The organism is Streptomyces sp. NPDC001219 (assembly GCF_053597915.1).
Map to the genome: position 1 here is coordinate 57,077 of NZ_JBSFJF010000004.1, position 55,142 is coordinate 112,218.

Annotated in this window: 52 protein-coding genes, 1 pseudogene and 1 riboswitch; of the genes and pseudogenes, 29 read left to right on the forward strand and 24 right to left on the reverse strand. The window is 72.8% G+C overall.

Translation table 11 applies throughout. The features are described from left to right. Positions 1–10 precede the first annotated feature (10 nt). Complete coding sequence (gene aspS, locus ACWC9R_RS03730; protein WP_450728708.1) at positions 11–1,774, forward strand: aspartate--tRNA ligase; 1,764 nt, start codon at positions 11–13, stop codon at positions 1,772–1,774. 213 nt (positions 1,775–1,987) lie between these two features. Then, the gene (locus ACWC9R_RS03735) at positions 1,988–3,697 is read left to right on the forward strand and encodes a hypothetical protein (RefSeq protein WP_450728710.1); all 1,710 of its coding nucleotides are present in this window, start codon (positions 1,988–1,990) and stop codon (positions 3,695–3,697) included. Between the two features lie 101 nt (positions 3,698–3,798). Here ACWC9R_RS03735 and metG read toward each other — a convergent pair whose 3' ends face one another. The 3 genes from metG to ACWC9R_RS03750 all read right to left on the reverse strand — a co-directional run bounded on the left by metG (position 3,799) and on the right by ACWC9R_RS03750 (position 9,178). Beyond that, positions 3,799–5,514: a methionine--tRNA ligase gene (gene metG / locus ACWC9R_RS03740; protein ID WP_450728712.1), complete on the reverse strand. Its 1,716-nt coding sequence runs from the start codon at positions 5,512–5,514 to the stop codon at positions 3,799–3,801. A gap of 185 nt (positions 5,515–5,699) precedes the next feature. Further along, positions 5,700–7,175: an MFS transporter gene (locus tag ACWC9R_RS03745; RefSeq protein WP_450728714.1), complete on the reverse strand. Its 1,476-nt coding sequence runs from the start codon at positions 7,173–7,175 to the stop codon at positions 5,700–5,702. A 344-nt stretch (positions 7,176–7,519) separates the two neighbouring features. Next, complete coding sequence (locus tag ACWC9R_RS03750; protein ID WP_450728716.1) at positions 7,520–9,178, reverse strand: VWA domain-containing protein; 1,659 nt, start codon at positions 9,176–9,178, stop codon at positions 7,520–7,522. A gap of 541 nt (positions 9,179–9,719) precedes the next feature. Between ACWC9R_RS03750 and ACWC9R_RS03755 the strand changes: the two genes are divergently transcribed. The 3 genes from ACWC9R_RS03755 to ACWC9R_RS03765 all read left to right on the forward strand — a co-directional run bounded on the left by ACWC9R_RS03755 (position 9,720) and on the right by ACWC9R_RS03765 (position 14,100). Then, on the forward strand, positions 9,720–11,786 hold the full coding sequence (locus ACWC9R_RS03755) for a PhoX family protein (protein WP_450728718.1): 2,067 nt from the start codon (positions 9,720–9,722) through the stop codon (positions 11,784–11,786). A 274-nt stretch (positions 11,787–12,060) separates the two neighbouring features. After that, positions 12,061–13,362 (forward strand): alpha/beta hydrolase, encoded by a 1,302-nt coding sequence (locus ACWC9R_RS03760; RefSeq protein WP_450728720.1) that lies wholly within the window; start codon positions 12,061–12,063, stop codon positions 13,360–13,362. Positions 13,363–13,530: 168 nt separating this feature from the next. Further along, positions 13,531–14,100 (forward strand): VanZ family protein, encoded by a 570-nt coding sequence (locus ACWC9R_RS03765; RefSeq protein ID WP_450728722.1) that lies wholly within the window; start codon positions 13,531–13,533, stop codon positions 14,098–14,100. 64 nt (positions 14,101–14,164) lie between these two features. On the opposite strand, the gene ACWC9R_RS03770 is transcribed toward ACWC9R_RS03765, so the two are convergent. Continuing rightward, positions 14,165–14,992: a polysaccharide deacetylase family protein gene (locus tag ACWC9R_RS03770; RefSeq protein ID WP_450728724.1), complete on the reverse strand. Its 828-nt coding sequence runs from the start codon at positions 14,990–14,992 to the stop codon at positions 14,165–14,167. A gap of 323 nt (positions 14,993–15,315) precedes the next feature. Between ACWC9R_RS03770 and ACWC9R_RS03775 the strand changes: the two genes are divergently transcribed. From ACWC9R_RS03775 to ACWC9R_RS03785, 3 genes are read left to right on the forward strand one after another with little or no spacing between them, the layout of a single operon-like run. Beyond that, positions 15,316–16,065, forward strand: coding sequence for an ABC transporter permease (locus ACWC9R_RS03775; RefSeq protein WP_450728726.1), 750 nt, complete (start codon positions 15,316–15,318; stop codon positions 16,063–16,065). Then, entirely contained in the window at positions 16,062–16,736 is a 675-nt protein-coding gene (locus ACWC9R_RS03780) for an ABC transporter permease (protein WP_450728728.1), read from the forward strand. The genes ACWC9R_RS03775 and ACWC9R_RS03780 overlap by 4 nt, the downstream gene beginning before the upstream one ends. Next, on the forward strand, positions 16,733–17,680 hold the full coding sequence (locus ACWC9R_RS03785; protein WP_450728730.1) for an ABC transporter substrate-binding protein: 948 nt from the start codon (positions 16,733–16,735) through the stop codon (positions 17,678–17,680). The genes ACWC9R_RS03780 and ACWC9R_RS03785 overlap by 4 nt, the downstream gene beginning before the upstream one ends. A 101-nt stretch (positions 17,681–17,781) precedes the next feature. On the opposite strand, the gene ACWC9R_RS03790 is transcribed toward ACWC9R_RS03785, so the two are convergent. Both ACWC9R_RS03790 and ACWC9R_RS03795 read right to left on the reverse strand, forming a co-directional pair. Further along, positions 17,782–18,939: an ATP-binding cassette domain-containing protein gene (locus ACWC9R_RS03790; RefSeq protein WP_450728732.1), complete on the reverse strand. Its 1,158-nt coding sequence runs from the start codon at positions 18,937–18,939 to the stop codon at positions 17,782–17,784. Between the two features lie 74 nt (positions 18,940–19,013). After that, positions 19,014–19,733 (reverse strand): response regulator transcription factor, encoded by a 720-nt coding sequence (locus tag ACWC9R_RS03795; RefSeq protein ID WP_450728734.1) that lies wholly within the window; start codon positions 19,731–19,733, stop codon positions 19,014–19,016. A gap of 322 nt (positions 19,734–20,055) precedes the next feature. On the opposite strand from ACWC9R_RS03795, the gene ACWC9R_RS03800 reads away from it, so the two are divergent. Continuing rightward, positions 20,056–20,997 carry an NADP-dependent oxidoreductase gene (locus ACWC9R_RS03800; protein WP_450728736.1) on the forward strand — a complete coding sequence of 314 codons (942 nt, stop codon included), beginning with the start codon at positions 20,056–20,058 and terminating at the stop codon, positions 20,995–20,997. A 7-nt stretch (positions 20,998–21,004) separates the two neighbouring features. Here ACWC9R_RS03800 and ACWC9R_RS03805 read toward each other — a convergent pair whose 3' ends face one another. The 3 genes from ACWC9R_RS03805 to ACWC9R_RS03815 form a co-directional block, all read right to left on the reverse strand. Next, positions 21,005–22,003, reverse strand: a complete 999-nt coding sequence (locus tag ACWC9R_RS03805; protein WP_450728738.1) for a hypothetical protein — start codon at positions 22,001–22,003, stop codon at positions 21,005–21,007. Positions 22,004–22,195: 192 nt separating this feature from the next. Next, the gene (locus ACWC9R_RS03810) at positions 22,196–22,804 is read right to left on the reverse strand and encodes a hypothetical protein (protein ID WP_450728740.1); all 609 of its coding nucleotides are present in this window, start codon (positions 22,802–22,804) and stop codon (positions 22,196–22,198) included. A 114-nt stretch (positions 22,805–22,918) separates the two neighbouring features. Next, the gene (locus tag ACWC9R_RS03815) at positions 22,919–23,944 is read right to left on the reverse strand and encodes a cation diffusion facilitator family transporter (RefSeq protein WP_450728742.1); all 1,026 of its coding nucleotides are present in this window, start codon (positions 23,942–23,944) and stop codon (positions 22,919–22,921) included. 226 nt (positions 23,945–24,170) lie between these two features. On the opposite strand from ACWC9R_RS03815, the gene ACWC9R_RS03820 reads away from it, so the two are divergent. From ACWC9R_RS03820 to cobM, 3 genes are all read left to right on the forward strand, one after another. Then, on the forward strand, positions 24,171–24,443 hold the full coding sequence (locus ACWC9R_RS03820) for a hypothetical protein (RefSeq protein WP_450728744.1): 273 nt from the start codon (positions 24,171–24,173) through the stop codon (positions 24,441–24,443). A 109-nt stretch (positions 24,444–24,552) separates the two neighbouring features. Beyond that, on the forward strand, positions 24,553–25,866 hold the full coding sequence (cbiE, locus tag ACWC9R_RS03825) for a precorrin-6y C5,15-methyltransferase (decarboxylating) subunit CbiE (protein WP_450728746.1): 1,314 nt from the start codon (positions 24,553–24,555) through the stop codon (positions 25,864–25,866). After that, positions 25,863–26,645: a precorrin-4 C(11)-methyltransferase gene (cobM, locus tag ACWC9R_RS03830; protein WP_362600680.1), complete on the forward strand. Its 783-nt coding sequence runs from the start codon at positions 25,863–25,865 to the stop codon at positions 26,643–26,645. The genes cbiE and cobM overlap by 4 nt, the downstream gene beginning before the upstream one ends. A gap of 136 nt (positions 26,646–26,781) precedes the next feature. Here the strand turns inward: cobM and ACWC9R_RS03835 are convergent, their stop codons facing one another. Further along, complete coding sequence (locus tag ACWC9R_RS03835; protein ID WP_450728748.1) at positions 26,782–27,000, reverse strand: hypothetical protein; 219 nt, start codon at positions 26,998–27,000, stop codon at positions 26,782–26,784. 648 nt (positions 27,001–27,648) lie between these two features. Between ACWC9R_RS03835 and ACWC9R_RS03840 the strand changes: the two genes are divergently transcribed. Continuing rightward, on the forward strand, positions 27,649–28,014 hold the full coding sequence (locus ACWC9R_RS03840; protein WP_450728750.1) for a hypothetical protein: 366 nt from the start codon (positions 27,649–27,651) through the stop codon (positions 28,012–28,014). A 37-nt stretch (positions 28,015–28,051) separates the two neighbouring features. Here the strand turns inward: ACWC9R_RS03840 and ACWC9R_RS03845 are convergent, their stop codons facing one another. Beyond that, positions 28,052–29,260 (reverse strand): cobalt-precorrin-5B (C(1))-methyltransferase, encoded by a 1,209-nt coding sequence (locus tag ACWC9R_RS03845; RefSeq protein ID WP_450728752.1) that lies wholly within the window; start codon positions 29,258–29,260, stop codon positions 28,052–28,054. Positions 29,261–29,277: 17 nt separating this feature from the next. On the opposite strand from ACWC9R_RS03845, the gene ACWC9R_RS03850 reads away from it, so the two are divergent. Then, on the forward strand, positions 29,278–30,093 hold the full coding sequence (locus ACWC9R_RS03850) for a cobalt-precorrin-6A reductase (protein WP_450728754.1): 816 nt from the start codon (positions 29,278–29,280) through the stop codon (positions 30,091–30,093). Between the two features lie 126 nt (positions 30,094–30,219). On the opposite strand, the gene ACWC9R_RS03855 is transcribed toward ACWC9R_RS03850, so the two are convergent. Next, positions 30,220–30,447 (reverse strand): hypothetical protein, encoded by a 228-nt coding sequence (locus ACWC9R_RS03855; RefSeq protein WP_450728756.1) that lies wholly within the window; start codon positions 30,445–30,447, stop codon positions 30,220–30,222. Between the two features lie 127 nt (positions 30,448–30,574). On the opposite strand from ACWC9R_RS03855, the gene ACWC9R_RS03860 reads away from it, so the two are divergent. The 5 genes from ACWC9R_RS03860 to ACWC9R_RS03880 are packed head-to-tail and all read left to right on the forward strand — an operon-like array spanning position 30,575 to position 32,532. Then, positions 30,575–31,399 (forward strand): helix-turn-helix domain-containing protein, encoded by an 825-nt coding sequence (locus tag ACWC9R_RS03860; protein ID WP_450728758.1) that lies wholly within the window; start codon positions 30,575–30,577, stop codon positions 31,397–31,399. Next, on the forward strand, positions 31,396–31,605 hold the full coding sequence (locus ACWC9R_RS03865; protein WP_450728760.1) for a DUF397 domain-containing protein: 210 nt from the start codon (positions 31,396–31,398) through the stop codon (positions 31,603–31,605). Before ACWC9R_RS03860 ends, ACWC9R_RS03865 begins: the two co-directional genes overlap by 4 nt. 22 nt (positions 31,606–31,627) lie before the next feature. After that, positions 31,628–31,849, forward strand: coding sequence for a DUF397 domain-containing protein (locus tag ACWC9R_RS03870; protein ID WP_450728762.1), 222 nt, complete (start codon positions 31,628–31,630; stop codon positions 31,847–31,849). A 48-nt stretch (positions 31,850–31,897) separates the two neighbouring features. Beyond that, positions 31,898–32,155 (forward strand): hypothetical protein, encoded by a 258-nt coding sequence (locus ACWC9R_RS03875; protein WP_450728764.1) that lies wholly within the window; start codon positions 31,898–31,900, stop codon positions 32,153–32,155. Beyond that, a complete protein-coding gene (locus tag ACWC9R_RS03880) occupies positions 32,152–32,532 on the forward strand; it encodes a hypothetical protein (protein ID WP_450728766.1) in 381 nt (126 codons plus the stop codon). Before ACWC9R_RS03875 ends, ACWC9R_RS03880 begins: the two co-directional genes overlap by 4 nt. 31 nt (positions 32,533–32,563) lie before the next feature. Here ACWC9R_RS03880 and ACWC9R_RS03885 read toward each other — a convergent pair. The 4 genes and pseudogenes from ACWC9R_RS03885 to ACWC9R_RS03900 form a co-directional block, all read right to left on the reverse strand. Then, positions 32,564–33,141, reverse strand: a pseudogene (locus ACWC9R_RS03885) (DUF817 family protein). Between the two features lie 122 nt (positions 33,142–33,263). Continuing rightward, on the reverse strand, positions 33,264–34,865 hold the full coding sequence (locus ACWC9R_RS03890; RefSeq protein ID WP_450728768.1) for a precorrin-2 C(20)-methyltransferase: 1,602 nt from the start codon (positions 34,863–34,865) through the stop codon (positions 33,264–33,266). 2 nt (positions 34,866–34,867) lie between these two features. Next, positions 34,868–35,548, reverse strand: coding sequence for a precorrin-8X methylmutase (locus ACWC9R_RS03895; protein WP_450728874.1), 681 nt, complete (start codon positions 35,546–35,548; stop codon positions 34,868–34,870). A gap of 40 nt (positions 35,549–35,588) precedes the next feature. After that, the gene (locus tag ACWC9R_RS03900) at positions 35,589–37,031 is read right to left on the reverse strand and encodes a cobalamin biosynthesis protein CobG (RefSeq protein WP_450728770.1); all 1,443 of its coding nucleotides are present in this window, start codon (positions 37,029–37,031) and stop codon (positions 35,589–35,591) included. Positions 37,032–37,217: 186 nt separating this feature from the next. Further along, positions 37,218–37,325: riboswitch (cobalamin riboswitch) on the forward strand. A 48-nt stretch (positions 37,326–37,373) separates the two neighbouring features. On the opposite strand from ACWC9R_RS03900, the gene cobN reads away from it, so the two are divergent. Further along, a complete protein-coding gene (cobN, locus tag ACWC9R_RS03905) occupies positions 37,374–40,985 on the forward strand; it encodes a cobaltochelatase subunit CobN (protein ID WP_450728772.1) in 3,612 nt (1,203 codons plus the stop codon). Between the two features lie 44 nt (positions 40,986–41,029). Here cobN and ACWC9R_RS03910 read toward each other — a convergent pair whose 3' ends face one another. Further along, positions 41,030–41,770, reverse strand: coding sequence for a DUF4097 family beta strand repeat-containing protein (locus ACWC9R_RS03910; RefSeq protein ID WP_450728774.1), 741 nt, complete (start codon positions 41,768–41,770; stop codon positions 41,030–41,032). A gap of 229 nt (positions 41,771–41,999) precedes the next feature. Here ACWC9R_RS03910 and ACWC9R_RS03915 point away from each other — a divergent pair, with 229 nt between their 5' ends. Then, positions 42,000–42,272: a DUF1876 domain-containing protein gene (locus ACWC9R_RS03915; protein WP_362600719.1), complete on the forward strand. Its 273-nt coding sequence runs from the start codon at positions 42,000–42,002 to the stop codon at positions 42,270–42,272. Between the two features lie 395 nt (positions 42,273–42,667). Next, positions 42,668–43,195 (forward strand): CGNR zinc finger domain-containing protein, encoded by a 528-nt coding sequence (locus tag ACWC9R_RS03920; RefSeq protein ID WP_450728776.1) that lies wholly within the window; start codon positions 42,668–42,670, stop codon positions 43,193–43,195. Between the two features lie 39 nt (positions 43,196–43,234). On the opposite strand, the gene ACWC9R_RS03925 is transcribed toward ACWC9R_RS03920, so the two are convergent. From ACWC9R_RS03925 to ACWC9R_RS03935, 3 genes are all read right to left on the reverse strand, one after another. Further along, on the reverse strand, positions 43,235–44,563 hold the full coding sequence (locus ACWC9R_RS03925) for an LCP family protein (protein ID WP_450728875.1): 1,329 nt from the start codon (positions 44,561–44,563) through the stop codon (positions 43,235–43,237). Positions 44,564–45,253: 690 nt separating this feature from the next. Beyond that, complete coding sequence (locus tag ACWC9R_RS03930; protein WP_450728778.1) at positions 45,254–46,219, reverse strand: M56 family metallopeptidase; 966 nt, start codon at positions 46,217–46,219, stop codon at positions 45,254–45,256. A gap of 3 nt (positions 46,220–46,222) precedes the next feature. Continuing rightward, complete coding sequence (locus ACWC9R_RS03935) at positions 46,223–46,732, reverse strand: BlaI/MecI/CopY family transcriptional regulator (RefSeq protein ID WP_450728780.1); 510 nt, start codon at positions 46,730–46,732, stop codon at positions 46,223–46,225. Positions 46,733–46,917: 185 nt separating this feature from the next. Between ACWC9R_RS03935 and ACWC9R_RS03940 the strand changes: the two genes are divergently transcribed. The 5 genes from ACWC9R_RS03940 (at position 46,918) to ACWC9R_RS03960 (ending at position 50,275) form a co-directional block, all read left to right on the forward strand. Further along, complete coding sequence (locus tag ACWC9R_RS03940; protein ID WP_450728782.1) at positions 46,918–47,493, forward strand: TerD family protein; 576 nt, start codon at positions 46,918–46,920, stop codon at positions 47,491–47,493. Positions 47,494–47,744: 251 nt separating this feature from the next. After that, entirely contained in the window at positions 47,745–47,975 is a 231-nt protein-coding gene (locus ACWC9R_RS03945) for a hypothetical protein (RefSeq protein WP_450728784.1), read from the forward strand. After that, on the forward strand, positions 47,972–48,958 hold the full coding sequence (locus ACWC9R_RS03950) for an acyl-CoA desaturase (protein WP_450728786.1): 987 nt from the start codon (positions 47,972–47,974) through the stop codon (positions 48,956–48,958). The genes ACWC9R_RS03945 and ACWC9R_RS03950 overlap by 4 nt, the downstream gene beginning before the upstream one ends. Then, positions 48,955–49,380 (forward strand): DUF5994 family protein, encoded by a 426-nt coding sequence (locus ACWC9R_RS03955; RefSeq protein WP_450728788.1) that lies wholly within the window; start codon positions 48,955–48,957, stop codon positions 49,378–49,380. Before ACWC9R_RS03950 ends, ACWC9R_RS03955 begins: the two co-directional genes overlap by 4 nt. A gap of 376 nt (positions 49,381–49,756) precedes the next feature. Further along, positions 49,757–50,275, forward strand: a complete 519-nt coding sequence (locus ACWC9R_RS03960; RefSeq protein WP_450728790.1) for a DUF6344 domain-containing protein — start codon at positions 49,757–49,759, stop codon at positions 50,273–50,275. Between the two features lie 449 nt (positions 50,276–50,724). Here the strand turns inward: ACWC9R_RS03960 and ACWC9R_RS03965 are convergent, their stop codons facing one another. Both ACWC9R_RS03965 and ACWC9R_RS03970 read right to left on the reverse strand, forming a co-directional pair. Beyond that, the gene (locus ACWC9R_RS03965; protein ID WP_450728792.1) at positions 50,725–50,913 is read right to left on the reverse strand and encodes a DUF5708 family protein; all 189 of its coding nucleotides are present in this window, start codon (positions 50,911–50,913) and stop codon (positions 50,725–50,727) included. 180 nt (positions 50,914–51,093) lie between these two features. After that, a complete protein-coding gene (locus ACWC9R_RS03970) occupies positions 51,094–52,359 on the reverse strand; it encodes a sensor histidine kinase (RefSeq protein ID WP_450728794.1) in 1,266 nt (421 codons plus the stop codon). Positions 52,360–52,688: 329 nt separating this feature from the next. Between ACWC9R_RS03970 and ACWC9R_RS03975 the strand changes: the two genes are divergently transcribed. Both ACWC9R_RS03975 and ACWC9R_RS03980 read left to right on the forward strand, forming a co-directional pair. Then, positions 52,689–53,312, forward strand: a complete 624-nt coding sequence (locus ACWC9R_RS03975) for a transglycosylase family protein (RefSeq protein ID WP_450728796.1) — start codon at positions 52,689–52,691, stop codon at positions 53,310–53,312. 167 nt (positions 53,313–53,479) lie between these two features. Continuing rightward, on the forward strand, positions 53,480–53,857 hold the full coding sequence (locus ACWC9R_RS03980) for a hypothetical protein (protein ID WP_362600883.1): 378 nt from the start codon (positions 53,480–53,482) through the stop codon (positions 53,855–53,857). A gap of 194 nt (positions 53,858–54,051) precedes the next feature. Here the strand turns inward: ACWC9R_RS03980 and ACWC9R_RS03985 are convergent, their stop codons facing one another. After that, positions 54,052–54,462: a hypothetical protein gene (locus ACWC9R_RS03985; protein WP_362600748.1), complete on the reverse strand. Its 411-nt coding sequence runs from the start codon at positions 54,460–54,462 to the stop codon at positions 54,052–54,054. 257 nt (positions 54,463–54,719) lie between these two features. Continuing rightward, complete coding sequence (locus tag ACWC9R_RS03990) at positions 54,720–55,007, reverse strand: hypothetical protein (RefSeq protein WP_362600751.1); 288 nt, start codon at positions 55,005–55,007, stop codon at positions 54,720–54,722. Positions 55,008–55,142 lie beyond the last annotated feature (135 nt).

Genomic DNA, 55,142 nt, shown 5'->3' on the forward strand with positions numbered 1-55,142 from the left:
TGGATGAGCGATGCACCGGTACCGGTCCCATAACTGCGGCGAGCTCCGAGCCACGGACGTCGACACCGACGTCCGCCTCAGCGGCTGGCTGCACAATCGACGTGACCTGGGCGGCATCCTCTTCATCGATCTGCGCGACCACTACGGTCTCGTCCAGCTCGTCGCCCGCCCCGGCACCCCGGCCAACGAGGCCCTCGGCTCGCTGACCAAGGAGACCGTCGTCCGCATCGACGGCAAGGTCAGCGCGCGCGGCGCCGACAACGTCAACCCCGATCTGCCGACCGGTGAGGTCGAGATCGAGGTCTCCGAGGTCGAGGTGCTCGGCGCCGCCGACCAGATCCCCTTCACCATCAACGCGGACGACGGCGTCAACGAGGAGAAGCGCCTCGAGTACCGCTTCCTCGACCTGCGCCGCGAGCGGATGCACCGCAACATCATGCTGCGCACCGCGGTCATCTCCGCCATCCGCCACAAGATGGTGACCCTCGGCTTCAACGAGATGGCGACCCCGATCCTGTCCGCGACCTCGCCCGAGGGCGCCCGCGACTTCCTGGTCCCCTCGCGGCTGCACGCCGGCAAGTTCTACGCGCTGCCGCAGGCCCCGCAGCAGTTCAAGCAGCTGCTGATGATCGCCGGGTTCGACCGCTACTTCCAGATCGCGCCCTGCTTCCGTGACGAGGACGCCCGCGCGGACCGCTCGCCGGGCGAGTTCTACCAGCTCGACATCGAGATGAGCTTCGTCGAGCAGGAGGACGTCTTCCAGCCCGTCGAGAAGCTGATGACCGAGCTGTTCACCGAGTTCGGCAACGGCCGCAAGGTCACCTCCCCCTTCCCGCGCATCCCGTTCCGCGAGGCGATGGTCAAGTACGGCTCCGACAAGCCGGACCTGCGCGCCGAGCTGGAGCTGGTGGATGTCTCCGACGTCTTCGCGGGCTCCGGCTTCAAGGCCTTCGCCGACAAGCACGTCCGCGCCCTGGCCGTGCCGGACACCGCCGACCAGCCGCGCAAGTTCTTCGACCAGCTGGGCGACTTCGCCGTCCAGCAGGGCGCCAAGGGCCTGGCCTGGGTCCGCGTCGGCGAGGAGAACACACTCACCGGCCCGATCGCCAAGTTCCTCACCGAGGACGACATCAAGTCGCTCGTCGCCGCCCTGGACCTGAAGCCCGGTCACGCCGTGTTCTTCGGCGCCGGTGAGTTCGACGAGGTCTCCAAGATCATGGGTGCGGTCCGGGTCGAGACCGCCAAGCGCGCCGGGCACTTCGCCGAGGACGAGTTCCGCTTCTGCTGGATCGTCGACTTCCCGATGTTCGAGAAGGACGAGGACACCGGCAAGATCGAGTTCTCGCACAACCCGTTCTCCATGCCGCAGGGCGGCCTGGAGGCGCTGGAGACCAAGGACCCGCTGGACATCCTGGCCTGGCAGTACGACATCGTCTGCAACGGCACCGAGCTGTCCTCCGGCGCGATCCGTAACCACGAGCCCGAGGTCATGTACAAGGCCTTCGCGATCGCCGGCTACGACAAGGACACCGTCGAGGCGGAGTTCGGCGGCATGCTCCGCGCCTTCAAGTTCGGCGCCCCGCCGCACGGCGGCATCGCCCCGGGCGTCGACCGCATCGTCATGCTGCTGGCCGACGAGCCCAACATCCGCGAGACCATCGCCTTCCCGCTCAACGGCAACGCCCAGGACCTGCTGATGGGCGCCCCGAGCGAGGTCGAGGAGGCACGCCTCAAGGAGCTGCACCTCTCCCTGCGCAAGCCGCAGGCGAAGTAGGCGGCTCACCGACGGCCATGAGGCCTCGGACAGGCTGAGGGGCGGCGTTTCACGTGAAACGCCGCCCCGGCCCGTTCGAGGTCTCTGTGCTGTCGGACGGGCGGCAGCGGTCAGCCCGTCCCGGGGCGGGAACGGACGCCGCGTGACGGGCCGGGTGCCCCGACCGCTCCACTCATGTGGCCGTGCCCCGGCAGCGCCCGCACTGTGGTGCCCATGCAGCAAGCCAGCCTCCTCACCGCTCCGCCCGGCCCGCGGCCGCGGGCCCGCGCGACGCGCTCCGCCGTGGCCCACGACCTGTGGTGGCTCGGCGCCGTCGCCGCCGCGTTCACCGCCCTCCTCGTCTACTCCGCCCTGACCACCCCCGGTCTGGGATGGGACGAGACGGTGTACGTCAGCCAGGTCGACCGCCATACGCCGGCCGCGTTCTTCAGCGCCCCGCGCGCCCGCGGTGTCAGCTTCCTCCTCGCGCCGGCCGCCGCGCTGACGACCTCGGCCACCGTGCTGCACTGCTACCTGGCGGTGCTCTCCGGCGCCGGGCTGCTGCTCAGTCTGTGCGTCTGGCGGCGTCTGCTGCCCGCCCCCGTACCGGCGCTGGGCGGCGCGCTGTTCGCCGGTCTGTGGATCACGCTGTTCTACGGCCCGCAGGCGATGCCCAACCTGTGGGTCGCCTACGCCGCGCTCACCGCCACCGGCTGCTTTCTGCGCGCCGTACGGCAGCCGTCCCGGCAACTGGCGCCCCGCGCGGGCCGGGGCGCGGCGGCCGGGCTCGCCGTCGCGGTGGCCGTGGCCGCGCTGATGCGCCCCACCGACGCGGTCTGGCTGGCCGTGCCGCTCTTCGCCGCGGCGCTGTGCGTACCGTCATGGCGGCGCCCCGCCGTGCTGCTGGCGCTGCCCGCCGGACTGGCCCTGGGGTGTGCCGAGTGGGTCGCCGAGGCGTATCTGTCGTACGGCGGGCTGGTGGCGCGGCTGCGGGAGGCGGCGCGCATCCAGGGCGGCCTCGGCTGGCATCTGTCCTTCGACGACCATGCCCGGTCCCTCCAGGGCAAGACGCTGTGCCGCCCCTGCCAGCTCGCCTGGGACCACCCGGTGACGGCGGTCTGGTGGTTCCTGCTGCCGCTGGCGGTCATCGGGGCGGTGTGGATGGCGCTGCGGTCCCGTGAGTCCGGTGGCGCGCTGCACCGGTACGGCCCGGCATGGGCGGCGGCGGAGCGCGGCGGCGGTCCGCAGCCGCTCGGGCTGGCGCCCGTCCGGCCGGGCAGCCGCGAACCGTCCGGTGAGCCGGCCGGCCACGGTCCGGTCTGGCCCGCGGTGCGGCTGCACGACCCGGTCGGCCCGCTGCACCGCAACGGCCCGGCCCCGCTCGTCGTCCCGGCCCTGGTCGGCCTCTGCCTCGCCGCCCCCTACCTGCTGACGGTGAATTACGCGGCGCCGCGCTTCCTGCTGCCCGCCTACGCCCTGCTGCTGATGCCCGCCGCGTGGTTCCTGTGCCGGCTGACCCGGCTGCCGCGCCGCCGGCACGTCTGGGCGGTGGTCGCCCTCGTCCTCGTGCTGATGAGCCACGAGGCCATCCAGCTGGTGATCCTGCACAAGATGGTGCAAAGCACCGTACGCGCCCAGACCGGCATCGAGCGGATCACCGGGACGCTGCGCCGGGCCGGGCTGCGGGCGCCCTGTGTGGTGAGCGGCGAGGAGGCGGTACGGGTGGCGTTCCGGGCGGGCTGTGCGTCCCGCCAGCCGCAGGGCCACGACGCCGGGATCACCCCCGCGGCCCTGGCCCGGCTGGCCGCTTCCCGGCCCGCCGCCGTCCTGATCACCGGGCGTAAGCCGCCGCCTTACGCCCGGGGCTGGCGCCCGGTCCCGCTGCCGCCGACGCCGGGCCTGAAGTCGCTGCGCGCCTTCGTGTCCCCGCCGACCCGGCCCTGAGCCACGGCACCGGCCCCGCACAGGCCTGCGCCCGCCCGGCCCGAAGGCCGGACGGGCGCACCTGCCGTGTCGCCGCGGAGACCTCCGCGGTCAGGAGGGGCTCACTCCTCCGCGCCGCCGAAGCGCTCGCGGTAGGACTCCAGGTCATCCTCGGTGATCTTCGCGAAGAGCACCGGCGGCACCGTGAACGGCGTTCCGGCCGGCACCGCTGCCAGCGCCTTCGCCTCCTCCTGGGAGACCCACACCGCCGTGTCGTTCTCCAGCGCGAAGGCACCGCGCATCGCCTTGGCCGACGAGGGGATGAACGGCTCGGAGATGACCGCGTACAGATGGATCAGGTTCATCGCCGTACGCAGCGTCAGGGCCGCCGCGTCCTTGTCGGTCTTGATCTCCAGCCACGGGGCCTTCTCCTCCAGGTAGGAGTTGCCCGCGCTCCACAGGGCGCGCAGCGACGCCGCGGCCTTGCGGAACTGCAGGGCGTCCATGTGGCCCTCGTACTCGGTCAGCAGTCCGGCGATCTCCTCGCCCAGCTTCTGCTCCGCGGCCCCGGCCTCGGCGCCCGCGGGCACCTCGTCACCGAACCGCTTCCGGGAGAACGACAGCACCCGGTTGACGAAGTTGCCGAGGGTGTCCGCCAGGTCCTTGTTGACCGACGCCGAGAACAGTTCCCAGGTGAAGGAGGTGTCGTCGGACTCCGGGGCGTTGGCGATCAGGAAGTAGCGCCAGTAGTCGGCCGGCAGCAGCTCCAGGGCGGCGTCCGTGAAGATGCCGCGCCGCTGGGAGGTGGAGAACTTCCCGCCGTAGTAGTTGAGCCAGTTGAAGGCCTTGAGGAAGTCGACCTTCTTCCACGGCTCGCGGGTGCCCAGCTGCGTCGCCGGGAACATCACGGAGTGGAACGGCACATTGTCCTTGGCCATGAACTCCGTGTACCGGACGTCCTCGGCCTCGTACCACCACGACTTCCAGTCGCGGTGCTCCGGGTCGACGTCCGCCCACTCCTTCGTCGAGCCGATGTACTCGATCGGCGCGTCGAACCACACGTAGAAGACCTTGCCCTCGGCCGCCAGCTCCGGCCACACATCGGCCGGCACCGGGACGCCCCAGTCCAGGTCACGGGTGATCGCCCGGTCCTGGAGCCCCTCCGTCAGCCACTTGTGCGCGATGGACGAGGCCAGCGTCGGCCAGTCCTTGCTGCCGTTGCCTTCCAGCCAGCCCTCGACCTCGTGCTGCAGCTTCGACTGGAGCAGGAAGAGGTGCTTGGTCTCCCGCACCTCCAGCTCGCCGCTGCCGCTGATCGCCGAGCGGGCGTCGATCAGGTCGGTCGGGTCGAGCACCCGGGTGCAGTTCTCGCACTGGTCGCCGCGGGCCTTGTCGTAGCCGCAGTGCGGGCACGTACCGACGATGTAGCGGTCCGGCAGGAAGCGGTCGTCGGCGACCGAGAAGACCTGGCGGATCGCCCGCTCCTCGATGAAGCCGTTCTCGTGCAGCTTGCGCGCGAAGTGCTGCGTCAGCTCCACGTTCTCCCGCGACGAGCTGCGCCCGAAGTGGTCGAACTCGAGGCCGAAGCCCTGGTAGATCGCCTTCTGCTTGTCGTGCTGCTCCGCGCAGAACGCGTCGACCGACTGGCCCGCGTCCTTCGCCGCCAGCTCGGCGGGGGTGCCGTGCTCGTCCGTCGCGCAGATGTAGAGCACGTCGTGGCCGCGCTGCCGCATGTACCGCGCATAGACATCGGCCGGGAGCATGGACCCCACCATGTTGCCCAGGTGCTTGATCCCGTTGATATACGGAAGGGCGCTGGTGATGAGGTGTCGAGCCATTGCCGGCTGCTCCCAAGTCGCTACGGTGAGTGAGGATTTGCTTTACGGAACGTCAATATCGTACTGGACGGGGCAGGGGTGACCGCGCGGGTATTTCGGCGGTGGACCGAGCCCCTGCTCACTCCGCCTGCCGCCCGCTCTCCCCCTGTCCGCGGCGGGCTCGCACCGTGCCCGCCGCCCGTTCCTCACACCGGCGCGTCCGCGGACTCGGCGCCGTCCGCCGCGGGGCTCCGGCCGTGCTGCGGCGCCCGGCCGTTGACCAGGACTCCGGCCACGAGCGCGGCGAGCAGCATGATCGCCGACGCGACCCCGATGGCGACGTTGAACCCGTGCACCACCCCCTGCTTCACGATCTGGTCCCGCACCGCCGGGGTCAGCCCGAGCCCGCCGCCCCTGCGCGCCGCGTCCGCCAGGTGCTCCGTGATGAACACCGCGCTCGCCGACGTGGCGAGGGTGTTCAGCAGTGCCGTACCGATCGAACCGCCCACCTGCTGCGCGGTGTTGACCGTCGCGGAGGTGACCCCGGAGTCGTGCGCGGCCACCCCGGACGTGGCCGTCGCCATCACCGGCATGAAGATCAGGCCCATGCCGAGCCCGACCAGCAGCATGGCCGGCAGCACGTGCGACACATACGCGGGCTCGGCCGTCAGGTACCGCAGGGTGAACAGTCCCGCGGCGGCCAGCAGCGCGCCCGGCACCATCAGGAACCGCGGCGGGACGCGGTGCAGCAGCCGTGCCGAGATCTGGGTCGAGCCGACCACGATCGCCGCGACCATCGGCAGGAAGGCCATCCCGGTCCGCACCGGCGAATAGCCGAGCACGGTCTGCAGGTAGTAGGTCATGAACAGGAACATCCCGAACATCGCGATGACCGCCAGACCCATGGTCAGGAAGGCGCCGCCACGGTTCCGGTCCCGCACGATGTGCAACGGCAAAAGGGGATGCGGCGCCCGCGACTGCCACCACGCGAAGACGCCCAGCAGCGCCACCCCGCCCACGAGCAGCCCGATGACCAGCCCGTCGACCCACCCCCGCGGCTCCGCCTCACTGCACCCGTACACGATCGCGACCAGGCCGCCGCATCCCAGCACCGCACCCGGAATGTCCAGCCGCACCTGGCCCCGGTCCGGCCTGTCGTGCAGAAACACCGCCGCCCCCAGGAAGGCGATCGCCGCGATCGGCACGTTCACATACAGGCACCAGCGCCAGTCCAGGTACTCGGTCAGCAGCCCGCCGGCGATCAGTCCGATGGCCGCGCCGCCGCCCGCGATGGCCCCGTAGATCCCGAAGGCCTTGCTTCGCTCCTTCCCGATGGTGAACGTCGTGGTGAGCAGCGAGAGGGCGGATGGCGCCAGCAGCGCCCCGAAGGCGCCCTGCAGTGCCCGCGCCCCGAACAGCAGCCCGGACCCGGTGGCCGCGCCGCCCAGCCCCGAGGCGACCGCGAAGCCGACCAGCCCGATCATGAACGTCCGCTTCCGCCCCACCAGGTCGGCGATCCGCCCGCCGAGCAGCAGGAGCCCGCCGAACGCCAGCGTGTACGCGGTGATCACCCACTGCCGGTTGGCGTCCGACATCCCCAGGTCCCGCTGCGCCGACGGCAGGGCGATGTTCACGATGGTGGCGTCCAGCACCACCATCAGCTGCGCGAGCGCGATCACCACCAGGCCCCACCAGCGCCGCGGATCGGGCTTCGCCGGTGCGGCCCAGCTGGGGGGACCGGTTCTGGGAGGGGTAGCGGGACCTCCCTCTTGGCTCGCGTCACTCATCACGGCCCGCCTCGCTCGGCTGTACGGCCACCCCGGTCACCCCGCCGCCCAAACCCAGAGCAACCGGATCAAACGGAGCGCTTCACCCATTCAGCGTAGGTAGCGGCGCGGGGCCCCGCCTCTTGTGGTGCGGGTCGCCGGCGTGCTCACGGGCGCGCACACGACAGCGGCCGCGGCCGGGCCCCTGGGGAGCCCGGCCGCGGCCGGTGAGGTGTCGGGTGTGGTGGAACCGGGGCCGGTCAGCTGTCCTTGAGGACGCCGGCCGCGCGGGCCTCCTTCAGCCACTCCGGGAACTCGACCATCAGCTGCTGGTAGAGCTCGTCGTGGGAGAGGCCGCGCGGGTCGCGGCCCGCGTGGAAGAAGCCCGCGTTGTCGACGGCGCGCTTCTCCGGGACGGCCAGGTCGTCGAGCTTGCGCAGGAAGTCGAAGCCCTTGGCGTCCGGGTCGCCGAAGCCGATGAACTGCCAGAAGAGGGGCAGTCCGGCCGCCTCGCAGAGCGCCTTCTCGGCGGCCGGCTTGGAGGTGGGGGCGCCGTCGGTCTGGAAGATGACGAAGGCCGGGGCGGTGGCGCCGGACTTCTTGTAGTGGTCGACGACCGCGTTGATGGCCCAGTGGTAGTTGGTCCGGCCCATGTGGCCCAGACCGGCGTGCAGCTCCTCGATGCGGCCCTCGTAGTTGGTGAGGTCGATGTCGGCGGTGCCGTCGATGTCCGTGGAGAAGAAGATGACCGGGACGGTGGCGTCGTCGTCGAGGTGCGCGGAGAGGCCGAGGGCCTGCTCGGCGAGGTTCTGGACGGTGCCGTCCTTGTAGTAGTGACGCATCGAGCCGGAACGGTCCAGGACCAGGTAGACGGCGGCGCGCTGGCTGCCGAGTCCCTGCTTGTCCAGGGTGCTGCCCGCGGACTTGTAGAGGCTGAGGAGCGCGGGGGCGGCAGAGGCGAGCGAGGCCTCGGCGGCGGCCGCAGCGGTGGGCTCGGCCTCGGGCAGGTCGGCCTTCGGCTCGTCGGCCTGCGGCTCGGCCGTCTTGGGCGCTGCGGCCTGCGGCTCGTCCTTGGGCTGGTCGGCCGCGGGCTGCGGCTCGTCCTTGGCCGGGCTCTCGGCCTCGGCCTTGGGCTCGGCCTCGGCCTCGGGCTGGTCCGCGGTCTTCTCGTCGGGCCCCGCCGCCTCGGGCGCGGGCTCGGCGACCGGCTCGGCCGCCTTCGCCTCGGGCTCGCCGGCGGCCTTCGCCCCGGCTTCGGCCGGCTCGGCCGCGGCCGTCGGCGCCGGGCTCGGGTTGTCGAAGGCCTGGCTCACCAGGTCGGCGACGGTGTCGCCGGTGGCCGGGCCGGCGGCCGGCGAGGCGTCCTCGGCGGGCTCGCCCTCGGTGCTCGCCTCGGCCGCGACGGCCTTGTCGGCGCCGTCCTCGACCGCGTCCGTCGCCTCGGCCGCAGCCGTCTCCACGACCGGCTCCGCCGAAGGCTTCTCGACCGCTTCGACGGTCTCCACGGCCTCAGCCACTTCAGCCGCCTCAACGGCCCCGGTCGGGGCAGCCGGGGCAGCGGGCTCCTCGTGCGTGACGGACTCCGCCTTCGCGGCGGGCTCCTCCTTCGCCGGGGCTTCCTCCCGCGCCGGGGAGGTCTCCGCCGTCCGGTCCGCCTGTTCCGCCCGCTCCGCGCGGCCGGTCTGCGCGGGCAGGGTCGCGGACTTCGGCGCCGGGTCCGTGGCGGGGGCCTCGGTGGGGGCGGTCCGGGCCGCCGGAACCTCGGCTTCCGGAGTGGCGGGTGCCGGGGTGGACTCCTCGCGGGCCTCCGGGATGGTCGCGGACTCCGGCTTGTCGGCGCCGCTCGGGGCCGCGCCGGTTTCTTCACGGGCCGCCTTGGAGCGACCGAAAGCGTTGCGCAGCAGACTCCGAATGCCCATCGGCGAACCTCTCTTGCGTGTGCTGGGTGCGGCGTATGTCCGTGACGCACGGACATGTCCCTGACCAGGACGGATACGTAAGGGTAGCCGCCGGGACCGCCCTCATCGTGGGACCCCGCGCCTTGTGTGGTGGGCCATCCGGGGGCTGTGACGGGGGAGAAGGTTTCGGCCGGGGCGCCGGAGTCCGGCCGGGGAGGCATCGCTCCTGCGTACGAGGGTGTTCGCCGGTGTGCCCCCTCCCGCGGCGTTCGGTTTCGCGCGGGGTTTTCGATACCGGACTGAATCCTTCCCGCGATCTGAGCCCCCGTCGTACCCGCCGTTCTGACCCTTTCCCGAGCCCCGATTGGCCCCCCGTACGGTGCCGGGCGGGCCTGCCGTACCCCCGGATTCACCGTCCGTTCATGGTGGTGTCGTCGTGCGGCGGACCGGCCCCCTTAGCGTCACCGCGAACCATGACCGCGAACCGAACGTCCGCGCTCGAACCCGTTCGACTGCGCTCAAAACCGTTCGACATCGTTGACACCGCCAAAGAGGGGGAAATGTGCGCAAGTTCCTGCCGTTGATCGGCTCGCATCCCGGTGGGCGTTCGGCCCTGACGTGCCGCTACCGCTGTGGTGACGCCTGCTTCCACGAGACGCCGAACACCAGCGACAACGCCTACGTCGGCGACGTCATCGCCGGTGCGCTGTCCCGGCGTTCGGTGGTGCGGGCCGCCGCGGTCGTGACGGTGGCGGCGGCGGCCGGCGGCGCGGCGGGCGGTGCGGGGGCGCCGGCGGCCGTCGCGGCACCGGTGTCCGGCCGGGGCGGGAAGGGCCACAAACCGGCGCGCGGGCTGCGGTTCGCCACCGTGGCGCCGAACACCGCCGACGCGGTGGTCGTCCCCGAGGGGCACGCCCAGAACCTCGTCATCCGCTGGGGCGACCCGATCCTGCGGGGTGCGCCGGCCTTCGACCCGGACCGGCAGTCGGCGAAGGCACAGGCCGGGCAGTTCGGTTACAACAACGACTACATGGCCGTACTGGACATGCCGGACGAGCGGCACCGGCAGCTGATGGTGATCAATCACGAGTACACCGACGAGCAGCTGATGTTCGCCGGGTACGACGCGGAGGCGCCGACCCGGGAGCAGGCCGAGATCGGCTGGGCGGCGCACGGGCTGTCCGTGCTGGTCGTCCAGGAGGAGCGGCACAGCGGGCGGCTGACGGCGGTGTCCCGGCACCGGCTCAACCGGCGGATCACCGGCACCACGCCGTTCGAGGTCACCGGCCCCGCGGCGGGCAGCGATCTGCTGAAGACCTCCGCCGACCCCGAGGGGACGCGGATTCTGGGGACGCTCAACAACTGCGGCGGGGGCATCACACCGTGGGGGACGGTGCTGTCCGGCGAGGAGAACTTCAACCAGTACTTCGCCAACGGGGGCGGCGTCACCGACCCGACGGCGGCGGCCCGGCTCAAGCGGTACGGCATCACCGGCGGGGCGAGCCAGCGCAAGTGGGAGCGGTTCGACAGGCGTTTCGACGTGGTGCGGGAGCCGCATGAGCCGCACCGGTTCGGCTGGGTCGTGGAAATCGACCCCTTCGACCCCGAGTCGACGCCGCGGAAACTGACGGCGCTGGGGCGGTTCAAGCACGAGGCGGCCGAGCCGCGGCTGACGGCGGACGGCCGTCCCGTTCTCTACATGGGCGATGACGAGAAGTTCGACTACTTCTACAAGTTCGTCTCCGCCCGGCGGATGAAGCGGGGGAATTCACGGGCCGCGCGGGAGCACAACCGGACGCTGCTGGACGAGGGGACGCTCTATGCCGCCAAGTTCACCGGGGACAGCGCGGCGGGGGAGATCGACGGCTCGGGCACGCTGCCCGAGGACGGCGAGTTCGACGGTTCGGGGGAGTGGATTCCGCTGGCCAGTGGCACGACTTCGTATGTGCCGGGAATGACGGCGGAGGAGGTGTACGTCTTCACGCGGATCGCCGCCGACAAGGTGGGCGCCACCAAGATGGACCGGCCGGAGGACGTCGAGCCCAGCCCGCGCACCGGACGGGTCTATGTCGCGCTGACCAACAACAGCGACCGGGGGAAGACGGGCAAGGCTCCGGTGGACGAGGTCAATCCGCGCAAGGAGAACAAGCACGGGCAGATTCTGGAATTGCGCGAGCGGAGGGACGATCCGGCGGCGGACCGTTTCGACTGGCGGCTTTCCCTGGTATGTGGTGACCCGGAGGACCCGGCCACGTATTTCGGCGGATTTCCCAAGGAGCAGGTCAGCCCGATTTCCTGCCCGGACAATCTCACCTTTGATGTGCACGGAAATCTCTGGATCTCGACCGACGGGAATGCGCTGGGCAGCCATGACGGGCTGTTCGGGGTGGCGACCGCGGGGGAACGGCGGGGTGAGGTCCGGCAGTTCCTGACGGTGCCCACGGGGGCCGAGACCTGCGGGCCGGTCGTACAGGAGCGGCGGGTGCTGGTCGCCGTGCAGCATCCGGGTGAGGTGGACGGGGCGAGCGTGGAGCGGCCCGCGTCGCAATGGCCGGACGGGGCGGGGGAGTTGGTCCGGCCGTCCGTGGTGAACGTGTGGCGTGAGGACGGGCGGGACATCGGGGTGTGAGAGAAGGCCGTGGCCCGGTGGGGCGGGGCCGGCTCCCCGTCCCACCGGGCCACGGCCCCGTGTCCCGGCCCGCCCGGTGGCTCTCCCCCGGCTCCCGACATCACGCCGCGGAAACGATGTGGCAAGAGCAGGGTAAGAACTGGGTCGTTCAGGTATCCGATGCGCAGGTGTGCCCGTCTTCTCCGGTGACCATTGTCCGGAGCCGTCCGTTGTGCCTAAGGCGGCCGGTTAAGAAGGCAAGAACCCTTCCAAGGGTGACGGGAGATGTGGGCGCATGGGGCTGACCAGTCAGTCGCTCGAATACACGGTGATCGTGCTGGCGGTGCTCTGTGTGGCCGCCACGGTCTGGCTCTGGCCCCGGCTGGCGCGGCGCGGCGTGGGAGCCGTCCTGGGCAGGCTGGGTGCGATCGTGGTCACCCAGGTGTCGATCGTGTGCGCGCTCGCTCTCGCCGTGAACGCCAACTTCGAGTTCTACGGCAACTGGGACGAACTGCTGGGGAACACCGAAGAGGCCCCGGCGGCCGTGAACCAGGGCGGCGGACAGTACGCCTCGGTCGGCAACCTCAAGGGCGGACTGGTCCAGCCGGCCGGTCCGCAGGGGCTCGACCGGGTGACCGGACTGCCCAAGGGGCCCGCTGACCGGGTGGGCAAGGTCGAGTCCGTGAAGATCGTCGGCCGCCGCAGCCGGGCCATCAATCCGGGCTTCGTCTATCTGCCGCCGCAGTACTTCCAGCAGCAGTTCCGCCGGCAGCGGTTCCCCGTCATGGTCGTGATCAGCGGCTACCCGGGCGGGATCATGAACCTCGCGCAGCATCTCCAGGTGCCGCAGAACGCGGGCCGGCTGATCGCGCAGGGCAAGATGCAGCCGACCGTGATCGTGATGGTCCGGCCGACGATCGCCCCGCCGCGCGACACCGAGTGTGTGGACGTGCCGGGCGGGCCGCAGGCCGAGACGTTCTTCACCAAGGACCTGCCGGACGCCATGAAGTCGGCCTACCGGGTGGGCCGCGACTCCAGCGCCTGGGGCGCGTTCGGCTACTCGTCCGGCGGTACCTGCTCCCTCCAGCTGGCGATGCGCAACCCGAAGGTCTACACCTCGGCGGTCTCGCTCTCCGGTGACTACGCGATCAAGGACGACCTGACCACCGGCAGCCTCTTCGGCCCCGGCCCGGAGGGCGCCAAGCGTGAGCGCGAGCACGACCTGCTGTGGCGGCTGAAGAACCTCCCCGCGCCGCAGGTCTCCGCGCTGGTGGCCAGCAGCCGTAAGGGCGAGGCGGATTACGGCGACACCATGAAGTTCCTCCGTGCGGCCAAGTCGCCGATGACCGTCGACTCGATCATCCTGCCGCAGGGCAGCCACCAGTTCACGACCTGGCGGCGGGAGGTCGTGCCGGCCCTCCAGTGGCAGAGCCAGCAGCTGACGTTCCCCCAGGACACCGAGGCCGTTCCGCAGCGCAAGCCGGGAGCCGGGAAGAACGGCGCCCCGGGGCAGCGGACCTCGCCGTCCCCGGGACCGTCCGCTTCCGACGACGACAAGGGCCGCCGACGGGTGGAGGCGGAGCGCCCCCAGGGGTGAGCCGCGCGGGAGCCGAGCAGGGGTGCCGGAGCTTTCCGGCGCCCCTGTCGTATGCGGTGCCACCGGTGGCGGCCGGGGCGGTACGGCGCGTTCCGCATGATTCGGAGGGCCTCGGGTAACCGGAACTTCCTCGGGCGCACGGCCCGTCACGCACACCGGGGAGTTCTCATGGCGCGTACGCGAGAGGGCGACGAGGCGGCCTGGTCACCGGTGGCCGCGCGGGCCCCGCTGGCCGTCCGCATCCTGCTGCTGGTGCTGGCGTTCGCCGCGATGGTGGCGTTCGCGGCGGCGCTGGCGCGGGTCACCCTGACCCCGTCGGCGGCCTCGGTGCCGCTGACCCACCCCAACCTCCGCCCCGGCGACTCGATCCGCAGCTACCTCGCGCAGCCGCATCTGGCCGACACCGTCAAGCAGCTCGGCGGCAATGTCGTGCTGGGCGTGCCGTTCGGGGTGCTGCTGCCGGTGCTGGCGCCGCGGGCCCGGGGGCTGCTGCGGGTGGGGGTGGCGACCGCGCTGGTGATGCTGCTGGTGGAGCTGGTGCAGGGGGCGCTGGTCACCGGCCGGGCCTTCGACATCGACGATGTGATCCTCAACTGCTCCGGCGCGCTGATCGGCTATCTGCTGCTGGGGCGGCGGCTGGGCCGGGCGGTGCATCCGCGGCGCCGGCACTGGTGGCACCGGCTCAGCGGCAAGGGGACGGCGGCGCCGGTCAAGCCCTCCGGGGCCGGGTCGGCGTGACGGCGGACGGTTCCGGCGCCGCCCGCGCCGTCTGCCGGCGTGCCGGACGCCCGCGCCCCGCGCGCTACGGCCGGTAGACCATCCCCGGCTGCGGCTTCGCCGGGGAGAGCAGCTGGGAGACCGTGACGATCGTGTAGCCGCGCTTCTTCAGCTCCTTGAGGATGCCGGGGACGGCCGGCACGGTGCCCCGGTAGATGTCGTGCAGCAGGATGATGCCGTCGCGTTCGGTCTGGTCGAGCACCCGCTTGGTGATCAGGGCCGAGTCGTTGGTCTGGTAGTCCTTCGCGGTGACGCTCCACAGGACCTGTGCCAGGCCGAGGCGCTTGCTGATGTCGGAGACCTGTTCGTCGGTCCGGCCCTGGGGCGGGCGCATCAGCCGGGGCGTCCTGCCGGTGATCTTGCGGACCGCCTCCTGGAGCCGGGACATCTCGCGCTGGGCCGCCGCGGCCGGGATGTCGGTCAGGATCTGGTGCGACCAGGTGTGGTTGGCCAGTTCATGGCCCTCGGCGTCGATCCGCTTCACCTCGGCGGGCCGCTTCTCGACGTGGTTCTCCCCGAGCAGGAAGAAGGACGCGTGCACCTTCTCCTTCTTCAGGATGTCCAGCAGGCGGCCGGTGTTCTCACTGGGGCCGGCGTCGAAGGTGAGCGCGACGCACTTGGCCTTGCGGCAGTCGACGCCGTCACCGTCCGTGCCCCGGGGGGCCTTGCCGTCCTGGGCCGCGGCGAGTGCCGTGTCCTTCGCCCGGACGTCGGCGGCCGACGCCTCGGCGCGGGCGTCGGCCGGGGCGGTGACGTCGTAGGTGGCGCAGCCGCTGAGGGCCAGGACCAGGGACGTGGCCGTCAGCAGCCCGGCCAGGGCTGTCGTGCGGGCCGCGGATATCGGCTTCGGCATACGGGCCTCTCTTCGGACGCGTGTGGGGCGCTGGCGAGCCCGTGACCTGCGCTTTTAGGCATGACGAAGCCGACGCGTACGCGCCGTGGCCGCGCCGCGCCGACCTGCGGTGACAGCGGTCGATGGACTCGTGAGGGACTATACATAGGTAGTACACACTGTGTGTATACGTGGGGTGTGTACGTGGCGTGTGTACGGGAGGGGATGGGTGGGCCGAGAGGTGCCGGGAGGGGCGGGAGCCCGGCGGGCGGGGGCCGTCCGCGGCCACCCCGATCGGACGCGTCCGCCGCGACACCCCGCCCGCGCCGCGATGGACTCGTACCGTGACCGCACCGCCGCCGGACGACTGCCTGGCGCACAACGACTGGATCTGCGGCGACTACCTGAGCACCCGTCGGCAGATCCTGCTCGACGCGCTCGCCCAGCACGTCGAGCTGACGGTGCTCTCGGTGGGGCTCGGGCTGGTGATCGCGGTCCCGCTGGCGCTGCTGGCCCGCCGCAGACGCTGGACGGCCGGACCGGTGCTCGGCCTCACCACGGTCCTCTACACGATCCCGTCGCTGGCGATGTTCTCGCTGCTGCTGCCGGTCTACGGGCTGTCCGCCACCCTCGTGGTGGTCGGCCTCGCGCTGTACTCCCTCACCCTGCTCGTACGGAACCTCCTCGCCGGGCTGGACGGGGTCCCGGCGGAGGCCAGGGAAGCCGCCCGGGGCATGGGGTACGGGCCGACGCGCCAGCTGCTGACCGTCGAGCTGCCGCTGGCCCTCCCGGCGGCGATGGCGGGGCTGCGGATCGCCACGGTCTCGGCGGTCGCGCTCACCACCGTCGGCGCCATCGTCGGATACGGCGGGCTGGGCAACCTCATCTACTCCGGGATGAACACGTTCTTCAAGGCGCAGGTGCTCACCGCGTCCGTGCTCTGTGTGCTCATCGCGGTGGTCTTCGACCTGCTGCTGCTCGGGGTGGAGCGGCTGCTGACCCCCTGGCGGCGGGCGGGCCGGCGGGCGCGGGTGCGGACCCGGGCCACCGCCGGACCGAAACGGCTGGTCGCGGCGTTCGGGCGCCGGACATGAACACCCTCTCCGCGGTCTGGCGCTGGCTGACCACGGCCGCCAACTGGTCCGGTGAGAACGGCGTCTGGCACCGCCTCGAACAGCACCTCGTGCTGACCTTCTCCTGTCTGGTCATCAGCGCCCTGATCGCGCTGCCGGTCGCCCTGACCCTCGGCCACCTCGGCCGCGGTGGCGCGCTGGCCGTCAACCTCGCCAACATCGGGCGTGCGGTGCCGACCTTCGCGGTGCTCGTCCTGCTGCTGCTCACGCCGATTGGACGGCACGGGCAGTGGCCGACGATCATCGCGCTCGTGCTGTTCGCCGTCCCGCCGCTGCTGACCAACGCGTATGTCGGGATGCGTGAGGTGGACCAGAACGTGGTGCGGGCCGCACGGGGCATGGGGATGACCGGCACCCAGCTGGTGTGGCGGGTCGAGGTGCCGCTCGCCTCCCCGCTCATCCTGACCGGCATCCGGATCGCCGCGGTCCAGCTGGTGGCCACCGCCACCCTCGCCGCGCTGGTGGGCGGCGGCGGACTCGGCCGGATCATCACCGCCGGGTTCAACCTGGCCAGCACCCCGCAGGTGGTCGCCGGAGCGGTACTGGTCGCGGTGTTCGCGCTGCTCATGGAGGCCGCCTTCGAGCTGGCGCAGCGGTGGGCACCGGAATGGGCGCGCGGACGGACCCGATGAGGGCCGCCGTGGCGGCCGCGGCGGGCGCCGCCGTCCTCGGGCTCGCGGCCTGCGCCGGTGGCCCCTCGCTGGAGACCCGCTCCGCGATCACCGCCTCCCCCGGCGGCCGCGAACTGGTCATCGGCTCGGCCGGCTTCACCGAGAGCGAGCTGCTCGCCCAGATGTACGCGGCGCTGCTCGACCACGCCGGATACCGGACCCGGGTCGTGACCGTCGGCAACCGGGAGCTGTACGAACCCGCCCTCGAAGTGGGACAGATCGACGTCGTACCCGAGTACGCCGCCACCTTCGCGGACTGGCTCAACGCCAAGAACAAGGGCTCCAAGGCGCCTCCGGTGGCCTCGCCCGACATCGGTGCCACCATGGCCGCGCTGCGCCGGATCGCCGGGCCGCGCGGACTGACCGTGCTCCCGGCCGGCCGGGCCGTCGACCAGAACGCCTTCGCGGTGAGCGCCGCCTACGCCCGCAAACACCACCTCAAGACCCTCAGCGATCTCGGCCGCGCCAAGCTTCCGGTGCGTCTCGCCGCGGGCGACGAGTGTGTCCAGCGGCCGTTCTGCGCACCGGGGCTGAGGAAGCGCTACGGGATCAACCTCACCGCCATCGACCCGAAGGGCGTCGGTACCACGCCCGCCAAGCAGGCCGTACAGAACGGGCAGGACCAGATGGTGCTGACCACCAGCACCGATGCCACCCTCGACGAGTTCGGCCTGGTGCTGCTCACCGACGACAAGAAGCTGCAGAACGCCGACTATGTCGTCCCCGTCGTCAACCGAGCCCGCGCGGGCGGCGACGGGCCGGCCGCCGCGCTCAACCGCCTCAACAAGGTGCTGACCACCGCCGACCTGGCGTACCTCAATGAGCAGGTGGACAGCTGGCGGCGGCTGCCGGCGGATGTGGCGCGCAACTACCTGAAATCCAAAGGGCTGTTGCCCAAGGACTGATGTGGGAGGACAGGGCGCGGTGTTTCACGTGAAACGCCCGCCCTGGCGCGCTGTGCGCGTTTCACGTGAAACACCCCCTGCCGCCCGGAGCGTCCTCGTCCTCACTCCGTGGGGACCGAGTCCACCTCCGCCCGCTCCCGCGGTACGCCCCGCTCGTCCGAGCCGATGGTGCGGCGCAGCGCCTCATGGAGCTTCGTCGGGGTGAGGACGCCCAGGAACCGATGGCCGTCCAGGACCGCGATCCAGCCGGCGTCGTGCTTGAGCATCTCGCTGAAGGCCGCCTTGAGCGTGCCGGTCACCGGCACCCATGCCTCCATCCGGCGGGCATGGCCGGCGACCGTGCCCGCCCCGTCCGCCAGCTCCTCCGTGCCCACCCAGCCGTGCAGTTCGCCCTCCTCGTCGAGGACCACCGCCCAGCGGGCGCCCTCGGTCCGCAGCCGGGCCATGGCGTCCGCGGCGGATTCGCCGAGCCGGACGAACGGAGGCCGTTCGAGGTCGCCACGGTCGATGCCGGTAACCGAGAGCTGCTTCAACGCACGGTCGGTGCCCACGAATTCGGCGACGTAGGGCGTGGCGGGGGCGCCGAGGACGCCGGCGGGGGTGTCGTACTGCTCGATCCGGCCCGCTCCGTAGACCGCGATCCGGTCGCCGAGCCGGATGGCCTCCTCGATGTCATGGGTGACCAGCAGCACCGTCTTGTGCAGCTCGGCCTGCAGCCGCAGGAACTCCTTCTGGAGCCGCTCACGGACGACCGGGTCGACCGCGCCGAACGGCTCGTCCATCAGCAGCACGGGCGGATCGGCGGCGAGCGCACGGGCCACCCCGACCCGCTGACGCTGGCCGCCGGAGAGCTGTTCGGGGTAGCGCGAGCCGTAGACGGCCGGGTCCAGACCGACCAGGTCCAGGAGTTCGGCCGCCCGCGCACGGGCCCTGGCCCTCTTCCATCCGGTCAGAAAGGGCACGGTCGCGGTGTTGTCGAGGACGGTGCGGTGCGGGAAGAGGCCGGTCTGCTGGATGACATAGCCGATCCCGCGGCGCAGGGTGACCGGGTTGACGCCGGCGATGTCCGCACCGTCGACGTAGATCCGCCCGTGCGTGGGGTCGATGAGCCGGTTGACCATCATCATGGTCGTCGTCTTGCCGCAGCCGGACGGCCCGACCAGCGTCACCAGCTCCCCCTCGCCGACCTCGAAGGAGAGACCGTCGACAGCGGTGGTCCCGTCGGGATAGCGCTTGGTGACGGAGTCGAACCGGATCATTGCGCCATTGAATCCCGCAGTCCGCGACCGGACCCGTCATACGGGCAATCGGGTGGGGCGGGGCCGAGGTGCCCTCAGACCGGCTCCCGCCGGGCCTCCGCCGCCGGTCCGCCCGTCCCCGGACCGTCCGCCCCCGGCCCGTCGGTCATCCGGTATCCGGCGTCCGGCACGGCCTCGATCACCGGCGGGTCGCCGAGCTTGGCGCGCAGGGCGCCGAGGGTGACACGGACGGCGTTGGCGCCGAAGCTGGTGTGCTCCTCCCACACCTCCTCGATCAGCTCGTCGCCGCTGACCACCGCGCCCTGCGCGCGCAGCAGCACTTCGAGCACCCCGAACTCGGTACGCGACAGCGCCAGCGGCCGGCCGTCCCGGGCGGCCAGCCCGCGCGCGGTGTCGACGGTGACCCCGGCCCGCTCGATGACCTGCGGCTGCCCGTGGCGCGCCGGCCGGCCCAGCGCCAGGACCCGGGCGACCAGTTCCTCATGGCCGACGGGCTTGGCCAGCCGGTCGTCGGCGGCCGGCTCCGGGCCCGCCGCTCCGTCGTCCGGCCCGGCCCCGGTGAGCAGCAGCACCCGGGTCGGCAGCCGCTCCTCCACCACGTAGCGGCGGATGGCGTCGCTGTGCGGCGCGGGCAGTTCGCCGTCCAGGACCAGCACGTCGTACCCGCAGTGCCGCAGTCCGGCCAGCGCCGCACGGCCGTCGTGGGCGATGTCCACCACGACCGCTGCACGGCGCAGCTCCGCGGCGATCGTGTCCGCGAGGCACTCCTCGTCCTCCACCACCAGAACGCGCATGGCGTCATATGTACCCGAGGCGGACCTTCCGGTGAGCGGAACTCCGTGCGCCGCGACCCCGGGACCGGGGAATTCACCAGGCTGGAGCCCAGCGGCACCCGGCTCCGGCCACCGGGCGCACCCCGCCGGTGACCCGCACCGACGGGCCGGCCGCCGCGGCCCGTACGGCCCCGCCACGTCGAACGGGGCCGGACAGCCGCGGCGTGCGGGGCCGTACGAGTTGCTTCCGCCGCACCGCCTCTCCTCCTGCCGCCTCCGGCCCGTCCGGCGTGCTTACGATCCCCTTCGGCCACCGGTCGGAAGGGTGGAAGGGAGCGCCACGATGAGAGCCGTAGCAGTCAGCGCATTCGGTGAACAGCCACAGCTCATGGACCTGCCGCAGCCCGAACCAGGGCCCGGTGAGGTCCTGGTGCGGCTGTCCGCCGCCGGACTCAACCCCGTCGACTGGAAGCTCGCCGACGGGATGTTCGGCGATGCGGTGCCGGCCGCCTTCCCGCTCGTCCTGGGGTCGGACGGGGCGGGGGAGGTGCTCGCCATCGGAAGCGGGGTGCGCCGGTTCACCATCGGCGACGCGGTGTTCGGCCAGTTCCAGCGGCCGGACCAGGGCGGCGGTTCGTACTGCGAACTCGCCGTCGCCGACGAGGAGCGCCTCGCGCACGCCGCCCGCAGCGTCACCTACGCCAGCTCCGCGGCACTGCCGACGGCCGGGATGACCGCCTACAACCTGGTCGAGGAGACCCGGATCGCCGAGGGCAGGACGGTGCTGATCGTCGGCGCGACCGGCGGTGTCGGCACCTTCGTCACCCAGCTCGCGGCCGGCCGCGGCGCCGAGGTGATCGCCACCGCCCGCCCGGCCAAGGCGGAGCTGATGCGCACGCTGGGCGCCGCGGAGACCGTCGACCACACCATGGGACCGGTCGCCGACCAGGTCCTCGCGCAGCACCCGGACGGTGTCGACGTCCTGATCGACATGACCAGCGGTCCCGCCGAGTTCGCCGCGCTGACCCGGACCGTGCGCGACGGGGGCACCGCCGTCTCGCTGATCGGCTCGGCCGACGCGGACGAGCTGACCGAGCACAACCTCCGCGGCTTCAACTTCGTCAACCGCCCCTCCCCGCAGCTGCTGGAGATCCTCGCCGGCCATGTCGACGCGGGCCGTCTGACGGTCCTCGTGGGCCGGGAGGTCTCCCTGGAAGAGGCACCGGAGGCGCTGGCGGCCAGCCGCACCGGCCGGGCCCAGGGCAAGACCGTCGTGGCGATCTGAGCGGCGGTCAGGGACCGGCGCCGGTGCGGGCGGCGAGCCGCCGGGCCCGCAGGGACCGGAGCGCCGGCGGCCCCGCGGCGGCCAGCACCGCGGTCAGTGTGCCCGCGCCGATGACCAGCCAGACTCCGGTGCGCAGCGGCCCGGTGAGCGCGTCGGCGTAGGCGCCGGCCGCGGGCCGGGACACCATGGCGGGCAGCGCGTCCAGAGTGCGGCTGCGGGCCAGGGCGAGCGCCGCGGCCAGCAGACCGGCGGCCGCCGCACAGCCCAGCCCCGCCCCGATCAGCGCCCGCCGCCGGCGCCGCGCCAGCAGCAGCCCGCCGGTCAGACAGAGCGCCGCGGCCGGCGGCAACAGCAGCGCCCCGGTGCGGACGACCCTGTAGACGGCACGGATGCGCGGTACGTCGGGGGCCTTCAGCAGCACGACCTCCACCCCGGCCCGCGGCACCCGCCGGAGGAGGTCGAGCCCCATGCCGTTGTGGGACAGCTGGCGCCGGACCCGTTCCACGACCGGGCTGAGGTCCAGCGTGACCGCGGACCGGCCGGACGCGGCCAGCCGGCCGTCCAGCCGCCGGTGGGCGGTCCGGTGCACCCCGTTCCACACCGCGCCGAACCCACGGCCGGTGACGACCTGCCGCACCTGCTTGGCCACGAACTGGCGGATGCCCCGGGTGAAGTGCCGGCGGACGGCGGGACGCTCGGCGCGCGGTACGGCCTTCAGCAGCCCGTCGAGCCGGACATGCGCCATCACGCCGTCCGTCACGTCGTCGACGACCGCCTGCTGCACGGCGGCGTTCCCCGCCAGCGGCGCCACCGCGGCCACATAGCTGTCGGTCTCGGTCAGTTCGGACCGCGCCCAGAGCGCGGCCAGGCCCAGCGGCAGCAGCAACGCGCCCACCAGCAGCAACACCCCGACGGCCAGCCCCCGTCCGGGCCGTCGCGGTCCGTGCGGCGACCGCTCCCCCTCCGTCACCCGCCCGCCCGGGCGTACGGGTGCGCTCGCTGACATCGCGTCCGGTCCTTCCTGCGCGGGCGACGGGGGCGCGTCGCAGGGACCGGCCGGGCCGGAGGAGATCCGCAGGACGCGCGCTACGGCCACCTCCCAGGCAAGTGGCAACCTCCGCCGCCCGCGAGCGGGGCCGGTGCCAACGGGTGACCGGACGCGCGGCCGCGGGCCCGGGCCGCCCGCCCGGACCCGGTCTCAGCCCGCCCGCACGGTGCGCCGTCGCCGCACCGCCCGCACCACCCCCGGCCCCAGCAGCGCGGTGGCCCCGGCGGCCACCGCCCACCCCACCCAGCCGCCGTCCCCGCTCTCCGCGGCGGTCTCCGGCAGGTCGTCCAGATCGCCCGAACAGGCCGTGGGCGCGTAGGAGTCGCCGGTGTAGACACAGACCGTGGCGGCGGCGCGCAGGGTGCCGGGGGCGGGACCGGCCGAGGAGGTGGCGTCGGTGCGGCCGCCGAGCACGGCGGTGGCGGTGAAGACCTGGACGTCGTGCGCGGGCAGGTCGGAGCGCCAGGTCACCTTCTGCTCGCCGACGCCGTGCCCTTCGACGGTGCCGCCGCGTGCGGTCGCCGAGGTCGTGGTGGCCGGCATCCGCTGTTCGATCCGGGCGCCGCGGACCTCGGTGGCGCCCAGGTTGTGCACGGTGATGCGGTAGTCGAGCCGTTTGCCGGTCTCGGTGTCGTCGACGCCGCCGGTCACCGCCACCGAGACCGAGACGGCGGGCGGTGCCTTCGGGGCGTACGCGGCGGCGGACGGGCCGGGGAGCGTGGCGGCGCACAGCAGCGCGCAGACAACGGCGGTTCTCATGCCGTCATCCGAGCATCGCGGCCGCCGCCACGGCGGCAGGCGGCCGTCTCCCGGGCCGGGTTCACCCGAGTGAGGGGACCCCGGCGGCGTACCGCTCCCGCCGCCCCCGCCCGCTCAGTGCCGGTGCGGCCCCGGCCGGTGCACCGGCCCGTGCGCGTCCTCGCAGTGGCTGCCCCGCGGTTCCGGGCCGGGTCCGGGCCGCGGGCTCAGCGTCAGCAGCTCGTCCGGCGCGCCCTGTTCGCCGACATGATCGACCTGGAGGGTGGCGTGGGTGATGCCGTACTCCCCGCTCAGCAGCTCCTGGAGAGTGCGGCGGACCTTGTGGCAGTCGCCGCCGGGCGCCACCAGGATGTGCGCGGACAGCGCCGGCTGCCCGGAGGTGATCACCCAGATATGCAGATCGTGCACCTCGACGACCTCGTCCGTGGCCGCCAGATGGTCGCCCAGCGCGTCCGGGTCGATCCCGGCCGGCGCGGCCTCCATGAAGATCCGGCCGGAATCCCGCACCAGCCCCGTACCGGCCCGCAGCATCAGCCCGACGACCACGAGCGTGGCGATCGCGTCCGCCCGCTCGAAGCCGGTCGTCACCACGACCAGACCGGCGACGGCGGTGGCGACGAAGCCGAACAGGTCGGTGAGGATGTGCTGGTAGGCGCCCTCGACGTTCAGGCTGGAGCGGTTGGCCCGTGACAGCAGCCAGGTGCAGATCAGATTGACCACGATCCCGGACAGCGCGGTCACCAGCACCAGCCCGCCGGTCACCTTCGGCGGCGAGATCAGCCGCTCGACGGCCTCGTACGCCAGCCAGGCCGACAGCAGCAGCAGGGTGATGCCGTTGGCCTGCGCGGAGAGGATCTCGGCGCGCTTGAGCCCGTAGGTGAACCCGCCGCGGGCCGGCCGCGCGGCCAGCCGCATCGCGATCAGCGCCAGCACGATCGAGACCGCGTCGGTGAGCATGTGGGCGGCGTCCGAGATCAGCGCCAGGGACTGTGCCACCACACCGATGACCACCTCGACCGCCATGTACGCGGTGAGCAGGATCAGCGCGGCCCGCAGCCAGCGCCGGTCCGCGTCCGGTGAGACTCCGTGCGCATGGCTGTGGCTGTGGCCCTGCCCGTGGCTGTGGGCGTGCTCGGTCATCGGCGCGCTCCTTCCTGGCTCCTCGCTGCGAAGCAAACCGCACTTCGGCGAAAGATCCAAAGGCTGCACCGGTGACCGTTGTCATTACCGTCGAACGGGCGATCGTGCCTGGTCAGAGCGGTGCGGAGGAGGCGGGAGCGGAACCGGGAAAACGGAGTTCGGCCATCCGCTCGCGGCGGGCGCGGTGAGCCGTCCACGCTCCTCCTGCCGGGTAGCATCCGGCGCCATGAGCAACGCTACGGGGGACACCCGGCGGCCCGCACCCGGCAAGGGACAGCTCCTGGCGCCGCTCGGCCTGCTGGCCGCCGTCGCCGTCCTGTCCACCCACCACGACGGCCTCCCCTTCTGGCTCGGCGCCCTGCTCGGCACCGTCTCCGTCCTAGGCCACCTGGCCTGCTTCGACTCCCCCCGCGGCCTCTGGCAGTGGCTCCCGGCCGTCGTGGGCTTCTGCACGGCGTTCCTGTTCGCGGGGCAGTTCCTGACGGCGCTGCTGGTGTGAGGCGGGGGCGGGCCTCCCCGCGGGACGGTGCGCGGCGACCGGTCAGTAAAGTTCGCCCCCCGTCCCCCGGACCGGTCCCCGTCCCTTCTGACCTCTGAGGTATCCGGCAGTGAGCCCCGCACCAGCCGCCCCGGCCGCTCCTGAAAGCCTGACCGTTGTCGGTATCGGGGCAGACGGCTGGGACGGGCTGCCCGCTGTCTCCCGGGAGGCGCTGGGGGCCGCCGAGGTGCTGATCGGGGGTGCCCGGCAGCTCGCGCTGCTGCCCGGCGAGTGCGCCGGGGAGCGGGTGCCGTGGCCGTCGCCGCTGCGGCCGGCCGTCCCGGGGCTGCTCGCCGCGTATGCCGGGCGGCGGGTGTGCGTGCTGGCCAGCGGTGACCCGATGTTCCACGGCATCGGGCGGACGCTGACCGAGGTGCTCGCGGAGCAGGCGGCGGGCGGGGCGCCGGCCGTCGGGCTACGCATCCTCCCGCACCCCTCCTCCGTCTCCCACGCCTGTGCCCGCCTGGGCTGGCCGCTGGAGGACACCGAGGTCGTCACGCTCGTCGGACGGCCCGCAGCGAACCTGGTCCGCGCGCTGTACGACGGCCGCCGGGTGCTGGTGCTCTCCGCCGGCGCCCGCACCCCCGCCGAGGTCGCGGCCCTGCTGCGCGAGCACGGTTTCGGGCCGACCCGGATGCGCGTACTGGAGCAGCTCGGCGGCCCCCGGGAGCGGACGGCCGAGGGCACCGCCGAGGACTGGGACCTGCCGCCCGGCGACCCCCTCAACGTGCTGGCCCTCGACTGCCGCCGCGCGCCCGGCACCCCGCCGCTCTCCACCGTCCCCGGCCTCCCCGACGACGCCTACGAGCACGACGGCCAGCTCACCAAGCGCCATGTCCGCGCCGCCACCCTCGCCGCCCTGGCGCCCGCCCCCGGCGAGCTGCTCTGGGACATCGGCGGCGGCTCCGGTTCCATCGCCGTCGAGTGGCTGCGGGCGCACCGCAGCTGCCGCGCCGTCAGCGTCGAGCGTGACCCCGTACGGGCCGAGCGGATCGGCCGGAACGCGCACAGGCTCGGCGTCCCGGCGCTGCGCGTCGTCACCGGCGCCGCGCCCGCCGCGCTGAACGGACTGCCGACGCCGGACGCGGTCTTCGTCGGCGGCGGGCTGACCGCCCCCGGCCTGCTGGCCGCGTGCTGGGCGGCGCTGCCCGTGGGCGGCCGGATCGTGGCGAACACCGTGACGCTGGAGTCCGAGGCGCTGCTCGCCGACTGGTACCGGCGGCACGGCGGCGAACTGGTCCGGCTCGCGGTCGCCCGTGCCGTGCCGGTCGGCGGCTTCACCGGCTGGCGGCAGGCGATGCCGGTCACCCAGTGGGCGGCCGTGAAGCCGCTGCCCGCCTCCCCGTCCCCGACCGTCCTCCCCCAGGAGACCGAGCAACCATGACCGTCCACTTCATCGGCGCGGGTCCCGGCGCCGCCGACCTGATCACCGTGCGCGGCGCCCGTACGCTCGCGTCCTGCGGGGTCTGCCTCTACGCCGGCAGCCTGGTGCCGCGCGAGCTGCTCGCGGAGTGCCCGCCCGGCGCCCGGCTCATCGACACCGCGCAGCTGGACCTCGACACGATCACCGCCGAAATGGTCCGCGCCCACGAGGAGGGCCACGACGTGGCCCGGCTGCACTCCGGCGACCCGTCCGTCTTCAGCGCGGTCGCCGAGCAGATGCGCCGGCTGGACGCGGCCGGGGTGCCGTACGACGTGGTGCCGGGTGTCCCCGCGTTCGCCGCGGCGGCGGCCGCGCTCAAGCGGGAGCTGACCGTCCCCACCGTCGGCCAGACCGTCATCCTCACCCGGGTCGCCCAGCGGGCCACCCCCATGCCCGAGGGCGAGGACCTCGCCACCCTGGGGCGCAGCGGGGCGCTGCTGGTGCTCCACCTGGCCGCGATGTACGTCGACCGGGTCGTCGCCGAACTCCTGCCCCACTACGGCGCCGACTGCCCCGCCGCGGTCGTCGCCATGGCCTCCCGCCCCGACGAACTCGTGCTGCGCGGCACCCTCGCCGACATCGCCGGTCAGGTGAAGGCGGCGGGCGTGGTCCGTACGGCCGTCATCATCGTCGGCCGCACCCTGGGCGCCGAGCAGTTCCGCGACAGCCATCTCTACTCGGCGGACCGGGAGCGGCCGCATCTGCCGTGCGCGGCGCCGTCGGACGCGGAGACGGCGTAGGGGCGTACGTCCAGAGGGCGCGGGCGCAGGGGGCCTTGGCACAGACCCGCGGCCGGACACACATGAACCCCGGAACAGGAAGTTCCGGGGTTCACGTATGTCCAACCGCCCTGTCAGGGCCGTCCAACGGTGCCGCTCAGAAGCCGGTGGTCTCCACCGACGCCGCACCGGCGAGCTGGCCGACGGGCAGGCTCGACGCGACGGACTCGGCGGTGCCGACGACGTTGCCGACGCTCACGGCGGCACCGTGCCCGGCGACCTCGACACCGGCGCTGGCGAGCCCACCGGCGATGCCGTCCAGCTCGCTGTCGGCGATCTCGCAGGTGTTGATCTCAGAGGTGAAGCCGTGGCGCATGGCGTGCCCTTCCTTCAGAGCTATGGGTTTTCGAACTCATGTGACCGAATTGCGGACAACCCGAATCCGGTCGTGACGGGGCCATTCCGCGCCGGAAATGTGACGCATTGATGACGGTCCGTCGGCACACAGAATGCAATCACGCGACAGCGCTGCACGGCAACTTCCCGGGCGTTTTTTCACCAGACTGAAATATGGCGCCACAATCGCCCTGACCTGCAAGTTTGCTTGCTTCTTGAGGGTGAAGAGACCGTGCGGCGGCTATCGGGAAACTATCCCTGGAAAGTCCTGCATGAGGCCCCGGCGGGTATATCTGTGGGAACCGTCCATCGAATCCTTGGTGAGTGCGATGGGGCGACATGTCTGCCTTCCCGGCTTTCCTCTCCATCGGGGGTATCACTGCCGCCTGGTCCGGAAACGATGTGCTGTGAAGCGGGAAAGGGCTTGCGGGTGGCGGGTCCGTATTCCGGGGGATTGCCCTGGGGGAGCGGAACCGGGCGGACGGCTTGGCCACTCCGGTTCCGCTCCCCGGGGCCCGTCCGGATGGCTCTCCGACCGCATCAGGGTGAATACCCGTTATCCCGTCACCGGGGGCCGGTAAGGAAGCTGCGACACCCAAGGGGGGCCGAAGCAAAGGAGTACGCCACGATGCGTACCAGACTGGCCGCCGGCGTCGTCGGCGCCGCAGCCCTGCTGACGCTCTTCGGCGGCACCGTCGCCGCGGCCGACGGCAAGGACCATGTCGCACAGGCGACGGACACCCCCGGGCAGATGCACGACAGCTCGCCGTGGATGCACGACAGCCCGCGGCGGATGAACGACCGGCCGGGCCGGCTGCACGACCGCCGCGAAGGGCGCTACGACCGCCGTGAGGGCCGCTACGAGCGCCCCGGGAGCTTCCGGGACAACCCGCTGCGGCTGACCACCTGCGCCCTCGGCACGGCGCTGGGCTCGCTCACGGGCAACTCGGAGGACTGCCTGGGCGACCGGTTGGGCCGCGGTTCCCGCGACTGACGGCGCTCCCGCGACCGACGCCCGGCAGCGAAGCCCGTCACCGCTGAGGGCTTCCCTGCCGGGCGTCCGCCGGCCCCCGCGGCTCCGCCCGCCCCACCACCATCCCCGCCCGGTCGATACAGATGACGTCGACCGCGACCGGTGCGCCGCGCAGCACGGCCAGCGCCTCGTCCCGCGCCGTCGCCGCCACCAGATCCCCCAGCGGGACTCCCGCCGCGGCGCACAACTGGAGTGCCGCCAGGCCCGTGTTGGCCTCCGCGACCGCGCCCGCCAGCGCCTCGTCCGCCCCGCCCCGCCGGGCCAGCTCCGCCAGGAACCCCTTGTCCACCTGGGACCGCGCCGAGTGCAGATCCAGATGCCCCGCCGCCAGCTTGGACAGCTTGGCGAAACCGCCGCAGACGGTGAGCCGCTCCACGGGATGACGCCGGATGTACTTCAGCACCGCCCCCGCGAAGTCGCCCATGTCCAGCAGCGCGTCCTCGGGCAGATGGTGCAGGGCGACGGCCACCTTCTCGGACGTCGAGCCCGTACACCCGGCCACGTGCCGCCGGCCCGCCGCCCGCGCCACGTCCACGCCCCGCCGGATGGAGTCGATCCAGGCCGAGCAGGAGTACGGCACCACGATCCCGGTGGTCCCCAGGATCGACAGCCCGCCCAGAATGCCCAGCCGCGGATTCCATGTGCTCCGGGCGATCTCCTCGCCGTGATCGACCGAGATCTCCACCTCGACATCGGCCGCCGCGCCCGCACCGCCGCCGTACCGCGCCGCGACCTGCGCCAGATGCTCCCGCATCAGCTGCCGCGGCACGGGGTTGATCGCCGGTTCCCCCACCTCCAGCGGCAGACCGGGCCGCGTCACCGTCCCGACGCCCGGCCCGGCCCTGAAGACGACGCCCGACCCGGCGGGCAGCGCCCGCACGGTGGCCCGGACGAGCGCCCCGTGGGTGACGTCCGGGTCGTCGCCCGCGTCCTTGACGACACCCGCCATGGCGGCCGTCCGCCCCGGCGCCAGCTCCTCCACCGCGAGGGCGAAGGAGGGCGTCTGCCCCTTCGGCAGCGTGATCGTCACCGGATCGGGGAACGCGCCGCTCAGCAGCGCCGTGTACGCGGCCGTGCTCGCCGCCGTCGCACAGGCACCGGTGGTCCAGCCGAGCCGCAGCCCGGTGTGCGCGAGCTGCGCGCTGCGCCCGCCCGCGGCCTTGCCCGTACCCTGCGGCCCCGTACCCTGCGGTTGCGCTTCAGCCACGGAGGAACCCACATCCCATGCCCGACGCAGCCCGCCCACCACGCCATGTACTGATCCTCGGCGGTACGACGGAGGCCCGTCGCCTGGCCGCCGCCCTGGTGCCGGAGTCCGCCGGGGCAGCGGAGTCCGCCGGGGCGCCGGGGCCCGCGCTGCGGGTGACCAGCTCGCTCGCCGGCCGGGTCGCCGCGCCGCGGCTGCCCGTAGGGGAGGTGCGCATCGGCGGGTTCGGCGGCCCCGAGGGCCTCGCCCGCTGGCTGCGCGAGCACGCGGTGGACGCGCTCATCGACGCCACCCATCCTTTCGCCGGCACGATCAGTCACCATGCGGCGCTGGCCGCCGCCACCGCCCATGTTCCCCTGCTCGTCGTCCGCCGGCCCGGCTGGGTGCCGGGCCCCGGCGACACCTGGCACCAGGTCACCTCCCTGGACGAGGCCGCCGCGGCCCTCCCCGCCCTGGGCAGCCGCATCTTCCTCACCACGGGACGCATGGGCCTCTCGCACTTCGCCCACCTCACCGACCCCTGGTTCCTGGTCCGCTCCGTCGACGCCCCCGAGCCTCCGTACCCGCCCCGTATGGAGGTGCTCCTCGACCGGGGCCCCTTCACCGTGGAGGGCGAGCGCGCGCTGCTCCGGACCCACCGCATCGACGTCCTCGTGACGAAGGACAGCGGCGCCGCCGCGACCGCCGCCAAGCTGACGGCGGCGCGGGAGGCGGGGGTGCCGGTGGTGGTCGTACGGCGCCCGCCGGTGCCCGGCGGAGTGCCGGTGGCGGCTGATCCGGACGCGGCGGTGAACTGGCTCCGCGAGGTATTCAGCGAGGCCGGTTCACACTGAGCCGATTGGCTTCCCGGACCCTTTCCACTAATTCTTCCCGCCGCTTTGCGGATTCCTCTTGTTCCTCCTCGCTTCCGGTGTCCGGGACGGTGTCGCGGGCGGCGGGCGAGCCGGTCGTCTCCTCGCTCACGGGGCACCCGCCCCCACCGCTCGCGCGAGCTGCCGGGCCAGCTGTGGCGTACATCGCCCGAGGTCCACCAAGGGACGCGGGAAGTCCCCCGCCAGCGACACCCCGTCCAGAGCCAGCGACGGCAGGGTGATGCCCGCCCCCTTCAGCGCCGCCCGCAGCTCGTCCCGAGCCTGCTCGGCTTCCCTGATCCTCCCGGCCGCCGGAGAGCGCTCCGCCAATCCCATTTCTCTGCTCCGTTCGAGTCCTGACTGGGCTGTCAATGCCCTTTCCCCGTCCTAGAGTTGTCACTCCGCTCCGCTCTCGAAAGGGAGACGGCGTTGTCGTCCGCACGGGCAACAGGGGGTAGGGAAAATGCTCGAAAAGAATTCCGAGGAGGACGAGGGTTCGGCCCGCTGGGTCCTCGCCTGCGAACTCGGCCGCCTCCGCGAGGCCTCCGGCAGATCCCTGGCCCAACTGGCCGAAGAGGCCAACTACGACCGCACCTACCTCCACCGCCTGGAAACCGGCGAACGCTTCTCCAAGCTCCCGGTCATGGAGGTCCTGGACCGGATCTATGGCACGGGCGGCCTGCTGGTACGGCTGTGGGGGCTGGCGCGGCTGGACGGCTTCGCGGACCGCTACAAGCTGTTCATGAAGTACGAGGCGAAGGCCACGATCATGCACAAGTACATGCTGGGGATTCCGGGCCTGCTGCAAACTGAGGACTACGCCCGGCTCGTGCTCTCCTCAGCGCCGTCACCGATGTGCCCTGATGCGCTGGAGGAGTCCGTGGCGCTCCGCATCGGCAGGCAAGACTTGCTGCGCACTGCGCCGCCGCCCAGTGTCCGAGTGATCCTTGATGAGTCCGCCTTGATGCGCCCTCCGGCTGACGCCGGTGTCTGGGGCGATCAGCTTTCTCACCTGATCAGTGCTTCTGAGCTGCGGAACATCACGGTCCAGGTCCTGCCCTTCGCTGCCGGATTGCACGACCTGATAGGAGGTTCGCTGTCGCTACTGTGGATGGCGGACGGCACGGCTGTTGCCTACCTCGAAGGCAACAAGTCCGGCGACTTGATTGAAGATGCGACCGAAGTTGGTCAACTACGCCTGTCCTACGATCACTTGCGGGATATGGCGCTCACTCCGCCGGACTCCGTCGCGTTTATCAAGCAGCTACTGGAGGACAGCAAACCGTGAAGACGATCCCGAACCTGGCCGCCAGCGCGTGGCGTAAGAGCAGCTACAGCAACGGCGGAGACGCCAACTGCGTCGAGGTCAACGACGGCTTCCCCGGTGCCGTCCCGGTGCGTGACAGCAAGAATCCGACCGGCGGTGTGCTGCTGTTCCCGGCTGCCGCCTGGTCGGACTTCATATCGACCGTGAAAGCGGACCAACTGAGCTGACAGCAACGGAGGGCAGCAAGCCATGAAGACGGTCCTTGATCTGACTGCCATTGCGTGGCGTAAGAGCAGCTACAGCGATGGCGGAGCCGACAACTGCGTCGAGGTCTCCGATGGCTTCCCCGGTGCCGTCCCGGTGCGTGACAGCAAGAATCCGACCGGCGGTGTGCTGCTGTTCCCGGCTGCCGCCTGGTCGGCCTATGTAGCTGCCGTGAAGGAGGGGCGGCTCGGCCGAGCCGCCCCCTAGGGTACGGGTACGTACCCGTACCCTGGGGAAGAGGGAAGGAGCACGATGATGCCCGATGCCAACGTACGCATCCCCGAGGAAGCCAAGGACCGGCTTGCCGCGATCGCGGCCGCCGAGGGTCTGTCTCTGCGTGCCTACCTGGCGCGCCTCGCCGAATCCCTGCTGACCCCGGCTGAGCGTGCAGAGCGCGCGGCAAAGGCGCTCACCGCGCTGAAGAGCTGGAATGGGTACGCCCCCACTTCGGCGCAACAGAAGGACCTGGATGGTGAGCTCGACCGGCGGCTGGCGCAGGTGACCGGCCCGTGACCGATGCGCTGCACATCGTCCTGGACGAGACCGCGATGATCGCGGCCGGACAGGGCAATGTCCTCGCCTCCCGGCTCATCCATCGCGCGCACGCCGAGCCCGGCTGGTACCTCTACGCGCCGGCCTGCGCGCTCGTCGAAGCCGACCGCGCACGGCCCGGTACGGCCGAGCCTCTTGCCTCCCTGCCCGGTATCACCGTCCTGGACCTGGATCTGCCCGCGGCCTTGGCCTTAGCGGGTCAGGAGACGTGGGCTGCTGCCCACAGTCACCACGCGGCCCAGCCCACGCCCGACCGGCCCGACGGCGCGATTGTCGCCACCACCGCCCCGAAGCGCTGGCACGGCGAACCGGTCCGAGTGCTGGATCTCACCGCCTGACCGCACCCCTTCGGCACCTCCCTTCTATGGCTCACCCGGAGCCCCGCCCCCGCCGGGTCGCCGCCACGATGACGAACGTGACGCTGATCAGGAGCGCCCATGAGCCGAACTTCTCCGGGGCGACCGGCTGCCACCCGTGGAGCTGGTGCGGGTAGCGCCAGGCGCCCAGGTAGGTGGCGATGTTCTCGGCCAGCCACAGGAAGAAGCCGATCAGCGCGAAGGACAGGGCCAGCGGCATGCGGTAGCGCGCCTTACCCACGCCGAAGCGGACCCAGGTGCCCGCGGTGACCGCGACGAGCAGGGCGGCGAGGGGCCAGCGCAGGTCGGGCAGCCAGTGGTGGCTGAAGAAGTTCACGTAGATGGCCACGGCGACGGCCGTGGTGGCGCGGGGGCGGTAACGGACCAGTTCCAGGTCCATCAGCGGAGGCGGAACACCAGCGTGAGCAGCAGCCCGTAGACGAGCAGCAGGTCGTATCTGGCCACGGGCAACTGGGGCAGCACGGTGGACAGCGCGACCCCCGAGAGCAGCGCGACCGCGAACGCGCAGCTGCTCGTCTGGAGCCGTGTGAAGATCAGCAGTTGCTGTACGCGGGCCGGAATCGCGTGCATGTGGCGGGAGACGCGGCGGTGCCGGGAGGGGTTGCGAGAAGTGTGGTCCGCGCAGGTCACAGGCCCGGCCGGGGCTCCGGCGTCCGCGCGAGGCGAACGGAGCCCCGGCCCGGCCGCCAGCCTCACCCCTCCGGGTACCTCCGCGGGGTCCAGACGACCTCGGTTCCGTTGTCGCGGCGTACCGCCTGGGTCTGGGACGAGCCCACGAGCAGGAGGGTGCGCATGTCGACCTGGTGGGGGTCGAGGTCGGCGAGGCGGACCGTGCGGACCGATTCCCCGGGGCCGCCGATGTCGCGGGCGAGGATGACGGGGGTGTCGGGGGCGCGGTGCTCCAGGAGGAGTTCGCGGGCCTTGCCGACCTGCCAGGTGCGGCTGCGGGAGCCGGGGTTGTAGAGGGCGAGGGCCAGGTCGGCGCCGGCCGCGGCGTGCAGGCGTTCGGCGATGACCTCCCACGGCTTGAGGCGGTCGGAGAGGGAGATGACCGCGTAGTCGTGACCGAGCGGGGCGCCGGCGCGGGCCGCGGCGGCGTTGGCGGCGGTGACGCCGGGCAGGACCCGTACGGGGATGGCGCGGTAGGGGGCCTGGCAGGCGACCTCCAGGACGGCGGTGGCCATCGCGAAGATGCCCGGGTCGCCGCCGGAGACCACGGCCACCCGGCGGCCGCGCCGGGCCAGGTCGAGGGCGAGTTCGGCGCGCTCGGACTCGACCTTGTTGTCGGAGGCGTGGCGGCGCTGGCCGGGGCGTACCGGGACGCGGTCCAGGTAGGTCGCGTAGCCGACGAGGTCCTCGGCGGCGGCCAGGGCGCCGCGGGACTCGGGGGTCAGCCAGAGCGGGCCGGCCGGGCCGGTGCCGACGACGACGACCTCGCCGGGGGCGGAGGCGGCCTCGTCGGCCGCGGTCGTCGCCGTGGGCGTGGCCGCGCTCGCGTCGACGGCCGTGTCAGCCGTCGCCGTCTCGGTGCCCGCACTCGTCCCCGTGCCGGGCGGCAGGTCCGCGATCCGGCTCGGCAGCACGCTGACGGAGAAGTACGGGACCGTCTCCGCGTCGAGGTCGGCCAGCTTCTCGGTGCGTTCGCCGGACATCGTCGCGCGCTCGACGTAGTGGGCCTCCGGGAGGCGGCCGGAGCGTTCCATGGCGCGGCGGACGGTGGGGAAGGTGCGGCCCAGCTTCATGACGACCGCGGTGTCGGTGGCGGCCAGGCGGGCGGTCAGTTCCTCCTCCGGGAGCGTGCCGGGAAGGATCGTCAGCACCTCGTCGGCCTCGGCGAGCGGCTTGCCCAGGCGGGCCGCTGCGGCGCTGATGGAGGTGACGCCGGGGATGACCTCGGTGGGATAGCGGTGGGCCAGCCGCTTGTGCATGTGCTGGTAGGAGCCGTAGAAGAGCGGGTCGCCCTCGGAGATGACGGCGACGGTGCGGCCGGCGTCGAGGTGCGCGGCGAGGCGGGCCGCTGCGGTCTCGTAGAACTCGTCCAGCGCGCCCCGGTAGCCGCCGGGGTGGTCGGTCGACTCGGTGGTGACCGGGTAGATCAGCGCTTCCTCGATGTGGTCGGCGCGGAGGTGCCGGGCGGCGATGGAACGCGCGATGGACCGTCCGTGCCGGGCGCTGTGGTAGGCGATGACGTCGGCCTCGGCGATGATCTCGACCGCCCGGACCGTCATGAGGGACGGGTCGCCGGGGCCGAGGCCCACACCGTAGAGCCGACCGGTCGGCTGCTGCTCGCTCACGCTCACTCTTCCTCGCTTGCCATGGCGTTGATCGCGGCGGCGGCCATGGCGCTGCCGCCCCGGCGTCCGCGCACCACGAGGTGGTCCAGCTCCGACGGGTGGGCGATCAGGGCGTCCTTCGACTCCGCGGCGCCGATGAAGCCGACGGGTATCCCGATGACGGCGGCGGGGCGGGGCGCGCCCTCCTCGATCATTTCGAGGAACCGGAACAGCGCGGTGGGGGCGTTGCCGAACGCGACCACGGCCCCTTCCATCCGGTCCCGCCACAGCTCCAGGGCGGCGGCGCTGCGGGTCGTCCCCATCGTGGCGGCGAGGTCAGGGACCGACGGGTCGGTGAGGGTGCACAGGACCTCGTTGCCGGCCGGCAGCCGCTTCCGGGTGACGCCGCTGGCCACCATGTTGGCGTCGCAGAGGATCGGCGCACCGGCCTGCAGCGCCGCGCGGCCGCGGGCCACGACCTCGGGGGTGAAGGCCAGATCGCGTACCAGGTCGACCATGCCGCAGGCGTGGATCATCCGGACCGCGACCCGGCTGACGTCGGCGGGCAGGCCGGCGAGGTCCGCCTCGGCGCGGATGGTGGCGAAGGACTGGCGGTAGATCGCCGCACCGTCCTTCTCGTAGTCGAACGCGGTCACTGTGGCCTCGGGGTTGTCGGGTACGGGGCGGTGGTGGAGGTGGGGCATGGAGCTGAGGTGGGGCATGGAGCCGTGGGTCGGGGGCGGTTCATGAGGTGGCGGGGGACGGAGCGGCGGAGGGTGCCGCCGCCGGTGCGGGGTGCGGGGCGGGCGCGGTCTCCGGCCGCACGACCGAGACCCGGTAGCCCTCCGCCGTCGCCAGCACGTCGACCCAGGCGCCGTGCGGATGGCCGCAGCGGCGTTCGCAGCCGGACCAGTACACGGGGAGGTGCCGGAGGGCGGCGTCGTCCGCTCCCGGTTCGCCGGGGCCGGGGCGGGCGGCGGAGACGGGGCCGGGCACGGGGGTGCCCGCCGTGACCGCGGCCGTCGCGTCCGCCCGTACGTCGGTACGGGACTTGGCGCAGCCGGGGCGGCCGGTGCAGGCGCCGATGCGGTGCCAGGGGGAGTCCGGGGCGGTGACCAGCCCGGCGGCGGACAGCTCACGCAGGCGGGCGGGCGCCGTCGCGGCGGACAGTCCCGGGACGACGATGCCGCGCCAGGGCGTGAGGCGGAGCGCGCCCGCACCGTCCTCGGCGGCGAGGGCGGTCAGCAGCCGCCACTGCGCGACCGACAGCCGCCCCAGCGGCGCGAGCACGGAGAGCGCGCGGGCCCCGTCGCGGCCCTCGACGATGCCCGGAGCGGAGGAGTCGGCGGCCGCGGTGTGCGTCCCCGCCGCGGTCCCGGCCACCGGCACCGCCCCGATGCCCGCCGCGTGCAGCCGGTCCGCGACGGTGCGGGCGGTCAGGCCGTGGCCGTCCGGGAGTTCACGTATCCGCCAGGCGCCGCTGCCGCTCGATCCGGCGGCGGTCAGGAAGGCCTCGGCGGCGGTGAGCGCGGCGCGCGGGGCGTCCCGGCCGGCGATCCGCAGCGCGGCCGGATCGTCGCCGACCCGGAGCAGGGCGGTGGCTCCGGACCCGGCCGGGCGGCCGGCGCCGGACGCGTCCTCGTGCGCCGTCGGCGCCCCGGTCCCGGCTGGTTCTGCGACCAAGCTCACATCGCCGCCGAGCGCCGCCACATCGCCCCGTCCGTCGTCCAGGACGAAGAGGAAGCGGCCCGACAGCGCGGTCGCGGACTCGCTCGCGCAGAGCAGTCCGTCCAGCTCACGGGCCCACAACCGCACGTCAGCGGGGGTGTGACGGTCCAGTCCGGCGAGCGGGGAGGCGAGGATGTTGCGGATGCGTTCGTGGCGCTCGGAGGGCAGCAGACCGGCGTCGCGCAGCAGGGCGGCGAGCTGTCCCCCGCAGCCCTCCGGGAGGCCGCGGAGTTCCGCGTTGCCGCGGGAGGTGAGCGAGAGCCGGCCGTCGCCGAGCCGGTCGGCGGCATCGGCCAGCGCCTCTGCCTGACGCACCGTCAAATCCCCGGCGGGCAGTCGCACTCGGGCGAGGTGACCGTCGGCGGCGGAGTGCAGCCGCAGCGCTCCCGGGCAGGCGTCACCGCGGTCCCGTATGGGCGGTTCGGCGCCTTGGGGCCGTAGTGAGGGGGAGGGCGGCATGGCCGCGAGCATACCCACGGAGGCGGGTGGCCCATCCGGGCCGGAGCCGGCCGGGCACCCGACCCGGATTCGGGTACCGGGCACGCGCCCCCGTCGCCGCGGGGCCGGTCCGGAGGCCCGCTTACCTCGCTCGGCCGCAGCCCTTACTATGCAGGTCGGTGGGTCGGACGGCCCACCGACGCCAGCGACGGCGCAGGGCCTTACGGCCTTGGGGAGGAAGCCCGGTGAGAATCCGGCGCGGTCCCGCCACTGTGAGCCCGGCAGACGCCGGGTGAGCCAGGAACTCCTGCCGTCCCTACGACCACCCGGGGCGCGGATACCCCGAGGAAGGCCTGCGCTCGCATGCTTCTGCTGCTGTCGACCTCCGACACCGACCTGCTCAGCGCCCGCGCGGCCACGGGCCCCGTGCCGTACCGGCTCGCCAACCCCGCCCGGCTCGACGTCGCCGAACTCCCCGCGCTGCTGGAGGGCACCGACCTCGTCGTCGTACGCCTCCTCGGCGGCATCCGCGCCTGGGAGGAGGGCCTGGAGGTGCTGCTCGCCGAGGACCAGCACCGGCCGGTCGTCGTGCTCACCGGTGAACAGGCCCCCGACGCCCAGCTCATGGAGCAGTCCACGGTCCCGGTCGGCATCGCGGCCGAGGCGCACGCCTACCTCGCGCACGGCGGCCCCGCCAACCTCGACCAGCTCGCCCGCTTCCTCTCCGACACGGTGCTGCTGACCGGCCACGGCTTCGAGCCGCCGGAGCCCGCCCCGTCCTGGGGCCCGCTGGACTGGGAAGGCCGCAACGAGAGCGGCCCGCTGGTCGCCGTGCTCTACTACCGCGCCCACCACATGAGCGGCAACACCGCCTTCGTACGGACCCTGTGCGAGCAGATCGAGGCGGCCGGCGGGCGGGCCCGGCCGCTGTTCGTCGCCTCCCTCCGGGCCCCCGAGCCGGAGCTGATCGAGGCACTGCGGAGCGCCGACGCCCTGGTCACCACGGTCCTCGCGGCGGGCGGCAGCAAGCCGGCCGACGCCTCCGCCGGGGGCGACGACGAGTCCTGGGACGCGGGCGCGCTGGCCGCCCTGGACGTGCCGATCCTGCAGGCCCTGTGCCTGACCGGGCCGCGCAGCGCCTGGGAGGAGAACGACGAGGGGCTGTCGCCGCTGGACGCCGCCTCGCAGATCGCGGTGCCCGAGTTCGACGGCCGGCTGATCACCGTCCCGTTCTCCTTCAAGGAGGTCGACGAGGACGGTCTGCCGGTCTACGTCGCCGACCCCGAGCGCGCCGCCCGGGTCGCCGGGATCGCCGTCCGGCACGCGCGGCTGCGCCACATCCCGGCCGCGGAGAAGCGCCTCGCGCTGGTGCTGTCCGCCTACCCGACCAAGCACTCCCGGATCGGCAACGCGGTCGGCCTGGACACCCCGGCCAGTGCCGTGGCGCTGCTGCGCCGTCTCCGGGCGGACGGCTACGACTTCGGCGACGAGAGCGCCGAGCCGGTCCCGGGCCTGGAGTCCGGCGACGGTGACGAGCTGATCTACGCCCTCATCGAGGCCGGCGGCCACGACCAGGAGTGGCTCACCGAGGAGCAGCTCGCCCGCAACCCGGTCCGTATCCCGGCCGCCGACTACAAGCGCTGGTACGCCACGCTGCCCAAGGAGCTGCGGGACTCCGTCGAGGAGCACTGGGGGCCGCCGCCCGGCGAGATGTTCGTCGACCGCAGCCGCAACCCCGACGGCGACATCGTGCTGGCCGCGCTGCGCCGCGGCAACCTGCTGGTCCTCATCCAGCCGCCGCGCGGCTTCGGCGAGAACCCGATCGCGATCTACCACGACCCCGATCTGCCGCCCTCGCACCACTACTTGGCGGCGTACCGCTGGATCGCGGCCTCCGCCGAGGACGGCGGCTTCGGCGCGGACGCCATGGTCCACCTGGGCAAGCACGGCAACCTGGAGTGGCTGCCCGGCAAGAACGCCGGCCTGTCCGCGGCCTGCGGCCCGGACGCCGCCCTCGGTGACCTGCCACTCGTCTACCCGTTCCTGGTCAACGACCCGGGCGAGGGCACCCAGGCCAAGCGCCGGGTGCACGCCACTCTCGTCGACCACCTCGTCCCGCCGATGGCCCGCGCCGAGTCCTACGGCGACATCGCGCGCCTGGAGCAGCTCCTCGACGAGTACGCGTCGATCTCCGCGATGGACCCGGCGAAGCTGCCCGCCATCCGCGCCCAGATCTGGACGCTGATCCAGGCCGCCAAGCTCGACCACGACCTGGGGATGGACGAACGCCCCGACGACGACGGCTTCGACGACTTCCTGCTGCACGTCGACGGCTGGCTGTGCGAGGTCAAGGACGCCCAGATCCGCGACGGACTGCACGTCCTGGGCGGTGCGCCGGCCGGCGAGGCACGGGTCAACCTCGTGCTCTCCATCCTGCGCGCCCGCCAGATCTGGGGCGGCACCTCCGCCCTCCCCGGTCTGCGCGAGGCGCTCGGGCTGGACGAGTCCGCGGCGACCCGTACGACCGCCGACGAGGCCGAGGCCACCGCCCGTGCGCTGGTCCAGGTGATGGAGGACGCGGACTGGGACCCGGCCGCGGTGGCCGGGACCGCCGAGGGGCACCCGGCCGCGGTCGCCGACATCCTCGCCTTCGCCGCCCGCGAGGTCGTCCCGCGCCTCGCCGCCACCACCGACGAGATCGACCACGCCGTGCACGCCCTCAACGGCGGCTTCGTCCCGGCCGGTCCCTCCGGCTCCCCGCTCCGCGGCCTGGTCAACGTGCTGCCGACGGGCCGGAACTTCTACTCCGTCGACCCCAAGGCCGTGCCCTCCCGCCTCGCCTGGGAGACCGGACAGGCCCTCGCCGACTCCCTGCTGGCGCGCTACCGCGACGACAACGGCGACTGGCCGCAGTCCGTCGGCCTCTCGCTGTGGGGCACCAGCGCCATGCGGACATCGGGTGACGATGTCGCCGAGGCGCTGGCGCTGCTGGGCGTCCGCCCCCTGTGGGACGACGCCTCGCGCCGGGTCAACGGGCTGGAGCCCATCCCGCTCGCCGAACTCGGCCGCCCCCGTATCGATGTCACGCTGCGCATCTCCGGCTTCTTCCGCGACGCCTTCCCGCACGTCATCGGCCTGCTCGACGACGCCGTACGGCTGGTCGCCGGCCTGGACGAGCCCGCGGAGTCCAACTTCGTCCGCGCCCACGCGCAGGCCGACCTGGCCGAGCACGGCGACGAACGCCGCGCCACCACCCGCATCTTCGGCTCCCGCCCGGGGACGTACGGCGCGGGTCTGCTCCAGCTGATCGACTCCCGCGACTGGCGCACCGACGCCGACCTCGCCGAGGTCTACACGGTCTGGGGCGGCTACGCCTACGGCCGCGGTCTGGAGGGCCGCCCGGCCCGGGACGAGATGGAGACCGCCTACAAGCGCATCGCGGTCGCCGCCAAGAACACTGACACCCGCGAGCACGACATCGCGGACTCCGACGACTACTTCCAGTACCACGGCGGCATGGTCGCCACCGTCAAGGCGCTCAAGGGCAAGGCCCCCGAGGCGTACATCGGTGACTCCACCCGCCCGGAGACGGTCCGCACCCGCAGCCTGGTCGAGGAGACCTCCCGGGTCTTCCGCGCCCGGGTGGTCAACCCCCGCTGGATCGAGGCGATGCGCCGCCACGGCTACAAGGGCGCCTTCGAACTCGCCGCCACCGTGGACTACCTGTTCGGCTACGACGCCACCACGGGTGTGGTCGCCGACTGGATGTACGACAAGCTCGCGCAGACCTACGTCCTGGACCCCGAGAACCGCGCCTTCCTCCAGGAGGCCAACCCCTGGGCCCTGCACGGGATCGCGGAACGCCTCCTGGAGGCCGAGTCCCGCGGGATGTGGGAGAAGCCGGACGCCGAGACGCTGGCGGCGCTGCGCCAGGCCTTCCTGGACACCGAAGGGGAGCTGGAGGGCGAGGACTGATCCGCGGCGGGGCGGGCCGGCCGCGGTCCGCCCCGGCGCCTCCGTCAGGCGGCGTTCGCGGTGATGTCCCCGTTGCTGGTGGTCAGATCCAGCTGGAAGCGGGCCGCCGGGTCCTGGGCGATGCCTATGTGCTCCTCCCCGTTGCCGGTCTCCGCGGAGACCCGGTAGGGGCCCTTCGGCAGCCGCAGCCTGATGGCGCCGTTGGAGGTCTTCGCGCGGAGGTTCTGCGCGGTGGCGGGGGTGAGATCGATCGCCCCGTTGGAGGTCTCGGCCGTGATGCGCGCGCCCGACAGCCCGTGGCCGGTGATCCGGCCGTTGCTGGTCCGGGCGTCGACCGTGCCGGTCACCCCGTCCAGCCGGATGTCCCCCGAGCTGGTGGTCACCTTCACCGGGCCCACCTTGCTCAGCTCCACCGACCCGGACGAGGTCCGCCCGCTCACCGGGATGCCGGCCGGGAGGTCGAGGGTGTAGTCCACGGAGCACTTCCTGCCGCAGCCGGAGAGCACCAGGACACCGTCCTCGACGCGGTGGCCGGCGCCCTGGGGCCGTGCGCCGTGGTACGAGACCGCGCGGTGGACCGCGACCGTGCCGCCGTCCGTGCCGCCCTTGCCGCCGCGCACGGTGAGGCCGCCCGAGCCGCTGTCCAGCCGGACCGACGTGATCTTGCGTGACACCGTGGCGTCGTCCTGGAAGGTCTTCCCCGCCAGCAGCCCGCAGGAGCTGAGCGCGACCGCCCCGATGGCGGCCAGGGCGACGATGCCGGTGAAGCGGACCCGCTGACGCATGAATTCCCCCGGAGAAGTTCGGCAGTTGGCGAGGTGCGGGCCCGTGCCCCGCCTGCTCCCCCGCCATGACGACGTTATGACCGCGAGCGCCGCCGGACCATGAGGAAAACCCCCGGATCGCGGTGCGGTGAGCCCCAGGCCAGCCCCAGGTGCGGCCCGCGGGCGCCGGTGCGAGGATTTTCGTGGGGGCGGTTCCCATGCTGCTCATGCGTGGACGAGGAGGCTTCCGGTGACTGCCACGAAGACATGGAACGCCGAGATCACCATCACCGAGACCGACAGCGAGATCAGGGCCGAGGCCAGGCTGCGGGGCAAGGAAGGCGGCCAGATGGTCGGCCAGGGAGCGGCGCGCTGCAACCCCGCCGACGAGAACGTCCCGGACATCGGCGACGAGCTGGCCGTGGCGCGGGCGATGTCCGACCTCAGCCATCAGCTGCTCCAGCGGGCCGCGCACGACATCGAGGTACACACGGCCCGGCCGGTGGAACGCCTGCGCGCCTGAGGCCTTCCGCACCCGGACGCCGATCCGCGGACCGGGCCGGCGTCCCGTCGGCATGACGCGCTGCGCCCGCCCCGCCCTGCCCGCAGGGACCGACGCCGGTCCCGGCCGTTTATGTAATGGTTGAATGTGTTTGACCCATGACCGCACGCTGGCGGACATGGCACGACTCCCAGATGAGCAGTGTGAACCGTGGTGGTGTCCCGTATGCGGCCTCTCCTCCGAACCCTGCCGACCGGTTTCGGAACACCTCACGTCCGAGGGCATGGTGCGGTACCTGTGGTGCCACACCGGTGGATGGCTCATCGCCCGCTCGGACATCGAGCTGATCCGGGTGAGCCCGGAGGCAGAGCACCACACCGCGGACGGTGGGGTTCCGTGACGCCCGGGAAGGCCACGTGAACCAGCATCACTACGGCCGACTCGGGGCCGTGCTGTCGGCCGACCTGATCAACCTGCCCGAGATGACCGCGGCACGCGTGCAGAGCCTGCTGGAGACGCACGAGATCCGCCGCCCGGCGGTCGCCGACGCCGATGTGGACGGCTTCCGGCGCTGGCGGGACCAACTGGCCCGCGTCTTCGGCACCGCCGACGCCGACGAGCAGTGCTCAGCCGTGAACGCCCTGCTGGTGGCGGCGACCATCCGCCCCTGGGTGACCACCCACGACGGCCTCCAGCCCCATCTGCACTTCGTGCCCGACTCGGCCGACGTGCTCTCCAGGGTCAGGGCGGTCACCGCCGGTGGCCTGGCCTTCGTCCTGTGCTGGGAAGGCGGAGCACGGCTCGGGCGGTGCCTGCGCGCGGAGTGCGCCCGCGCCTATGTGGACACCTCCAGGAACGGGCGGCGGCGCTACTGCACGGCACGCTGCGGAAACACCGAAGCGGTGATGCGCCACCGCTCCCGGCAGCCGGGCGGCGGACGGTAGCGGTTTCGGCAGGACCCGCCCGCCCCGACGTCCGTCCCTCTAGGCCTTGTCCCCAGCGAAGTCCGGTCCGACCGTCAGCGTCAGCGCGCCCGGTGCCGCGTCGGCGGACTCCGTCGCCTTGGTGCCGGGGAGGCGGCCGGTGAGCACCGCGCTCTGGGCCTTGAGGGCTGCCGGGTAGGTGAGCGTGGTCTTGTCCGCCGCCGGGGCGTTGCCGGTGGCGACGACCGAGAAGCCGAGCTTGCGCAGCTGCTCGGCGACGGCCGCGGCCCGGCCGGGGACGCCGGTCCCGTTGAGCACCCGGACCCGCACGGACCGGGCGGTCACCGGGTTCTTGGCGTCCTCGGCGAACTTCTTCTTCGCGGCGGCGCCGACCTCCCGGTCGTGCGCGAGATCGCTGAACAGCCCGCCGGCCTGCGGGTACTGCCACACGACATTGGCCTTGTCGGTGGGGACGTCGGCCTCGCGCGAGTAGTTGGGGACGGTCAGGAAGGTGAGGCGCTTGGTGGGGACTCCCTGGACGGTCGCGGCCAGGTCGTACAGCGGCTTGATCCCGGCCAGGGACTTGTCGGTGGTGATGGACTTGGTGGCCGACTCCAGGAAGTCGTAGAGCTCACCGGGGCTGGTGAGCTTCGACTGGGCCTTCGCGGCCAGCGCCTTCATGAACTCCTGCTGCCGGCCGATGCGCCCGAGGTCGGAGCCGTCGCCGACGCTGTAGCGGGTGCGGACGTAGCCGAGCGCCTTCTCGTCCTGGACGTTCTGACAGCCCGCCTCCATGTCGAGGTGGGCCTTCTTGTCGTGGATGGCGTACTTGGGGCAGACCTCTATGCCGCCGAGGGCGTTGACCATCCCCTTGAAGCCCTGGAAGTCGACCGAGGTGAAGTGGTCGATCCGCAGCCCGGTGTTCTGCTCGACGGTCTTGATGGTGCAGGCCGCGGCCTTGCGGATGTCGCCGGAGTCGCCGCCGATCGAGAACGCCTCGTTGATCTTGAAGTGGTGCGGGGAGGACTTCGAGCCGTTGCCGCGCACGCAGGCGGGGATCTGCACCCAGGAGTCACGCGGGAAGGACACCGCGGTGGCCCACTTACGGTTGGCGGCGATGTGCAGCACCATCAGCGTGTCCGACTGCATGGTGGTGAGGTTCCGGCCGTACTTGGCATTGGCGCCGGCGCGGCTGTCGGAGCCCACGACCAGGATGTTCTTCGAGCCGGGGCTGAGGTTGGCGGGCCGGTCGCCGTCGAGGCCGATGTCCACCCCGCGGATGTTGCCGTCCAGCTTCTGGTAGACCCACGCGCCGACGCCGGCCGTGGCGAGCAGCAGGACGCCGAGCACACCGCCGGTCCAGGCGAGGACGCGGCCCCGTCGGGTCATCCGCAGCTTGCCCGGCTTACCGGAGCCCTCCCCGGTCCGGCGCTCGGAGCCGGCGGGTCTGCGGCGCGACCGGGTGCCGGACGCGCGGGAGCCGCCGGGGCCACGGGAGCCGTCGGCGGATGAGCCGGGTGCGCCGTCGGCGCCCCGTCGGGCCGTCTCCTGGTGCGTCTGCTTGTCATGCACGCCGATGGCCCCTCTGGTCCTTCTGATACGGGTGATGCGGATGCTGCGGTACGGAGGACGCGGTGACTCCGGTGGCTCCGGCGGCCGGCGGGACCGGCGGCGTCGGCAGCGGAGGGCGGATCAGACACCGGCGCCGGGCGGCAGCATGGGCGTGGCGGCGTAACGCCGCGCCTGCGGAACGGTGTTGCCGGGCGGGGTGCACGGCCGCCACCACGGCGCGCCCGTGCCGTCCGGTCACCGGGCGGCGCTCCGGCCCGGTGCCCCACCGCTGTCCGGGTATGCGGCCTCCACCGGCTGACCGGCCCATCGCACCTCCGCCTCCGTGGGCGGGCCGTCCCAGGTCAGGAGTCCGCACCTCGTCGCCATCTCCCCCTCCGGCCACGCCTGTTGCGCAGTTGCGCGCACTCTACCGGGAAGTTCTACAGGGTTGTAGAAGTCGCCTGGTGCGGAGCGTGTGCCGCGCGGTGCGCCGGGTCCGGCCCGGTGAGGTCAAGCATCAGTGTGCACTCAGAGCGGAGTTGCTGCCTTCAGAACGACGAACAGCGCAACCGCTGCGTTGAGCGCGGAGAGCGCGGAGGCGGCCGTGCCCGCCGCGGCGACCAGCGCCGCCAGGCCCGCCGGGGTCAGCGCCGGCGGCCAGTGGCGGGCCGGCGGCACGGGCCCGAGCAGCGCCGCCACCCGGCGCGGCACCGGCCCCGGTTCGGGCGCGGCGAACTGGGACAGCCCCACGGCCGGTGCGGGCCGCGCCACCAGCGCCGCCCGGCCCACCGCACGGGCGGTCAGCCGCCGGTCGCCGACCGCCCGCGCCGCCTCCTCGTCCGCCCAGCGCTCGGTGGCGAAGGCGACCGCGGAACGCAGCGGCAGCAGCAGCGGGTTGACGCAGCCGGCCAGGCGTACGGCGAGCAGGTAGTGATGGTGACGGCAGGTCAGATGGGCCCGCTCATGGGCGAACAGGGCGCGCCGCTCGTCCTCGTCCAGGCTGCGCAGCATGCCGTGGGAGACCACGATCCGGCCGGGCCGCGCCGGACGGCCGGGGCGCGCGGGGGAGCCGGGCACGGCGTAGGCGTACGGAGCGTCGTCCGGCAGCACCGCGGGGCCGGCGCCGGCCGGCAGCGGCTCCAGCGCCCGGTGGGCACGGGCCCGGACCCGGCCGTACCGGCGCAGCGCGGCGCCGCACGCGGTGAGCGCGGCGGCCAGCGCCGGGATGGCGACGGCGCCGACCGCCTCGGCATCCGGGACGGCGGCCCGAACCTGGGGGTCGGACCAGCCGTCGGGCAGCGGGTTGCCGGGCAGTTGGGCGGTGCCGACGACCATCAGCAGCCCCAGGCAGAGGGTGCTGCACAGGCCGAGGACCGCGCCGAGCAGGGTGAGCAGCCGGGTGGTGGCGCGCGGGTGGAGATGCTGTTCCGCGAGCCGGGCGATCGGCAGCGCGGTGAGCGGCAGGACGAGCGGCAGGAACACGAAGACGCCCACCGGTCAGCCTCCGCGGGCTTCGTCCGAGGGGTGGTGGGGGGCCGGTTCCGCGCCGTCGGCGGGGCCGGTGCCGTCGGCCGTGGCGCGGTCGAGGAGCGTGCGCAGCAGCTGCTCGTCGTGGGTGGAGAGCGCGGAGACGAAGCTGGCCAGGACGGCGTCCCGGTCCGGTTCGCCGTCCAGGACGCGGCGCATCCGCAGGGCCGCGAGACCGGCCTCGTCGGCGGCCGGGGTCCAGACATAGGCGCGGCCGGACCGCTCGCGGGTGACGGCCTGCTTGGCGTGCAGCCGGGACAGGATCGTCATCACGGTCGTGTACGCGAGGCCGCCGCCGAGTCGTTCCTGCACCGAGGCGGCGGTGGCCGGGCCCGGCGCCTCGTGCAGCGCGGCCAGCACCTGGGCCTCCAGCTGGCCCTGTCCGCGCCGGCGGACGCGCTCCGGGCCGGAGCCGCCGGCCCCGTCAGGGCCAGGGGTTTCCCCGCCGCCCGGCGCCTCGCCGAAGGACTCGCCGCCCACTGTCGTCGCCTCCCGTCGCGCCGGGTGTCCCGCCGGCCGGGACGTCCGGGCATCTTACTGAGTGGCCGGATCGGGACGGTGGTGCGTCCGGCCCGCGCCCGCGCCTACATTTCCCGGCGCTTTACTTCTACACTCCTGTAGATTTTGAGGCTGACCCGGAACGCAGGCAACACCTGGAGGAAGCCATGGGAGTCTCGCTGGGCAAGGGCGGCAACGTCTCCTTGTCGAAGGAAGCACCCGGACTGACCGCCGTCACCGTCGGGCTCGGCTGGGACGTGCGCACGACCACGGGCGCGGACTACGACCTGGACGCCAGCGCGCTGCTGTGCACCGAGGCGGGCAAGGTCGCCTCGGACGCGCACTTCGTCTTCTACAACAACCTGACCAGCCCCGACGGTTCGGTGCGGCACACCGGCGACAACCTGACCGGCGAGGGCGAGGGCGACGACGAGTCCCTGGAGGTCACGCTGTCGGGAGTGCCCGCCGAGATCGCGAAGATCGTCTTTCCGGTTTCCATCCATGAGGCGGAGGGCCGGGGGCAGAGTTTCGGACAGGTCCGCAACGCGTTCATCCGCGTCGTCAACCAGGCGGACGGGGTGGAGCTGGCCCGCTACGACCTGAGCGAGGACGCCTCGGCCGAGACCGCGATGGTCTTCGGCGAGCTCTACCGGCACGGCCCGGAGTGGAAGTTCCGCGCGGTGGGCCAGGGCTATGCCTCCGGCCTGGCGGGCATCGCGGCCGACTTCGGCGTCAATGTCTGAGACCGGCCCTCCGGGCGGGGAGGGCGGCCGCCGCCCTCCCCGGCCGTCACGGGGGCGAGCACGGCCGTCACCGTCTACAGCCTCGTAGAAAAGGCCTGGTCACAGCGGCCTGACCCCAGGTGAACGGTACATAACCGCCCATAGAGGGATGTGCCGGGCCGGTGCGGGGTACCGTGAAGACACCAAGGGACTCGGGGACCACAACACCGGGCGCGTCCGCCACCGCGGCCCGCCCGAGTGAGGTGAACACCATGCAGACTCTGTGGACCGTGGTCGTGCTGCTGGCGCTGGTGGCGCTGGGGGCCCTGTTCATCGCCCGGGTCAACGCCCAGCAGACCGGGCGGATGCCCACCCACCGGTACGCGGACTGGAGGGAGTCCGTACGCCACCGTAGGGACAAGCGGCCCCAGGGCGAGGCCCACCCCGAGACCCCGGCGGCCGGACCGCCGCCACCTCCCGGCGCGGCGGGAAACGACCGGTGACGTCGACCGCCCGCTCCGTCCCGTCGGCCCGGGACTACGACGGGGCCGCCCCGTTCCCCGACGACGGCACCGCCGCCCCGCCGAGCAGCGGCCGGCGGATGTACGTCACGGTGACCGGCATCATCGTCGTCGCCCCGTTCGTCGGCCTGGCCGTCGGCATCCCCCTCCTGTGGGGCAGCGTCGTCGGCACCACCGACCTCGTGCTGCTGGCCGTCTTCTACGTCATCAGCGGCCTGGGCGTCACCGTCGGCTTCCACCGCGGCCTCACCCACGGCAGTTACACGGCCACCCCCGTGCTGCGGGTCGCGCTCGCCGTCGCCGGGTCGCTCAGCTTCCAGGGCGATGTCATCGACTGGGTCGCCACCCACCGCCGCCACCACGCCTATACGGACCGCCCCGGCGACCCGCACTCCCCCTACCGCTACGGCACCAGCCTGCGCGGCCAGCTGCGCGGCCTCGTCCACTCGCACATCGGCTGGCTCTTCGGCGACGACCCCACCTCGCACCGCCGCTTCGCGCCCGACCTGCTCGCCGACCGGGGTATCCGCGCGGTGGACCGGGCCTTTCCCCTGCTGTGTCTGCTCACGCTCGGCCTGCCGTTCGCGCTGGGCTGGGTGCTCGGCGGCTCCTGGGTCACCGCGCTGACCGCCCTGCTGTGGGCGGGGTTCATCCGGATCGCGCTGCTGCACCACGTCACCTGGAGCGTCAACTCCCTCTGCCACCTCATCGGTGACCGGCCCTTCCGTACCCGGCGCCACGACCGGGCGACCAATCTGTGGCCGCTGGCCCTGCTGTCGTTCGGCGAGAGCTGGCACAACACCCATCACGCCGACCCGACCTGTGCCCGGCACGGTGTCGACCGCGGCCAGCTCGATGTGTCCGCCGCCGTCATCCGCCTCTTCGAACGCCTCGGCTGGGTCCGGGACGTGCGCTGGCCCGACCCCGAACGGTTCGCGGCCCGCCGCCTGAGGAGCACCGCATGACCACCCCCGGGGACCCTCCCCACCCCGGCCGGCACCCCGCGCCGCCGCCCGTCGCCCGTCTGGCCATCGCCCCCCACACCGAGACGGCCCGGCATCTGAACGGCCTCTGGTGGCCGCACTCGACCGACCTGCTGGCCGAACTCCCGGAGCTGCTGGCCGCGTTGCCCTTCGACTGGCCCCGGATCACCCACGCCACGGTGAACGGCGCGGTGTGGGCCGCCCTCCCCTCCCACACCCTCGTCGCCGGCCATGTCGTCCGCCTGCGCAGAACCACCGGTCGCCCCGGCCCGGACACCCTCTGCCTGGTCTCCGCCGGCCACGGCCGCTGGGACCTCCTGCTCATCCCGCCCGGCACCCCCGAGCCCGAGGCCGTCCGCATGATGGCGGAGATGGCCAGCAAAGGGGAGCCGACACCGGCCTGACCAGGGCAGACGCGGCAGATCCCGCCCGTGGCGCGGGCCGCTTCGCCCGGCCCGTGCCGGGGACCCGACGGCACCTCGCCCAGCACCCCCGGAACGGCATCTACTGATCGGCCGACCGGGGGCGCGGCCGGCCCGCGACCGGTCCCCGGCGGTCTCGGCTACTGCGTACGAGTGGTGTTCATCCGAAGAACGCCGCTCCGGGGGCGTCGGTACGTGAATCCGCCCATTACGTACTCATCATAAGAAAACGCAACAGAAGCGGCGCCATCCCAGTGGTGCACCGGAAGCGGCGCGACTGCGGCGAAGCGACAGAGGAAGCACGACGAAGCAGACGGAGCGGATCTCTCGGGGAGATCCCGACCGAAAGTGAGGGGCCATGGCTGCGACCAAGGTCATGAAGTTCTGGGCGGTGTGCCTTGCCGTCCTCGGCAAGCTGCTGGCATCGCTGGGTGTCTCCGCGACGGCGTCGGCCGCCCGCCGGGACGCCGCACTGTACGAGCGGACCCTGGGCAAGGAGAACGCGGGCACCGAGGCACCGGGCGGGCACGCCCCGGAGCCAGGACGCGGCGCCGCGCCGGACCACGATCCACAACCGGACACCCGTGCCATTCCCGCACCGCGCACCGTCCCGCTCCACGGCCAGGCCGGCCCCGCCCGGCGGAGGTCCCCCCGCCCTGAGTTGCCGCCCACGATCAAGCAGCGCATCAGCGCCGAGGCCCACGGCACCTCGCCGGGCATGCGCAGCCGCCTCGCCGTCGGCTCCGACGCGGTGACCGACGCCGGTCACACCCCTCCCGCCGGGACCGCGCCGGCCGCCGGCCAGGACGCGGCGGACGCCCGCTCCGCGGCCATTCCGGCGGCCCGCAACCGCGCGCACACCGCCCGCTACGTCTGAACCGGGCCGCCGCACACACGGTTTGAGGCATGCGCGGCGCACCTGGTCCGCGCGCCGGCACGGACGTGCACCGTACGCGGCGATGAACCCTCGAAGGCGCCGGGACGGACACCGGCCCGCAGCGACGGGCGGCCCGGCACAGCGACAGACGACACAGCAACAGACGGTGCAGACGCAGCAGTTGGGCGGGACCGGCGATTGCGGCGAGCCCCGCAACGGCGGCGAGCCCGGCAACGACGGTGAGCCCGGCAGTCGCGGTGAGCGCGGCAGTCGCGGTGAGCGCGGCAGTTCGCGGCAGTCACGGCGGCGCCGGCGGTGACCCCTTCAGGCACCTTCTCCGGCACTCTTGCCGTCACCCTTTCCGTCACCTTTTCCAGCACCGCAGAACCACCGGCCCGAGTGCCCCGACATACCAGTGGCGCAGCAGCGGCGTATCGGCTTTCGCCGCGTCATGCGCGTTGTTTCTTAGCCTTCTTACCGAGCCCCAGCAGCGCGAACAAGGTCTCCGCGGCGCCGACGATCGCCATTACCAGTCCGGCCTTGTGCAGCGAGACGACCGGGGTTTCCACTTCTTTCGTGGTCAGCCAGAGGACCAGGCCGACGAGTGCCAGAACAATTCCTAAGACAACGCCCTTCATGGGATTCCCTCGTTCCGTGTGATGGTGCCGGAGTCGTTGTACGGACCAGGATTCCGTCCGCCCGGCACCGGTGGATCATCCGCAGGTAGGCACTTTCCGCCCGCGGTCTGCCACTTTCTCTGTACTCCCGCCCGGGTCCGCGGCCGCGCGCCCGGAGCGTTCGCCTGCGTCCCCGCGGGGTTATCCCGTACTGCCGTTCCGGGGCAGCGGGAGCACCGCCCGTACCCGCCAGCGTCCCGGGGTGGTGGGGTCCGGGCCCGCGTCGAGGCTGCCGCCGACCAGGGCGGCCCGCTCGGACATCCCGGTGAGCCCGGTGCCCGCACCGGTGATCAGCTGCTCCAGGGGGCGCTGCCCCGCCCGGCCGTCGGGGCGGGCCAGCGGGCTGTCCACCGAGAGGGTCAGCTGCCCGCCGCCGGTCTCGCAGCGGATCTGCACCTGCCCCGCCGAGGCGTGCTTGAGGACGTTGGTGAGGGCCTCCTGCACGATCCGGTAGGCCGTCACCTCGATCACCGACGTCACCTCGGGGAACCGCTCGGGGAACGCGGTGTGCAGGGTCAGCGCCGCCGCGTCGGCGGCCGGGCGGGCCTGTTCGACCAGCGCTTCCAGCGCGTTCAGCTGCGGCCGGTCCCAGTCGTCGGCCTCCCCCCGGTCGGACCGCAGCAGCACCACCATCCGGCGCATCTCGGCCAGCCCCTGCACGCTGTTCTCCCGGATGACCGAGAGCGCCTGCCGCACCGGATCGTCCTCGGGCGCACCGTCCTTCCCCTGCCGGGCCTCGGTCAGGGAGAGCACGGCGCTGGAGTGGATGGCGATGGCGCTGAGGTGGTTGGCCACCAGATCGTGCAGCTCACGGGCCATCCGGGTGCGTTCGGTCTGGAGGGCGGTCTTGCGGTCCAGCTCGGCCAGCCGGTCGATCTGCGCGGCGCGCTGCCGCTCGGCGTCCGCCCGCTCCTTGTGGTTCCGGATCAGCACCGCCGTCCATACGGGAGAGACGAGCAGCACCGCGATGATGACACCGGTCGTCACGCCCTGGGCGCGGTTGTCGAGGACGACCAGGGCGACGGTGGTCACCAGCGTGACCGCCACACTCCCGAACTGCAGCACCCGGCACAGCCACGGCGCTCCGTACAGGGCCGCCGCGTAGAGCAGGTCCGTGAAGACGAAGAGGGGGGCCAGGGCACCGTCGGCGGTCATCTGCACGGCGACGGTGAGGGTGCCGACGACGAGCGCGGCCACCGGCAGGGTGCTGCGGAAGGCGGTCGCGGTGCACACCACGAGCACCGGCAGCACGGCCTGCCAGAGGGGGACGTCGCCGCCCATGACCGGCGGCCCGCCCACGACGTAGAGGATCAGGCAGCCGGCGAGGAAGCCGACGGCGAGTCTGAGGTCCCGGAGCGGCAGGGGGGCGCGGCGCGCGTGCGTACGGGGGAGAAGGCGTGACCACACACAAGGACGGTACGTCGGCCGGTGGCCCGGACTCCTGCCCCGGGGGCCCGAATTCGGGGCGGTCTCCCCTACATCGAAGGATGTAGCCGGGCCTCGGCGGAAGGGAGGACTCCCCGTCAGCGACGGCCCGTTCCCGGCGCCGTGGCGCACCGCGGTGGGTTTCCCCGCCGTGCGCACCGGAGTTCCTGGGCCCACCCGGGTGAAACCCCCGCATGTCGCGGCTCCCGGACACCGGGTAAACCATATTGCCGGGTTAGTTGGTGCGTGCCCACCGGTCGTGGCGAGTAGCGCGTCACGGCGTTGCCGGAGCACAGCGGAGGAATGCCGTCATGCCGTCGCCCCTCGCCAAACGGTCCGTCGAAATGCTGCTGTCCGTGCTGCTGGTCGTGCTGGGTGTGCTGGGCACGGCCGGCCCGAGTGCCGCGGCGGCCGGCTCGTCCGCCGGCCCGGTGCCGGACTGGGAGCGCATCGCCGCCTGCGAGAGCAACGGCCGCTGGCACATCAACACCGGCAACGGCTACCACGGCGGGCTGCAGATCGACCCCGCCACCTGGCGCGCCTACGGAGGCCGTCGCTACGCCCCGCGCGCCGACCTGGCCACCCGCGACGAGCAGATCGCCATCGGCGAGCGCATCGTCCGGGACCGCGGGCTGTCCGCCTGGCCCAACTGCGCCCGGACCACCGGCGGCGACGACAGCTCGGCCCGTGCCGCGGACCGGAGCACGCCGGACGATCCGGCCCCGCGAGCGGCCCCCAGGACCCGGGGTCTCAGCGCCCAGGGCCACGCCACCGCCCGCAGCTATGTGGTGCAGCCCGGCGACTGTCTCTCCGTCATCGCCCAGCGCACCCACGCCCCGGGCGGCACCAAGGCGCTGTACGACCTGAACAAGGACACCCTCGACCAGGGGCCGGACCACATCTACCCGGGGCAGCGGCTGCGGCTGCGGGGGTGAGACCGGCGCCGGACCCCGCCGCCAGGGGTGCCGGGGAGGGCCGACACGGTGAATCCGCTGATCGGTGCGAGTGAATGCGGGGGACGGGCCGTTGCGCACGCTTGGTGGATGGGGGCACGGCCGGTAGCAAGACCGCGGGTACCAACCGCGACGTGCAGGAGCACACAGTGAAGAACATGGCACGCATCAATGTTGTGATCGCAGGGGCTTGCGGTCTGCTCCTGGCCGTCGGCGGGGCCACACCCGCGCAGGCCTGGGACGGGCCGTTCGACGGGGACGGGGTGTGGAACAGCGACACCATCGCCAGCTTCCACGCCGGATTCACCTGCCGCCACCGGGCCAGGATCTGCATCAACGGGCCGCTGAACAGCGGAAACGTCCGGAACTCGCAGAACGTCCACCTGTCCGGCAACAACAGCAACAGCGGTAGCCCGACCAACGTCAACGGCAACACCAACGACGACGCGGGCGGCACCACCGGAGCCGAGAACAAGACCAGCAACAACCTGCAGCACATCGGCCGCGGCGGCCGGCAGAAGCTGTGACCCGACGCTGATCCGTCCCTCCGGCCCCGGCGCGCTCCCGGGGCCGGAGGCGTGTCCGGCCGGTGCGGTGGGCCGGGAGCCGCGCGGCATGCGGCGTGCGGGAAACGGAGAGCGCCCGGCGGAGTCCGCCGGGCGCTCGGGGAACGGCTGAGGTAGCGGCCATGGGCCGGCAGCCGTCCAGGGGTCGGGCCGTATCAGCGCAGGAGGCCTCCCAGGATGCGCTGCACGCTGTTCGCGCTGCCCGAGGAGGCGCCGGTCGTGGCGTTGGCGCTGTTGGTCGACCCGTTGGTGTTGGCGATGTTGCCGCTGTTGTTCGGGTTGCCGTGGTTCAGGAAGTTGCCGCTGTTCAGGCTGTTGCCGCTGCGCACCGGACCGTTGATGCAGGGGTGCGGCGACCGGAACACCGGCGACTTGTAGTTGAAGTCGGCGAGGCGGTTGTTGCAGACCACTCCGGAGACCATGCCCGCCACGGTGCCGACGTCGGCGCCCACGGCGGCTGCGAGCAGCGAATCGCCGGGGATCACCTGGGCCTGGGCGACACCGCTGCCGAGCAGCACCAGCCCGCACGCCCCGACGATGCTTCCCGCCTGCGCAATTCTTCTCACGTCGCTCCTCGCCTCGTCGTCCTGCGGATGCCAGACGTATCGTCCTGCCGCGGTCGGCCCGCGACGGTGTTCAACCCGCGAGGAGCAAAACCCCCGGCGGCCACAATCAGCCGGGTGGCCCAACACGTCATGGGGCTTTCGCGCGACGGCCGGCCGGGTGCGGGCAGGCAGAGGGTGCCGGCGGCGGTCCGGGGCGGGCGGACCGCGGCGGGGCGGGCCGCCGGGCGCGGGGGCATCCGGCGGCCGGCGCACCGGGCTCAGATCACCAGCCGCTCCGGCATGGGCTGCTCGACACCGTCCAGCTCCAGCGTGCACCGGGGCATGGAGGGGACCAGATGCGGCTGGCGCAGCAGGATGCGGAAGGGGTGGGCGGGCTCCTCGGGGAGTTCGCCGGTCAGCACGTTCATCCCGGCGCTGTGTTCCTTCTGGTAGGCGACGACCTTGCCGTCGACCAGGAGCTCGATCTCGCCGGACCGGCCGGGCCCGACGTTCACCGTGATCGAGTGGTCACCCTGGTCCAGATGGAAGTGGTGGCTCTGCCCCATGACGCACCTCCGGCTGCTCGGTCGCGACCGGCGGCGCGGTCCGTACCCGCCGCGTGCCGGTCCGTTCTTCCAGCGTAGGTTCCGCGAGCGACAATTGTGGTGGGTGCCGGGCGGCCAGGTTCACGGAGCGCGGGT

Excerpts from the sequence above, each read along its gene's own strand:
- ACWC9R_RS03815 (WP_450728742.1), bottom strand. The coding sequence starts at position 23,944 with ATGACCGAGCACGCCCACAGCCACGGGCAGGGCCACAGCCACAGCCAT.
- ACWC9R_RS03810 (WP_450728740.1), bottom strand. The coding sequence starts at position 22,804 with ATGAGAACCGCCGTTGTCTGCGCGCTGCTGTGCGCCGCCACGCTCCCC.
- ACWC9R_RS03875 (WP_450728764.1), top strand. The coding sequence starts at position 31,898 with ATGCCCGATGCCAACGTACGCATCCCCGAGGAAGCCAAGGACCGGCTT.
- cobN (WP_450728772.1), top strand. The coding sequence starts at position 37,374 with ATGCTTCTGCTGCTGTCGACCTCCGACACCGACCTGCTCAGCGCCCGC.
- ACWC9R_RS03955 (WP_450728788.1), top strand. The coding sequence starts at position 48,955 with ATGACCACCCCCGGGGACCCTCCCCACCCCGGCCGGCACCCCGCGCCG.
- ACWC9R_RS03820 (WP_450728744.1), top strand. The coding sequence starts at position 24,171 with ATGAGCAACGCTACGGGGGACACCCGGCGGCCCGCACCCGGCAAGGGA.
- ACWC9R_RS03945 (WP_450728784.1), top strand. The coding sequence starts at position 47,745 with ATGCAGACTCTGTGGACCGTGGTCGTGCTGCTGGCGCTGGTGGCGCTG.
- ACWC9R_RS03765 (WP_450728722.1), top strand. The coding sequence starts at position 13,531 with ATGGCGCGTACGCGAGAGGGCGACGAGGCGGCCTGGTCACCGGTGGCC.
- ACWC9R_RS03800 (WP_450728736.1), top strand. The coding sequence starts at position 20,056 with ATGAGAGCCGTAGCAGTCAGCGCATTCGGTGAACAGCCACAGCTCATG.
- ACWC9R_RS03780 (WP_450728728.1), top strand. The coding sequence starts at position 16,062 with ATGAACACCCTCTCCGCGGTCTGGCGCTGGCTGACCACGGCCGCCAAC.
- ACWC9R_RS03835 (WP_450728748.1), bottom strand. The coding sequence starts at position 27,000 with ATGCGCCACGGCTTCACCTCTGAGATCAACACCTGCGAGATCGCCGAC.
- ACWC9R_RS03925 (WP_450728875.1), bottom strand. The coding sequence starts at position 44,563 with ATGACCCGACGGGGCCGCGTCCTCGCCTGGACCGGCGGTGTGCTCGGC.
- ACWC9R_RS03785 (WP_450728730.1), top strand. The coding sequence starts at position 16,733 with ATGAGGGCCGCCGTGGCGGCCGCGGCGGGCGCCGCCGTCCTCGGGCTC.
- ACWC9R_RS03770 (WP_450728724.1), bottom strand. The coding sequence starts at position 14,992 with ATGCCGAAGCCGATATCCGCGGCCCGCACGACAGCCCTGGCCGGGCTG.
- ACWC9R_RS03900 (WP_450728770.1), bottom strand. The coding sequence starts at position 37,031 with ATGCCGCCCTCCCCCTCACTACGGCCCCAAGGCGCCGAACCGCCCATA.
- ACWC9R_RS03840 (WP_450728750.1), top strand. The coding sequence starts at position 27,649 with ATGCGTACCAGACTGGCCGCCGGCGTCGTCGGCGCCGCAGCCCTGCTG.
- ACWC9R_RS03870 (WP_450728762.1), top strand. The coding sequence starts at position 31,628 with ATGAAGACGGTCCTTGATCTGACTGCCATTGCGTGGCGTAAGAGCAGC.
- ACWC9R_RS03965 (WP_450728792.1), bottom strand. The coding sequence starts at position 50,913 with ATGAAGGGCGTTGTCTTAGGAATTGTTCTGGCACTCGTCGGCCTGGTC.
- metG (WP_450728712.1), bottom strand. The coding sequence starts at position 5,514 with ATGGCTCGACACCTCATCACCAGCGCCCTTCCGTATATCAACGGGATC.
- aspS (WP_450728708.1), top strand. The coding sequence starts at position 11 with ATGCACCGGTACCGGTCCCATAACTGCGGCGAGCTCCGAGCCACGGAC.
- ACWC9R_RS03805 (WP_450728738.1), bottom strand. The coding sequence starts at position 22,003 with ATGTCAGCGAGCGCACCCGTACGCCCGGGCGGGCGGGTGACGGAGGGG.
- ACWC9R_RS03850 (WP_450728754.1), top strand. The coding sequence starts at position 29,278 with ATGCCCGACGCAGCCCGCCCACCACGCCATGTACTGATCCTCGGCGGT.
- ACWC9R_RS03855 (WP_450728756.1), bottom strand. The coding sequence starts at position 30,447 with ATGGGATTGGCGGAGCGCTCTCCGGCGGCCGGGAGGATCAGGGAAGCC.
- ACWC9R_RS03795 (WP_450728734.1), bottom strand. The coding sequence starts at position 19,733 with ATGCGCGTTCTGGTGGTGGAGGACGAGGAGTGCCTCGCGGACACGATC.
- ACWC9R_RS03910 (WP_450728774.1), bottom strand. The coding sequence starts at position 41,770 with ATGCGTCAGCGGGTCCGCTTCACCGGCATCGTCGCCCTGGCCGCCATC.
- ACWC9R_RS03940 (WP_450728782.1), top strand. The coding sequence starts at position 46,918 with ATGGGAGTCTCGCTGGGCAAGGGCGGCAACGTCTCCTTGTCGAAGGAA.
- ACWC9R_RS03750 (WP_450728716.1), bottom strand. The coding sequence starts at position 9,178 with ATGGGCATTCGGAGTCTGCTGCGCAACGCTTTCGGTCGCTCCAAGGCG.
- ACWC9R_RS03860 (WP_450728758.1), top strand. The coding sequence starts at position 30,575 with ATGCTCGAAAAGAATTCCGAGGAGGACGAGGGTTCGGCCCGCTGGGTC.
- cobM (WP_362600680.1), top strand. The coding sequence starts at position 25,863 with ATGACCGTCCACTTCATCGGCGCGGGTCCCGGCGCCGCCGACCTGATC.
- ACWC9R_RS03895 (WP_450728874.1), bottom strand. The coding sequence starts at position 35,548 with ATGCCCCACCTCCACCACCGCCCCGTACCCGACAACCCCGAGGCCACA.
- ACWC9R_RS03975 (WP_450728796.1), top strand. The coding sequence starts at position 52,689 with ATGCCGTCGCCCCTCGCCAAACGGTCCGTCGAAATGCTGCTGTCCGTG.
- ACWC9R_RS03960 (WP_450728790.1), top strand. The coding sequence starts at position 49,757 with ATGGCTGCGACCAAGGTCATGAAGTTCTGGGCGGTGTGCCTTGCCGTC.
- ACWC9R_RS03990 (WP_362600751.1), bottom strand. The coding sequence starts at position 55,007 with ATGGGGCAGAGCCACCACTTCCATCTGGACCAGGGTGACCACTCGATC.
- ACWC9R_RS03760 (WP_450728720.1), top strand. The coding sequence starts at position 12,061 with ATGGGGCTGACCAGTCAGTCGCTCGAATACACGGTGATCGTGCTGGCG.
- ACWC9R_RS03735 (WP_450728710.1), top strand. The coding sequence starts at position 1,988 with ATGCAGCAAGCCAGCCTCCTCACCGCTCCGCCCGGCCCGCGGCCGCGG.
- ACWC9R_RS03790 (WP_450728732.1), bottom strand. The coding sequence starts at position 18,939 with ATGATCCGGTTCGACTCCGTCACCAAGCGCTATCCCGACGGGACCACC.